General features: G+C 70.1%; 57 protein-coding genes (1 of these 57 cut by a window edge). 17 read left to right on the plus strand and 40 right to left on the minus strand.

Translation table 11 applies throughout. The annotated features are described in order from the left end of the window. Both E8A49_RS01285 and E8A49_RS01290 read right to left on the minus strand, forming a co-directional pair. Positions 1–650: the 5' end (the start) of an efflux RND transporter periplasmic adaptor subunit gene (locus E8A49_RS01285; RefSeq protein WP_293375523.1), read on the minus strand. The gene continues 691 nt to the left of window position 1, outside the view; the window shows 650 of its 1,341 coding nt (coding positions 1–650); the start codon lies at positions 648–650; its stop codon lies off the left edge, out of view. Between the two features lie 250 nt (positions 651–900). After that, entirely contained in the window at positions 901–2,166 is a 1,266-nt protein-coding gene (locus E8A49_RS01290) for a hypothetical protein (RefSeq protein ID WP_293375525.1), read from the minus strand. A gap of 246 nt (positions 2,167–2,412) precedes the next feature. Between E8A49_RS01290 and E8A49_RS01295 the strand changes: the two genes are divergently transcribed. Further along, positions 2,413–2,655: a hypothetical protein gene (locus E8A49_RS01295; RefSeq protein ID WP_293375527.1), complete on the plus strand. Its 243-nt coding sequence runs from the start codon at positions 2,413–2,415 to the stop codon at positions 2,653–2,655. 6 nt (positions 2,656–2,661) lie between these two features. On the opposite strand, the gene E8A49_RS01300 is transcribed toward E8A49_RS01295, so the two are convergent. Further along, entirely contained in the window at positions 2,662–3,600 is a 939-nt protein-coding gene (locus tag E8A49_RS01300) for a pyridoxal-phosphate dependent enzyme (protein WP_293375529.1), read from the minus strand. Positions 3,601–3,660: 60 nt separating this feature from the next. On the opposite strand from E8A49_RS01300, the gene E8A49_RS01305 reads away from it, so the two are divergent. The 3 genes from E8A49_RS01305 (at position 3,661) to E8A49_RS01315 (ending at position 5,577) form a co-directional block, all read left to right on the plus strand. Further along, on the plus strand, positions 3,661–4,689 hold the full coding sequence (locus E8A49_RS01305) for a hypothetical protein (RefSeq protein WP_293375531.1): 1,029 nt from the start codon (positions 3,661–3,663) through the stop codon (positions 4,687–4,689). A gap of 3 nt (positions 4,690–4,692) precedes the next feature. Further along, complete coding sequence (locus E8A49_RS01310) at positions 4,693–5,172, plus strand: NUDIX domain-containing protein (protein WP_293375533.1); 480 nt, start codon at positions 4,693–4,695, stop codon at positions 5,170–5,172. A gap of 153 nt (positions 5,173–5,325) precedes the next feature. Next, positions 5,326–5,577, plus strand: a complete 252-nt coding sequence (locus E8A49_RS01315; RefSeq protein WP_293375535.1) for a DUF6356 family protein — start codon at positions 5,326–5,328, stop codon at positions 5,575–5,577. Between the two features lie 29 nt (positions 5,578–5,606). On the opposite strand, the gene E8A49_RS01320 is transcribed toward E8A49_RS01315, so the two are convergent. The 4 genes from E8A49_RS01320 to E8A49_RS01335 form a co-directional block, all read right to left on the minus strand. Beyond that, a complete protein-coding gene (locus E8A49_RS01320) occupies positions 5,607–7,778 on the minus strand; it encodes a M13-type metalloendopeptidase (protein WP_293375537.1) in 2,172 nt (723 codons plus the stop codon). 100 nt (positions 7,779–7,878) lie between these two features. Continuing rightward, complete coding sequence (locus E8A49_RS01325; RefSeq protein WP_366928772.1) at positions 7,879–8,589, minus strand: Crp/Fnr family transcriptional regulator; 711 nt, start codon at positions 8,587–8,589, stop codon at positions 7,879–7,881. Positions 8,590–8,940: 351 nt separating this feature from the next. Next, positions 8,941–9,438, minus strand: coding sequence for a pyridoxamine 5'-phosphate oxidase family protein (locus E8A49_RS01330; protein WP_293375541.1), 498 nt, complete (start codon positions 9,436–9,438; stop codon positions 8,941–8,943). Between the two features lie 132 nt (positions 9,439–9,570). Beyond that, on the minus strand, positions 9,571–10,527 hold the full coding sequence (locus E8A49_RS01335; RefSeq protein WP_293375543.1) for a CsgG/HfaB family protein: 957 nt from the start codon (positions 10,525–10,527) through the stop codon (positions 9,571–9,573). 204 nt (positions 10,528–10,731) lie between these two features. On the opposite strand from E8A49_RS01335, the gene E8A49_RS01340 reads away from it, so the two are divergent. Then, positions 10,732–11,256, plus strand: a complete 525-nt coding sequence (locus E8A49_RS01340; RefSeq protein WP_293375545.1) for a thioredoxin family protein — start codon at positions 10,732–10,734, stop codon at positions 11,254–11,256. 6 nt (positions 11,257–11,262) lie between these two features. Here E8A49_RS01340 and E8A49_RS01345 read toward each other — a convergent pair whose 3' ends face one another. Next, positions 11,263–11,520: a hypothetical protein gene (locus tag E8A49_RS01345; RefSeq protein WP_293375547.1), complete on the minus strand. Its 258-nt coding sequence runs from the start codon at positions 11,518–11,520 to the stop codon at positions 11,263–11,265. Between the two features lie 138 nt (positions 11,521–11,658). Here E8A49_RS01345 and E8A49_RS01350 point away from each other — a divergent pair, with 138 nt between their 5' ends. After that, positions 11,659–11,928 (plus strand): hypothetical protein, encoded by a 270-nt coding sequence (locus E8A49_RS01350; RefSeq protein ID WP_293375549.1) that lies wholly within the window; start codon positions 11,659–11,661, stop codon positions 11,926–11,928. Positions 11,929–11,964: 36 nt separating this feature from the next. Here E8A49_RS01350 and E8A49_RS01355 read toward each other — a convergent pair whose 3' ends face one another. Genes E8A49_RS01355 through E8A49_RS01370 form a run of 4 tightly spaced genes read right to left on the minus strand, consistent with a single transcriptional unit; the run spans position 11,965 to position 16,506 of the window. Next, the gene (locus E8A49_RS01355; protein WP_293375551.1) at positions 11,965–13,641 is read right to left on the minus strand and encodes an amidohydrolase; all 1,677 of its coding nucleotides are present in this window, start codon (positions 13,639–13,641) and stop codon (positions 11,965–11,967) included. 43 nt (positions 13,642–13,684) lie between these two features. Beyond that, positions 13,685–15,103 (minus strand): alpha/beta fold hydrolase, encoded by a 1,419-nt coding sequence (locus tag E8A49_RS01360; RefSeq protein WP_293375553.1) that lies wholly within the window; start codon positions 15,101–15,103, stop codon positions 13,685–13,687. A gap of 23 nt (positions 15,104–15,126) precedes the next feature. After that, the gene (locus E8A49_RS01365) at positions 15,127–16,122 is read right to left on the minus strand and encodes an SPFH domain-containing protein (protein ID WP_293375555.1); all 996 of its coding nucleotides are present in this window, start codon (positions 16,120–16,122) and stop codon (positions 15,127–15,129) included. Positions 16,123–16,125: 3 nt separating this feature from the next. Further along, a complete protein-coding gene (locus tag E8A49_RS01370; protein ID WP_293375557.1) occupies positions 16,126–16,506 on the minus strand; it encodes a GntR family transcriptional regulator in 381 nt (126 codons plus the stop codon). A 209-nt stretch (positions 16,507–16,715) separates the two neighbouring features. Here E8A49_RS01370 and E8A49_RS01375 point away from each other — a divergent pair, with 209 nt between their 5' ends. Next, the gene (locus E8A49_RS01375; protein ID WP_293375559.1) at positions 16,716–17,423 is read left to right on the plus strand and encodes a DUF899 family protein; all 708 of its coding nucleotides are present in this window, start codon (positions 16,716–16,718) and stop codon (positions 17,421–17,423) included. On the opposite strand, the gene E8A49_RS01380 is transcribed toward E8A49_RS01375, so the two are convergent. After that, on the minus strand, positions 17,420–18,709 hold the full coding sequence (locus E8A49_RS01380; protein WP_293375561.1) for a hypothetical protein: 1,290 nt from the start codon (positions 18,707–18,709) through the stop codon (positions 17,420–17,422). The two genes, E8A49_RS01375 and E8A49_RS01380, sit on opposite strands and share 4 nt — an antisense overlap. Before the next feature lie 195 nt (positions 18,710–18,904). On the opposite strand from E8A49_RS01380, the gene copC reads away from it, so the two are divergent. Continuing rightward, on the plus strand, positions 18,905–19,267 hold the full coding sequence (copC, locus tag E8A49_RS01385) for a copper homeostasis periplasmic binding protein CopC (protein WP_293375563.1): 363 nt from the start codon (positions 18,905–18,907) through the stop codon (positions 19,265–19,267). Positions 19,268–19,330: 63 nt separating this feature from the next. Continuing rightward, entirely contained in the window at positions 19,331–20,659 is a 1,329-nt protein-coding gene (locus E8A49_RS01390) for an NRAMP family divalent metal transporter (RefSeq protein ID WP_293375565.1), read from the plus strand. 16 nt (positions 20,660–20,675) lie between these two features. Here the strand turns inward: E8A49_RS01390 and E8A49_RS01395 are convergent, their stop codons facing one another. The 5 genes from E8A49_RS01395 to E8A49_RS01415 form a co-directional block, all read right to left on the minus strand. After that, positions 20,676–21,230 (minus strand): hypothetical protein, encoded by a 555-nt coding sequence (locus E8A49_RS01395; RefSeq protein WP_293375567.1) that lies wholly within the window; start codon positions 21,228–21,230, stop codon positions 20,676–20,678. Between the two features lie 148 nt (positions 21,231–21,378). Then, positions 21,379–21,834: an RcnB family protein gene (locus E8A49_RS01400; protein ID WP_293375569.1), complete on the minus strand. Its 456-nt coding sequence runs from the start codon at positions 21,832–21,834 to the stop codon at positions 21,379–21,381. Between the two features lie 116 nt (positions 21,835–21,950). After that, complete coding sequence (locus tag E8A49_RS01405; RefSeq protein WP_293375571.1) at positions 21,951–22,292, minus strand: hypothetical protein; 342 nt, start codon at positions 22,290–22,292, stop codon at positions 21,951–21,953. A gap of 21 nt (positions 22,293–22,313) precedes the next feature. After that, on the minus strand, positions 22,314–22,883 hold the full coding sequence (locus E8A49_RS01410; protein ID WP_293375573.1) for an isoprenylcysteine carboxylmethyltransferase family protein: 570 nt from the start codon (positions 22,881–22,883) through the stop codon (positions 22,314–22,316). Between the two features lie 16 nt (positions 22,884–22,899). Continuing rightward, complete coding sequence (locus E8A49_RS01415) at positions 22,900–23,094, minus strand: hypothetical protein (RefSeq protein WP_293375575.1); 195 nt, start codon at positions 23,092–23,094, stop codon at positions 22,900–22,902. 161 nt (positions 23,095–23,255) lie between these two features. On the opposite strand from E8A49_RS01415, the gene E8A49_RS01420 reads away from it, so the two are divergent. Next, positions 23,256–23,690, plus strand: a complete 435-nt coding sequence (locus tag E8A49_RS01420; protein ID WP_293375577.1) for a hypothetical protein — start codon at positions 23,256–23,258, stop codon at positions 23,688–23,690. An 8-nt stretch (positions 23,691–23,698) separates the two neighbouring features. Here E8A49_RS01420 and E8A49_RS01425 read toward each other — a convergent pair whose 3' ends face one another. The 7 genes from E8A49_RS01425 to E8A49_RS01455 all read right to left on the minus strand — a co-directional run bounded on the left by E8A49_RS01425 (position 23,699) and on the right by E8A49_RS01455 (position 30,250). Further along, on the minus strand, positions 23,699–24,571 hold the full coding sequence (locus E8A49_RS01425) for an alpha/beta hydrolase (RefSeq protein ID WP_293375579.1): 873 nt from the start codon (positions 24,569–24,571) through the stop codon (positions 23,699–23,701). Between the two features lie 602 nt (positions 24,572–25,173). Beyond that, entirely contained in the window at positions 25,174–27,099 is a 1,926-nt protein-coding gene (locus tag E8A49_RS01430; protein WP_293375581.1) for an ATP-binding protein, read from the minus strand. Then, positions 27,096–27,695 carry a response regulator transcription factor gene (locus tag E8A49_RS01435; RefSeq protein ID WP_293375583.1) on the minus strand — a complete coding sequence of 200 codons (600 nt, stop codon included), beginning with the start codon at positions 27,693–27,695 and terminating at the stop codon, positions 27,096–27,098. The genes E8A49_RS01430 and E8A49_RS01435 overlap by 4 nt, the downstream gene beginning before the upstream one ends. Before the next feature lie 286 nt (positions 27,696–27,981). After that, entirely contained in the window at positions 27,982–29,019 is a 1,038-nt protein-coding gene (locus E8A49_RS01440) for an amidohydrolase family protein (RefSeq protein ID WP_293375585.1), read from the minus strand. A gap of 64 nt (positions 29,020–29,083) precedes the next feature. Next, complete coding sequence (locus tag E8A49_RS01445; protein ID WP_293375587.1) at positions 29,084–29,275, minus strand: hypothetical protein; 192 nt, start codon at positions 29,273–29,275, stop codon at positions 29,084–29,086. A 124-nt stretch (positions 29,276–29,399) separates the two neighbouring features. After that, positions 29,400–29,567, minus strand: a complete 168-nt coding sequence (locus E8A49_RS01450) for a hypothetical protein (RefSeq protein ID WP_293375589.1) — start codon at positions 29,565–29,567, stop codon at positions 29,400–29,402. A 170-nt stretch (positions 29,568–29,737) separates the two neighbouring features. After that, on the minus strand, positions 29,738–30,250 hold the full coding sequence (locus tag E8A49_RS01455) for an FKBP-type peptidyl-prolyl cis-trans isomerase (protein ID WP_293375591.1): 513 nt from the start codon (positions 30,248–30,250) through the stop codon (positions 29,738–29,740). Positions 30,251–30,372: 122 nt separating this feature from the next. On the opposite strand from E8A49_RS01455, the gene E8A49_RS01460 reads away from it, so the two are divergent. Then, on the plus strand, positions 30,373–30,579 hold the full coding sequence (locus tag E8A49_RS01460) for a hypothetical protein (protein ID WP_293375593.1): 207 nt from the start codon (positions 30,373–30,375) through the stop codon (positions 30,577–30,579). 76 nt (positions 30,580–30,655) lie between these two features. On the opposite strand, the gene E8A49_RS01465 is transcribed toward E8A49_RS01460, so the two are convergent. From E8A49_RS01465 to E8A49_RS01505, 9 genes are all read right to left on the minus strand, one after another. Beyond that, entirely contained in the window at positions 30,656–31,258 is a 603-nt protein-coding gene (locus E8A49_RS01465) for a DUF1003 domain-containing protein (protein WP_293375595.1), read from the minus strand. A gap of 53 nt (positions 31,259–31,311) precedes the next feature. Then, the gene (locus tag E8A49_RS01470) at positions 31,312–31,440 is read right to left on the minus strand and encodes a hypothetical protein (RefSeq protein WP_293375597.1); all 129 of its coding nucleotides are present in this window, start codon (positions 31,438–31,440) and stop codon (positions 31,312–31,314) included. Between the two features lie 4 nt (positions 31,441–31,444). Next, positions 31,445–32,083, minus strand: a complete 639-nt coding sequence (locus E8A49_RS01475) for a hypothetical protein (protein ID WP_293375599.1) — start codon at positions 32,081–32,083, stop codon at positions 31,445–31,447. A 172-nt stretch (positions 32,084–32,255) separates the two neighbouring features. Next, positions 32,256–33,347 carry an acyl-CoA dehydrogenase family protein gene (locus E8A49_RS01480; RefSeq protein ID WP_293375601.1) on the minus strand — a complete coding sequence of 364 codons (1,092 nt, stop codon included), beginning with the start codon at positions 33,345–33,347 and terminating at the stop codon, positions 32,256–32,258. A 38-nt stretch (positions 33,348–33,385) separates the two neighbouring features. Beyond that, entirely contained in the window at positions 33,386–34,588 is a 1,203-nt protein-coding gene (locus E8A49_RS01485; protein ID WP_293375603.1) for an acyl-CoA dehydrogenase family protein, read from the minus strand. 149 nt (positions 34,589–34,737) lie between these two features. Further along, positions 34,738–35,967 carry an acyl-CoA dehydrogenase family protein gene (locus E8A49_RS01490; RefSeq protein ID WP_293375605.1) on the minus strand — a complete coding sequence of 410 codons (1,230 nt, stop codon included), beginning with the start codon at positions 35,965–35,967 and terminating at the stop codon, positions 34,738–34,740. Positions 35,968–36,140: 173 nt separating this feature from the next. Further along, positions 36,141–37,334, minus strand: coding sequence for an acyl-CoA dehydrogenase family protein (locus tag E8A49_RS01495; protein WP_293375607.1), 1,194 nt, complete (start codon positions 37,332–37,334; stop codon positions 36,141–36,143). Between the two features lie 81 nt (positions 37,335–37,415). Next, a complete protein-coding gene (locus E8A49_RS01500; protein WP_293375609.1) occupies positions 37,416–38,630 on the minus strand; it encodes an acyl-CoA dehydrogenase family protein in 1,215 nt (404 codons plus the stop codon). A gap of 70 nt (positions 38,631–38,700) precedes the next feature. Then, on the minus strand, positions 38,701–39,921 hold the full coding sequence (locus E8A49_RS01505; protein ID WP_293375611.1) for an acyl-CoA dehydrogenase family protein: 1,221 nt from the start codon (positions 39,919–39,921) through the stop codon (positions 38,701–38,703). A 141-nt stretch (positions 39,922–40,062) separates the two neighbouring features. Between E8A49_RS01505 and E8A49_RS01510 the strand changes: the two genes are divergently transcribed. Then, complete coding sequence (locus E8A49_RS01510) at positions 40,063–41,763, plus strand: bifunctional lysylphosphatidylglycerol flippase/synthetase MprF (RefSeq protein WP_293375613.1); 1,701 nt, start codon at positions 40,063–40,065, stop codon at positions 41,761–41,763. Here the strand turns inward: E8A49_RS01510 and E8A49_RS01515 are convergent. Both E8A49_RS01515 and E8A49_RS01520 read right to left on the minus strand, forming a co-directional pair. Then, positions 41,760–42,401 carry a hypothetical protein gene (locus E8A49_RS01515; RefSeq protein ID WP_293375615.1) on the minus strand — a complete coding sequence of 214 codons (642 nt, stop codon included), beginning with the start codon at positions 42,399–42,401 and terminating at the stop codon, positions 41,760–41,762. The two genes, E8A49_RS01510 and E8A49_RS01515, sit on opposite strands and share 4 nt — an antisense overlap. A 217-nt stretch (positions 42,402–42,618) precedes the next feature. Further along, on the minus strand, positions 42,619–43,857 hold the full coding sequence (locus E8A49_RS01520) for an MFS transporter (RefSeq protein ID WP_293375617.1): 1,239 nt from the start codon (positions 43,855–43,857) through the stop codon (positions 42,619–42,621). A 168-nt stretch (positions 43,858–44,025) separates the two neighbouring features. On the opposite strand from E8A49_RS01520, the gene E8A49_RS01525 reads away from it, so the two are divergent. Continuing rightward, positions 44,026–44,478 carry a hypothetical protein gene (locus E8A49_RS01525; protein WP_293375619.1) on the plus strand — a complete coding sequence of 151 codons (453 nt, stop codon included), beginning with the start codon at positions 44,026–44,028 and terminating at the stop codon, positions 44,476–44,478. On the opposite strand, the gene E8A49_RS01530 is transcribed toward E8A49_RS01525, so the two are convergent. After that, positions 44,475–44,681, minus strand: coding sequence for a hypothetical protein (locus E8A49_RS01530; protein WP_293375621.1), 207 nt, complete (start codon positions 44,679–44,681; stop codon positions 44,475–44,477). The two genes, E8A49_RS01525 and E8A49_RS01530, sit on opposite strands and share 4 nt — an antisense overlap. A gap of 339 nt (positions 44,682–45,020) precedes the next feature. Between E8A49_RS01530 and E8A49_RS01535 the strand changes: the two genes are divergently transcribed. Genes E8A49_RS01535 through E8A49_RS01550 form a run of 4 tightly spaced genes read left to right on the plus strand, consistent with a single transcriptional unit; the run spans position 45,021 to position 50,001 of the window. After that, positions 45,021–47,780 (plus strand): peptidoglycan-binding protein, encoded by a 2,760-nt coding sequence (locus E8A49_RS01535; RefSeq protein WP_293375623.1) that lies wholly within the window; start codon positions 45,021–45,023, stop codon positions 47,778–47,780. A 38-nt stretch (positions 47,781–47,818) separates the two neighbouring features. Then, positions 47,819–48,739 carry a sulfite exporter TauE/SafE family protein gene (locus E8A49_RS01540; RefSeq protein WP_293375625.1) on the plus strand — a complete coding sequence of 307 codons (921 nt, stop codon included), beginning with the start codon at positions 47,819–47,821 and terminating at the stop codon, positions 48,737–48,739. Then, positions 48,739–49,515, plus strand: a complete 777-nt coding sequence (locus tag E8A49_RS01545) for a TIGR02186 family protein (protein ID WP_293375627.1) — start codon at positions 48,739–48,741, stop codon at positions 49,513–49,515. The genes E8A49_RS01540 and E8A49_RS01545 overlap by 1 nt, the downstream gene beginning before the upstream one ends. A gap of 3 nt (positions 49,516–49,518) precedes the next feature. Beyond that, on the plus strand, positions 49,519–50,001 hold the full coding sequence (locus E8A49_RS01550; protein WP_293375629.1) for a DUF3429 domain-containing protein: 483 nt from the start codon (positions 49,519–49,521) through the stop codon (positions 49,999–50,001). Between the two features lie 7 nt (positions 50,002–50,008). Here the strand turns inward: E8A49_RS01550 and E8A49_RS01555 are convergent, their stop codons facing one another. Genes E8A49_RS01555 through E8A49_RS01565 form a run of 3 tightly spaced genes read right to left on the minus strand, consistent with a single transcriptional unit; the run spans position 50,009 to position 53,570 of the window. Continuing rightward, entirely contained in the window at positions 50,009–50,347 is a 339-nt protein-coding gene (locus tag E8A49_RS01555; RefSeq protein ID WP_293375631.1) for a hypothetical protein, read from the minus strand. Positions 50,348–50,358: 11 nt separating this feature from the next. Further along, positions 50,359–51,099 (minus strand): ligase-associated DNA damage response endonuclease PdeM, encoded by a 741-nt coding sequence (pdeM, locus tag E8A49_RS01560; protein ID WP_293375633.1) that lies wholly within the window; start codon positions 51,097–51,099, stop codon positions 50,359–50,361. Next, complete coding sequence (locus tag E8A49_RS01565) at positions 51,096–53,570, minus strand: ligase-associated DNA damage response DEXH box helicase (RefSeq protein ID WP_293375635.1); 2,475 nt, start codon at positions 53,568–53,570, stop codon at positions 51,096–51,098. Before E8A49_RS01565 ends, pdeM begins: the two co-directional genes overlap by 4 nt. Between the last annotated feature and the right edge of the window lie 47 nt (positions 53,571–53,617).

A 53,617-nucleotide genomic window follows, 5' to 3' on the forward strand; every position in this document is an offset into this window, starting at 1 on the left:
GAGGAGGCGCTGCTGGGCACGCTGCTGACCGAGCCGCTGGCGCTGACCAGGTTGCCCGGGTCGACCAGGCGCACGCCCGCTCGGCCCGAAATCGGCGAGACGATGCGGCAGAATTCAAGGTTGAGCTTGGCCGCGGCCACGGCGCCCTTGTCGATCTCGACCGTGCCTTCATCCTGGCCGACGGTGGCCTCTTGGTCCTCGAGTTGCTGGCGCGAGGCGCCGCCCTCGGGCTGCAGGCGCTGGAAGCGCTCCAGGTCGCGGCGCGCGCCGGCCAGGCTGGCCTCGTCGCGCTTCAGCGTGCCTTCCGCCTGGGTCAGGGCCGCCTGGAAGGGACGCGGGTCGACCTCGGCCAGCACCTGGCCGGCCTTCACTTCGCCGCCTTCCTTGAAATTGACGGTGATCAGCTTGCCGCTGACCTGGGCCAGGATCAGGTCGCTGGTCCAGGCCTGGGCGGCGCCCAGGGCGGTGATGGCGATCTGGAAGTCCTGCGCCTGCGCCTTGACGGCGGTCACGGGTATGGCGTGCGGCGGCGGCTTTTTCGCCGCCGGCTTGTGCAGGATCGCCCATAGGCCGATCGCGATCACGACGACCGCTAGGCCTCCCAGGATCAAATAGCGTCGCCGGCGGCCCTTAGGCTCGGTGTTGGTCATACGTCAGCCCTCTCGACGCCCTGGTAAGACATCGTCAAGGCCTTGGCCACCCGGCGGACGGCTTGCCAATACGGTATCCTGTTACCAACAAGGCAGCCGTCGGGGAGATCGCTCAAACGCTACCTCTACTTTTGATCCCGACGCGGCGGACCGTATTCAGCCTGCTTTGCAAGTTTGTGTCGGTCAGACTACGTCGGCCATATGCTTCGAAACGTTTGGCGGGATTCTCGCCCGGAATGGGCGCCGATCCCTAAGGATGGCCCGATCTAGGCGCCGTCAAGGCGAGGTCCCCGCCGCGCCCGCCGGGGCCGACCGCCCAGCCGGGCTTCAGGGTCAGGGTCCAGCCCGAGCCCTTCAGGCCGGAGGGATCGATTCCAGCGGCCGAAACGCTGACGGACTTGCCGTCCTTGGCCATCAGAGCGCCGCCCTCCACCTCCAGCACGCCCCAGTCGTCCACCAGACGCAGGGTCGAATAGACCGTGCCGAGCTCACCCAGGGGCCGAAGGGTCTGCGGGTTGAACTGGTAGTTCGCGTGTTTCAGCGGCAGGACCAGCACCGGGCCGTCCGCCAGCGTGGCCTTGTCGGCCGCGGCGCGGGCCTTCATCGCCGCGTCGCGCTTCACCTCGGCGGCGCGCAGGGTCCCGTCGCCGTCGTAGGCCGCCTCCCGCGCGGTGAGGACCGCGAGGTTCGCCGGCGGCAGACGCAGCGCCGCGGCCAGCATCTGGTCGAGGCCGCGCCCAGGGGCGAGCTTGCCGCGCCAGGCGGGATCGGCCCGGTCCAGCAGGAGCCCGTAGGACGGCCCGGTGGCGTAGGCGAAGGACCGCATGAAGGTGGCGTCCGGGATATAGGGCTTCAGGTCGCTGATCGCGTAGGCGGTGCGGGCTTGCGGCGTCGTCAGGCCTAGACGCACGCCGGTGTATTCCGCCACGCCCTCGTTCAGCTCCAGCGCCCGCTCATCGGCCGCGGCGGCGGGAAAGAGGGCGTAGCGCTGGCCGCGAAACAGGAGGGAGTCAGCAATCGCCCGCCGCCGCGCGGCGGCGTCCGGTGCGGTCAGCGCCTTGGCCAGCGCCCGCCACTCGAGCTGTAAGAGGTAGCGGCCTTCCAAAGTGTCGAGGTGGGCGTTGTCGCCGCCGCTCGTCACGCCCAGCGGCAGGTCCGGCTGGATGCGGTGGTACATCTCGTGCGCCAGCATCACGTGGCGCTTGCTGGCGTCGTCCGGCAACAGCGGCCAGGCGAGCTCCGTCCAGCGGGTCCCGGACCATTCGGTGGCGGTGGCGGCGATGTTCTCCGATTTCGGCAGTACGCCCACGAAGACACCGTCGGCGGGTTTCAGCGCGCCCTTGGCGTCGGCCTGGTTGGCGATCAGCGAGCGGTCGGAGGGCTCGACAACGAGGATCGGCCCGCACAGCGAGCGCCCCCAGAGCCGGCCCGCGTCACGCGCGCAGATGACCTTGGCCTCGGCGAACACCGCCGCGCCCTTGGCGGTATCGACGGCGGCGGCGGACGGTCCGGCCAAGGCTGCGGCCGCCAGGGCGACGGCGGGAGCCCACGGACGCAACGACGGGATCGGCAAGCTGGCCCCTCCGGTAGCGGCGCGCGCGGCGCGTCGGCTGCGCCGCAGGGTGCAGAGGCCGCCGCGTCAAGGCAAGGCCGGACGCCGGCGTTCCGCGAACCCTAGTAGGACTGCTTAAGCAACCGTACCGAATTTCCGCGCGCCACGGCTGAGCCTAGCCTTTGGTTAACAACCAGGAGGGTTCCTCAAATGTCCGTCGCCTTCACCCAACCCCAACCGGCCCCGGCGCTGGTCTCGCGCACCGAAGCGCGCCCCGGCGCTATGGCCTCCTACCTGATCCTGTCGGCCGACGGCGCCGCCGACTGGACCGCCGACCCGACCCAGGCGACCGCCTTCGCCTCCATGCGCGAAGCCACCCGCCAGGCCATGCGCCTGCCGTCCTCGCTCAAGGCCTACGGCCTGCCGCGCGGCGCCGAAGGCATGGTCCACTAGTCGGTCTCAGACCCCGAACTGGGCGCGCCAGGCGGCCAGTTTCTCCAGGCTGACGACCACCCCGCCACAGGCGATCACTGCGATCGTGCGGTAAGGCTCCAGCGCCGGGTGCGCGTCGTAGGCGACGCTGAGCGCTGCGCCGCAGGCGGGCTCGACCAGGGCCAGGTGGTCGTCGGCGAAGCGGGCGCAGGCCCTGACCGCGTCGGCGTCGGACACCACCACCGGAACCACCGGGCGCCGCCCGGTCCAGGCGAAGGCCGCATCCGCCACCCGCCGCGCCCCCAGGCTGGAGGCGATGGTGTCGATGCGCCCCAGGGTGACCAACTCGCCCGCCGCCATCGACTGGGCGAGGCACGAGGCGCCCTCGGTCTCCACCGCCAGGATCGCGGTCTGGGTAAGGCCGTTGCGCTCCAGGCCCTCGGCGATGCCGCACATCAGGCCGCCACCGCCCACAGCCACCACCACCGCGTCGGGCGCGGGGCCCTGGGCCGCGATCTCGTCGATCAGGCCGGCATGGCCGTCCCAGAGCAGGGGATGGTCGAAGGGCGAGACATATTCGGCGGCGCTCTTGGCCACCAACTGGCGGGCCAGGGCGTCGGCCTCGTCCCAGACGTCGCCTTCCACGATCACCTCGGCGCCCAGGCTCGCGATCCGGTCCCGCATGAAGGCCGGTGTCGTCGACGGCACGACCACGGTCACCGGCACGCCAAGCGCCTGGCCGGCATAGGCCGCCGCATAGCCGGCGTTGCCGCCGGAGGAGCAGACGAAGCCCGCCGCGCCCTCGGCGCGCAGTTGCTGGCAGAGCCGGCCGATGCCGCGGATCTTGAACGAGCCGGTGGGCTGGCCGCTGTCCATCTTCACGAAAACCCGCCGCCCGTCGGTTGTCAGGCTTTGCGGCAGGCCGCGATGCGGCAGGTAGGGCGTCACCAGATGCAGCGGCGTCAAGCGTATCGTCCTCTCGTGGGGTTTGCGGGCGCGGCTTCGGCAGTATCAGATATCCGACGCATGTTCCGCCCGCTTGCCCTCCTGATCCTCGCCCTGGCCGCCGCGGCGCCCCTCCGCGCCCAGCCGGTCCGCAGCGAAGCGCCGATCCGCGAGACGGTGCTCAGCAACGGCGCGCGGCGCTACGCCGTGCCGGTGCGCGTGGGCCATACCGAACTGCTGGCGGCGCTGGACACCGGATCGACCGGCCTGCGCATCCTGCCGGGCGTGCTGCGGCCCACCGACGTCCGGCCCAGCGAGGACGCCGAGACCTATGGCTACGCTTCCGGCTCGCGCTACGAGGGCGTGGCCAGCGCAGCGCCCATGGCGATCGGCGGCCTGGCCGGCGTCGCCCCGGTGCACCTGATCCGCACCATCGGCTGCTACGACTACCTGCCGCACTGCCCGGCCTCGCGCACCACCCTGGACAAGTACGGCATCGCCAGCGACGGCCTGCCGGACGAAGGCTTCAAGGCGATCCTGGGCATCGACATGGCGCCCGGCAAGGTGAGCAATCCCCTGATGGCCATGGGCGCCCGGCGCTGGATCGTCGAGCTGCCGCGGCCGGGCGAGGGCGTGGGCCGGCTGATCGTCAACCCCACCGACGACGAGGTCGCGGGCTTCGCCATGACCCCGCTGGCCGCGCCCTATGCCCACGAGCGCGGCGGCGGCCTGCACGACGCCGTGCCGGGGTGCCTGGTCAACCGCGCCGCCCGGGCCAGGGCTTGCGGGGTGGTGCTGATGGACACCGGCGCGCCCGGCCTGGCGGTGGCCAACGGCCGCCTGGACGATCCGCCCTGGCCGGACGGGGCGACGGCGGAGCTGGAGCTGTTCGACACCGTCGGCGACGTCGCGGTCGAGGCGCCCTTCGTGCTCGGCGACCGCGACCTCGGCACCCGCCTCAGCTACCGCCGCGAGCGCCGGGTTTTCGGCACGGTGATCTACGCCGGCACCGCGCCCTATTTCGCCTATTCGGTGCTCTACGACCCGGCCCACCGGCGGATCGGGCTCAAGGCCCGCCTGCCCGCCGCGGTCGCCACGACGGCGCGCTGAGCCATGGCCCGCGAGACCGGCGCCCCCAAGATCAGCGCGGGCGTGCTGGCCTGGCGGCGTGGACTGGCGGGGCCGCAATTCCTGCTGGTCCACCCGGGCGGACCTTACTGGGCGGGCAAGGACGCGGCGGCCTGGTCGATCCCCAAGGGCCTGGTCGAGGAGGACGAGGACGGCTGGGCCGCGGCGCGCCGCGAGTTCGCCGAGGAGCTGGGCCAGCCGATCGGGGGCGAGGGCCAGCCGCTGTCGCCCTGCCGCACGTCCGGCGGCAAGCTGGTCCTGGCCTGGCTGGTGGAGACCGACCTCGACGTCTCGGTGGTGCGCAGCAACCGCTTCGAGATGGAATGGCCGCCGCGCTCGGGCCGCATGGCCAGCTTCCCGGAGGTCGACAAGGCCAGCTGGTTCGACGCCGAGACGGCGCTGGAGAAGGTCCACAAGGGCCAGCGACCGATTCTCTCCGAGGCGATTTCCCAGCTTAAGGCCTAGTTAATACTCGGCCAACGTAGATTCATATTCTTTCAAGATCGATATTTGGAGGGGAAACTTCTGCGTGCGAGTCGTCGCGGACTCCAAAGAGACAAAGACATTCCCCGGCCAGGCCTCATTCTTGGGCCAGGTTCAAGCCCAGGGGTCGCCGTCATGTTCCGCGCTTTCACCGAACATCCGGAATCGGTCGGCGAGACCTACCTGGAGCACATGCATTCGGCGTCGTGGTTCGCCACGACCATGTTCGTGGGCGGTTTCGCCTGCCTGGTCCACGCCGTCCTGCCGTTCGCCTGTCAGAAGAGCGGCAGCCGCCGCATCAAGCTGCTGCACGAGCGCATGGTCACCAACCGCCACCGCGCGCCCCAGCAGCAGACCGGCTTCGTCGGCTACGCCGACGGGATCTAGTTTCCCTCCCCATGAAGGGGAGGGAAAGCTCACCAGATCCGGACCCGCTGGTCCGGGGCCACGTACAGCTTGTCGCCCGGCTTGACGTCGAAGGCCGAGTACCAGCCGTCGATGTTGCGGATCGTGCCGTTCACCCGATAGAGCGCGGGCGAGTGCGGGTCGGTGTGCAGGCGCTGGCGCAGGGTCTCGTCGCGGATCTTCTCGCGCCACACCTGCGCCCAACCCAGGAACACCCGCTGGTCGCCGGTCAGGCCATCGATCACCGGGGCGGGCTTGCCATGCAGGCTGGCGTGGTAGGCGTCCAGCGCCAGCGACAGCCCGCCCATGTCGCCGATGTTCTCGCCCATGGTCAGCTGGCCGATGACGTGCTCGCCCGGCAGCGGCGAGAAGGCCGAATACTGGGCGTCCAGCCGGTCGGTCTGGGCCTTGAACTTGGTCGCGTCGTCCGGCGTCCACCAGTCGGTCAGCACGCCGTCGCCGTTAGACTTACGGCCCTGGTCGTCGAAGCCGTGGCTGGTCTCGTGGCCGATCACCCCGCCAATGGCGCCATAGTTGATCGCCGGGTCGGCGTCAGGATCGAAGAACGGCGGGGCCAGGATGGCGGCCGGGAAGACGATCTCGTTGTTGCTGGAGTTGTAGTAGGCGTTCACCGTCTGGGGCGTCATGCCCCACTCGGCCTTGTCCACCGGCCCGTTCAGCCGCGCGACTTCCCTATGCCACTCGAAGGCGCCGGAGCGCTGCACGTCGCCGTAGAGGTCGGTCGGGGTCAGGACCAGCTTTGAGTAGTCGCGCCACTTGTTGGGATAGCCGATCTTCACCGTGAACTTCGACAGCTTCTCCAGCGCCTTGGCGCGGGTGGCGTCGCCCATCCAGGGCAGCTTCTCGATGCGGGCGTGCAGCGCGGTCTGGATGTCGCCCACCAGGGCGTCCATCTTGGCCTTGGCCGCCGGCGGGAAGTAGCGGGCCACATAGACCCGGCCCACGGACTCGCCGATCACCCCGTTGGTGAAGGCCACCGCCCGCTTCCAGCGCGGCTGCTGCTCCGGCTGGCCGGCCAGCTCCTTGCTGCGGAACTCGTAGCTGGCGTCGACGAAGGCCCTGGACAGATAGGGCGCGGCGCCGTCGGCGACGTGGAAGGCCTCCCAGGCCTTCAGCGTGTCCAGCGGGGTGTCGGCGTAGATCTTGGCCACCTTGGGGAAGGCGGTGTTGGTGCTGACGATCACCCGCTGCACGCCGGGCAGGTCGGCATCGGCCAGGTATTTCGTCCAGCCGATCCCGGGCGCCAGGGTGTCCAGCTCGGCCGGGCTCATCGGGTTGTAGGTCTTGTCACGGTCGCGGCGCTCGACCCGGGTCCAGGAGGCCTCGGCCAGCTTGGTCTCGAAGTCGACGACGGCCTTGGCGTTCTCGGCTGGCTTGGGCCAGCCCGAAAGCGTCAGGAGCTGCTGCACATAGGCCTGGTACTTGGCCTTCTTCTCCGCGAACGAGGCCTGCAGGTAATAGTCACGGTCCGGCAGGCCCAGGCCGCCATTGGCCGCGTGCACGGCGTACTTGTTGGGGCTCTTGGCGTCGGCGCCGATGCCCACCGGGAACACCGTCGTGAAGCCCGTGGCGTTGGCCTTGGCCATCAGGCCGGTGAGCTGGGCCTTGGTCGTCACCGCCTTCAGCTTGCCAAGCTCCGGCTGGATCGGCTGGGCGCCCAGCTTGTTGGCCAGGGCCTCGTTCATGAAGGCGGCGTAGGCCGCGCCGATCTTGGCGCCGTCCTTGTCCTTCAGCTTGCCGGCGGCCGCCTCGATGGCGATCTCGTGGACCCGGTTCTCGGACAGCACCGACAGCTTGTCGAAGTTGCCGAAGCGGGTGCGGTCCGCCGGGATCTCGGTGCGGGCCGCCCACTTGCCGTTGGCGTAGCCGAAGAAGTCGTCGCCGGGCTTGATGGCGGTGTCCATCCCCGAGACGTCGAAGCCCCAGGTCCCGTATTTGGGGTCGGCCAGGTCGGCGGCGGGCACCGGCGCCTCGCCCGTGCCGTGCAGGGCGGCCGCGGCAGTCTTCTGGGGGACGGTCTTCTGGCCGGTGGTCCGCATATGCGTCGTGCCCACGTCCGGCGCCTGGGGCGCGCCCAGCGCCGGGCTGACGCCCCAGGCCGCGGCGCCCAAGGCCGCGACCGCGGCGGCGGCGAGCAGGATGTTTCGGCGAACGACAGTCATCGGCGTCTCTCTGATGCGCGCGGGCAGGGGATCGCAGGTGCAATCCTGCGGCGGGCGGCAGGAAACGGGGAATTTTGATGCGGCGCAAGGCCTGGCGAAGCTAGCCCTCGGGCAGCAGCCGCTCGTAGGTGCGGCGGATCACGCCGTAGCATTCGCAGGCCAGCTGCTCGAGCACCTGGCGGTCGATGATGTCGACCACGCCGCGCCGGTAGCGGATCGCCCCCTTGGCCTGCAGCGTCCGCGCCACGGCGGTCACGGTGGTGCGCTGCACCCCCAGCATATCGGCCAGGAACTCCTGGGTCAGCGCCACGGTGTTGGACGAGATGCGGTCGTGGCAGGTGAGCAGCCAGCGGCAGAACCGCGCCTCCACCGAGTGCAGGGCGTTGCAGGCCACCGACTGGATGGCGTGGCCGTAGAGCGCCTCGGTGTGCCGGTCGACCAGGTCGCGGATGCGCGGGCTCTTCTCCCAGGCCTCGTGCAGCAGCTCGGCGCGGATGCGTCCCGCCCGGGTCGGCGTCTGCACGATCGCCCGCGACAGCGACTGGCGCGGCGCCACCGCCGCCATCAGGCCCAGCGCGCCCTCGCAACCGATGGTGGCGCTCTCGATCGCCGCGCCGTTTTCCATCAGAGTCATCAGCGAGATGACCCCGTCGTGCGGGAAGTAGACGATGTCGATCCGGTCGCCAGGATCGTAGAGCAAGCGCCCTCGTTCCAGGTCGATCTGGACGAGATGGGGCGCGATCAGCGCTTGGTCTTCGGCGGACAACGAAGCGAGCAGTCTGTTGTGCACCGGGTGAATGAGCCTTTGCATCGGGGATTTGAAACGTCGCCGTTCAGCTTGGGTTTCAAGTTATCGACGCATTCGCACAAAAACTGTCGAGTACTCGACACTCCAGGCAAGAGAAATGGTAATCCGGAGAAAAGTCTGCGGAGTTGCTGAGGTTTTCCCGAGATTTCGGGGGTCCTGGGAATGTCGGATAGTCGACCCAACAATATCTCAGAGGCGTTAGAGACGCGCGAATCACCGTTGCCCGTCATTTGCTGAGGGCAGCATCGCCGAATCACCTTCGGCCGCCAAAGAATGGCCCGGAAAGAGAGCCCAGCCTCTGAGGGCAGGACGCCGCGCCGCCGCAGACGCCTCAAGGGGCCCTGACGACGCGCCTCAGTGTAGGGTGGCGTGGGCCCGGTCGGCGAGATCAAGGAGCGGTTGTGGCCGCCCGCCGGGTCCAGCGATCTCCCAGACGAACTTGCTGAGGCCAAAGCCGGCTAGCCAGACCTCGGCGTCGACGCAGTCCATGCGCAGCAGGGTGAGCCTCGGGTCCTTGGGCCCTTCCGGCGCCCAGGCGGCCACCTTGGCGCTCCAATAGCGGGCCAGGCGGTGGCGGTCCTCGGCCAGGTGCAGGGCGCCGGAGATCGAGGCCATCAGGTCGCCGTCCTGGTAGACGAAGGCGCAACAGCCGCCGTCGCCGATCTCGCGCGCCAGTTCGCTGTCCCGCCGGGCCACGAACCACAGCCGGTTGCAACGCCGCTCGGCGATGGCCAGCATCGGCTGCGCGTGGAGACCGGACTTGGTCAGGCTCAGCATACCCGCGCCGCGCTCGGCGATGGCGCCCCAAAGCAGTTTCTGGACGGCTTCGCCGTTGTTCGACGCCTTGGTCATCAACTCTCCCCGAAACCCGGCGGCGCGGTTCGCCGTCTCTGACGGACAACGCCGCCGCGCCGGCCTTATGCCTCAAAATCCGGAGCCGGGCTCCGGACGCCTCGCGACGGTCGCCGCCCGGTTCTTGGTGTCCTAGTTCAGATTGCTGATCATGGCCGAAGAGACCCAGCCGCGGTTGCCGTTCTCATCGTCCACCTCCCACCAGATGCCGTTCTTCTGGCCGGTGGGGAAGACCGAGTCGCCGACGTTGAAGCTGCGCACCTGCGCCGCGGTCGGCGAGGGCGTCTTGCGCATCACGATGGCCTGCTTGACCTTGTAGGTCTGGATGCCCGCCGCCTGGCTGGCCTGTTCGCCGGTGGGCGCGCTGGTCTGCAGGTAGTGCACGAGGTCGACGAAGGCGTTGAAGTAGGCCGCGGTCACCACCTTGCCGATGTCGGTGTTGGCGTAGCCGCCGCCGGCAGCCGCGGCGAAACCGCTCCAGCCGTAGCTGCCGCCGCCGGCGCCGAAGGAGATGTCGGTCTTCTGCGCCGTGCCCTCGGCCACATAGAGCTGCTCGGTGGTGCGCGCGTCGATCAGGGTGATCAGCGCCTGGGCCTCGGACTTCTTGGTGCTGATCGAGCCGGCGATGGCGCCCAGACCGCCCAGGCTGCGCCCGAAGGCCCCGGCCACCGCGCCGATGTGGTTGCCGCCGGAGTTGGAGTTGGAGTTGGCGAGATCCGGCACGATGAAGAAGTCGGCGCCGGCCACCTGGCCCTTGCCGATGTTGGACCCGCGCTTCAGGTCGCCGCCGCTGCCGAGCGCGGCCTCCTCGTTGCGCATGGCCAGGCCCGCGCCACGGTCCACCACGCGCAGGCAGTTGGAGCGCGAGGCGAACAGCTTGATCAGGGATTCCGGGTTGGACAGGCCGTACTGCGTCCACCACTCCCGATCTGGGTCCTTGATCGCCACCCGGCCCAGCGGCTGGGCGCACTGCGGCAAGTCCGGTGTGCCGGCGGGCTTCTTCTTGTCCATGCCGTATTGGGCGCTGGCCGGTTGAGCGGCGATGACGGCCGCCGCTCCCGCGGCGGCGGCGAAGAGGATCTTGCGCATGCTGGCCCCAAGCAAACAGAGTTAATCCCAAAATGAGCCTAGTCCTCTCAAGGCGGAGCTTCAATTGAAGTCGCGCCCCACGCGAGCCGCCCTCGCGGCCGTCCGCCGATCCGGCGATTGGGTCGCCGGCCTTGAGCGGCGCGACGAGCCTGCCTAAGTCAGGGTTGAAGGGCCCAGCCGAGCTTCCTGAAAGACCGTTTCACCATGCGCACCCCGCCTGCCGCCCTCCCGCTTTGCCTCGCCCTGAGCGCCGCCCTGGCCTCGTCCGCCGCCGCGGCGCCCGCGCCTCGTCTCGCGACGGAGAGCTACGCGGAGCTCCAGCCGCCGATACCCTTTCCCTACGACGAGGCGGCCAACGCCAACGCCGCGGTGGCCAAGGCCAAGGCGCGGGCCCTTACGCATCACAAACTGTTGCTGGTTGACCTGGGCGGCAACTGGTGCGGCGACTGCCGGATCCTGACGGCGACCCTGGAGCAGAGCCCGGAGCTGAAGGCCTTTGTGGACAAGCACTACGAGACCGTCCTGGTCGACGTCGGCCGCTTCGACAAGAACCTGCAGATCCCGGCCCACTGGGGCATCACCACCCGCTTGGAGGGCGTGCCGGCCTTGCTGGTCGTCGACCCCAGGACCGACAAGCTGCTCGACGCCGGCCGCGTCTCGGCCCTGCAGGACGCCCGCCACATGACCCCGCAGGCGCTGGCCGACTGGCTGGCCCAGTGGCCGAAGTAGTCCGCCTCAGCCGGTCAGCCAGCGGCGCGGATGGCGCCAGCCCAGTTCGCGCACCTCGCCGGGCGCCAGGCCCAGGGTCTTCATCTTCGTGAGGCTGAGCGGGCGGATGGCCTCCACCGGCTCCTGGCCGTCCAGCGGGCTTTCGGCGACCCGGCCCGCGCGGCCCGCCCAGTCGACGGCGGTCCACTCGCTCTTGCCCTGGTCCTCGTGCCCGACGGCGAAGTAGTGCAGCAGCGGCTTCGGCTCGCCCGGCGGCTGCAGCATAACCCCGATCAACCAGCCGCCCGCCAAATCCGCCTCCGCCGTGTGCAACTCGTCGCTTAGCTCGCCTTCCGGCGTCGCGCGAGTTGAATGCGGCGCGGACAGTCCTTAGGCTGCTCGGCTGAAGTTTAGGAGCATTCCATGGCTGACGAGACCAACGATGGCCCGCGCGCCCGGCCGAACCAGAAGGACAAGGGCACGGTCGTGAACACCGCCTTTGGCGAGAAAATGACCGGCCATCTCTCGGACATCGCCGACGGGGACGATGCCAAGGGCGGGGTGCGCGCCGCGCCGGCCGACGATGGCAAGGCCCATCCCGGTCAGAAGGACAAGGGCAAGGTCGTGAACACCGCCTTCGGTGAGAAGATGAGCGGCGGCATCGCCGACATCGCCGACGGCGACGACGAGTAGCGCCGACGACCAAGGCTGGGCGCGCGAGCTGCGCGCTCAGCGCTTGTCGTAGACCACCTGGCCGTCGACGACGGTCAGCACCGCGTGGCCCTTGGGGATCTCCGCCTCGGGCGCGGTCATCAGGTCCACCGAGAAGCCGGAGAAGTCGGCGCGCTTGCCGACGCTGATCGTGCCCAGGTCGTTTTCCGCGAAACGGGCGTAGGCCGCCGAGGCCGTGAACAGCTTCAACGCCTCGGCGCGGCTGAGCGTCTCCTCCGGATGCCAGTCGGCGTCGGAATAGCCCTTCAGGTCCTTGCGCGCGACGGCGGCATAGAACTCGATCAGCGGCGCGCCGCGCTCCACGGGCGCGTCCGAGCCGCCCACCACCACAGCCCCCGAATTCAGCAGGCTCTTCCAGGCGTAGGCGCCCTTCAGCCGCGCCGCGCCCAGGCGCGCCTTGGCGAAGTGGAAGTCGCCGATGGCGTGGCTGGGCTGCATGGAGGCGATCACGTGATCGGCGTGGAACCGCGGGATGTCGACCGGGCGCAGGATCTGGGCGTGCTCGATCCGCCAGCGCGCCGCCGCGCCCTTGGCCGGATCGGCCTTGAAGGCTTCTTCGTAGAGGTCCAGCGCCGTGGCGTTGCCGCGGTCGCCGATGGCGTGGGTGGAAACCTGGATACCGCCGGCCAGCGCCTTCCTCAGCGCCTCGCGCATCACCTCCGGCTGGGTGATGAACGTGCCGGTGATCGAAGGCGCGTCCGAATAGGGGGCGAACAAGGCGGCCCCGCGTGAGCCCAGCGCGCCGTCCATGTAGAGCTTGATGCCGCGCGTGGTGATCCGCCCGTCCGGCGTCTGCCGCGGGCCGGAGGCGAACAGCGGTCCGGCTCCGGCGTAGTCGACCATGTTGTAGACCCGCAAGGTCGCTTCGCCCTGCCTGTCCATCTCCTCCAGCAGCGGCACGTCGGCCATGTTGACGCTCATGGAATGGACGCCGGTCCAGCCGTATTGCGTCTCCACCTTGAAGGCGGCGCGGAAGCGGGCCAGCCGCGACTCCCGTGTGGGCCTGGGCTCCAGCGCGCCCACCAGGGCCTTGGCGTTGTCCACCAGCATGCCGGTGGGCTGGCCGTCGGGGCCTTTCAGGATCTGGCCGCCGAAGGGCGCGGCCGTGGCGGCGTCGATGTGCGCGGCCTTCAGGGCCGCGGAGTTGGCGGTCAGCGCATGGCCGTCGGCGCGGGTCAGGATCACCGGCTGGTCGGGGGCGGCGGCGTCCAGGTCGCCCTTCTCCAGGAAGCGGTGCTCGGGCCAGCCGGTCTCGATCCAGCCGCGCCCGACGATGGTCCCGGTGGGGTGATGCTCGGCGATATAGGCCTTGAGCCGCTCCGTGACCTCGGCCGCCGACTTGGAGCCTTCGAGGTTGAGTGTCAGCTCGCGGTCGCCGATGCCGTCCAGGTGGGCGTGGCTGTCGGTGAAGCCGGGGAACAGGGCCGCGCCTTTCAGGTCTATGACCTTGGTGCTCGGCCCCACCAGCGCCTGGGCGCCGGCCTTGCCGCCGGCGAAGGCGATGCGGCCCTGGCGCACGGCGACGGCCTCCACCTCCGGCTTGGCGTCCAGCGCGGTGTAGATCGGTCCGCCCCAGATCACGAGGTCGGCGGGCGCCTTCTCAGCGGCCTGGGACGCGGCGAGCGGCGCGAGGAGGGCGAGGCTGGCCGCGAGGCCCAGGACGGTGCGGGTCATGTGGCTTAGCTAGCCGCCCACGGCCCGTCCCGCCAAGGGTTCTTCAGCGCTCGGCGTGCTTGACCACCCAGTCGGCCATCAAGGTCAGCATGGCCGGCGACAGGGTCTCGTCGATGTCGGCGTACTCGTCGGGCGAGCCGGTGGGGGCGTCCTGGAACAGGTGGTTCAGTCCGGGCAGTTCGATCACCGTCGCGTCGGCGTTGCTGCGTAGCGCCGCGCGGATCGGCGGCAGGTTGACCGAGGGCACGACCTGCTGGTCCTTCGACCCGTTCAGCGCCAAGACCGGGCAGCGCATCTCCTGCAAGGCCGGCTGCGGATCGTAGGCCAGGAAGAAGCGCGTCCAGGGCGACATGGTCTGGGCGGCCGCCAGCCTCACCTGGGGCATCGGCAGCTCGGGCGCGGCCGTATGGATTCTCTCGATGGCCTCGGCGACGGTCTTGGCGTCGGCGGCCACGGCCCGGATGCGGACGCTGACCGCCTCGGCGTCGGCGGCCTGCGCCTCGCTGGCCCCGGCGGACAACATGAGGGCGCGGCGCTGCGAGCGGATGGTCTCCGCGCCGGTGACGCCTGGCCCGGCCAGCATGACCACGAAGGCGATCTTGCGGTCGTTCGCCGCCACCAGGGGGCCGATGGCGCCGCCCTCGGAGTGGCCGATCAGGCCGATCTTGCCGGGGTCGATGTCCGGCCGGGTGCGGAGGAAGGCCACCGCCCGGGTGATATCCACGGCGAAGTCGGCGGTGGTGGAGGCCGCGAAGTCGCCGGTCGAGCCGCCGGCTCCGCGGTCGTCGAGCCGCAGCACCGCGATCCCGCGCCGGGTCAGGGTGTCGGCGATCAGCAGGAAAGGCTTGTGGCCGACGATGGTCTCGTCGCGGTCCTGCTGGCCCGAGCCGGTGATCAGCACCGCTGCGGGGAACGGGCCCTTGCCGGGCGGCAGGGTGAGCGTCCCGGCCAGCCGCACGCCCGGCGCGCTGTCGAAGGCCACCTCCTCGCTGCGGTAGGGGAACGGCGGCTTGGGCGTCTGCGGCCGCAGCCGGGGCGGCGCGTGACCCGGCTTTAGCAGGATCGGGAACGTCCCGCCCGGCTGGGTCCAGGTCCCGCGCCAGCCGCCGGCGGTTGTGTCCCAGCGGCCCTCGAAACGGCCCTGGATCCTCGGCACGGCGAAGCCGAACCCGCCGTCGGCGGCCTTGACGTCGACCAGCGGGAAGGCCGCCGCGCCCTGGTCGACACTGGCGAGCGCGCCCGCCAGCACGCCGTCGGCGCCGGCGGAGAGCTCGACCTGCAGGCGCAGCAGCCCGGCCTGGATCGGCAGGGCGCCGTACCAGCTCCCCGTCGCGGGCGGCGGCTGGGCCGGCGGCGGCGTGACCTGTGCATGCGCCGCGCTTTGCAGGACCACCGCCATCATCAGGAGCGCGACCGTCATCGCCGCGATCCACACGGTCAGCTTACGGACCATCGTCGTCATGTCCCCGTCTGGAAAGCCGTTGCCTAGCGGGTCGGTCGCCGGCGCGTCGGCGCCGCGCGGCTGGGCGCGGCCGGCGCGGCGGCCGGGGGCGGCGGCGTCTGGGCGCCCTCGGCCAGGGCGGCCAGGCCCATGATCCCGCCGGGGTTCATGGCGTCGACCATGGCGCTGGGCATCAGGATGGTCGCGCCGCGTTCCTTGGTCGTCTCGTAGATTATGTTCATGGCGCGCAGCTGCAGGGCCGCCGGGCTCTTGGCGTAGATGTCGGCGGCCTCGACGAACTTCTGCGCCACGGCCTGTTCGGCCTGGCCCAGGTGGATCCGCGCGGCGGCCTCACGCTGGGCTTGGGCCTCGCGGCTCATGGCGTCCTGCAGGGCGGCCGGCACGCCGATGTCGCGGATCTCCACCGAGATGGCGGTCACGCCCCATTCGGCGGTTTTGCGCCCGATCTCCTCGCGCAGCAGCTCGTCGCCGTGCTTGCGGTCGGAGAGCAGGGTGGACAGCAGGGACGAGCCGACCATCTCCCGCAGCGAGGTCTGCGCCACCCGGCTGATCGCCGAGCGGTAGTCGGTGATCTCCAGGGCCGCGCGCTCGGGGTCGTGGATCTGCCAGAACACCACCGCGTCCACGTCCACCGGCACGGTGTCCTTGGAGAGCGCCTGCTCGGCGTTGAACTCGGTGGTCTGGATGCGCTGGTCGAGCCAGGATGAGATGTCGTCGATCACCGGCACGATGAAGAAGACGCCCGGGCCCTTGATACCCTGCAGCTTGCCGAGCCGAAGGACGACGGCGCGTTCCCATTGGTTGGCGACCTTCAGCGACATGGGGATCAGCAGGCCCAGGATCACCAGGATCCCGCCCAGCCAGAACGGCCAGTAGACGTGTTGCCGCGCGCCCTCCTCGAAGGTCAGCAGGGCGAGGCCGAAGAACACCATAGCCAGCAGCATGGACGGGCCGTTCGCCGCGCGGGCGCGGTATCCGGCCATGTTCACGCTCACGCCTGGAACATAGGCGTTGCTCATTTTTCAGTCTCCTTTGTCCGCGGCCAGCGCCGCGATCCGGTTGGCCAGCGCCAGGGGGTCGAGCCCCAGGGCGGCGGCGGCGGCCAGGGTCTGGCGCGCCAGGGTTTCGATGTCGCGGTCGTGCTCGTGGCCAGCCCGGGCCGGCGGCGGCAGGGCCACGAAGCTGCCGCGCCCGCGCACCAGCTCCAGCGCCCCCAGGCGCTCCAGCTCGTCATAGGCGCGGCGCACGGTGTTGAGGTCGACCTTCAGGGCCACGGCCACCTGGCGCATGGTCGGCATCTGGTCTCCGGGCGTAAGCTGGCCCGCGCCGATCGCGTGCAGCAACTGCTCGCGCAGCTGGACGTAGATCGGCACCCCGGTCTCGCCGAGCCGCAGTCCGGCCAATATCTGCGCCTGTGTATGCATACACTCATACAATATGCCTGCGGTGGCGCTTGTCAAATGACAGCGATATCTCGGCGCTCAAATCGCGGTGATCGATCGCGCCCCCGCGATGTCGGATCGCGCGTTCGCCGCACGTCATCTTGCCAAGAGCCGCTGAAACTCGTCACGCTCCCGACGCCCGACGGGCGGCAACCTCCGGAGGACCCGCTATGGACGCCAAGACCGACACCCTGATCCCCGCCGGCCAACTCGCCCGCAAGGACCCCGTCAACTTCCCCAACGAGAGCGCCGACTACCGCGCCGCGCGCACGGCTCTCCTGGCCGAGGAGATCGAGCTTCGCCGCCACATCGCGCGGGTGGCCGCTCAGCGCCGGGCCCTGCCGCCCGGCGGCGCGGTGACGGGCGACTACCGCTTCCTGACCGAGGCGGGCGAGACCGACTTCGCCGGCCTGTTCGGCGGCAAGGAGACGCTGGCGGTCTACAGCTACATGTTCGGCCCGCGACGCGAGCGGCCATGCCCCATGTGCACCAACACCCTGGGTCCCTGGAACGCCAACGCCCGCGACATCGCCCAACGCCTTTCGCTGGTGGTCGTCGCCCGCTCACCGCTCGAGAAGCTGCTGGCCTGGAAGGCCGAGCGTGGCTGGAAGGACCTGGTCCTGGTGCAGGACCTCAATGAAAACTACAGCCGCGACTATTTCGGCCTGCTGCCGAACGGCGAGGAGGTCCCGGCCTTCAACGTCTTCACCCGCAGGGACGGGACCATCCGCCACTTCTGGTCGGGCGAGATGACCGGCGAGACCGCCGATCCCGGGCAGGACCCGCGCGGCGCGCCGGACCCCGGGCCGATGTGGGCGATCTTCGACAACACGCCGGAGGGCCGTGACCCGGACTGGTATCCGAAGCTGGACTACTAGCCCGCGGGGAAACTCAGGTTCGGCTGTGCGGTCCAGGGATTGACCTTGGTGCGCGGCGAGGCGGTGACCAGATGGCCGCCGAGGCTGGAGCGGCCGAGGCCCTCGACCTCGTAAAGCGCCTCGAAGCTGTCGCCGGCGCCGCCGGCCCCCGCCTTGAGCGCCTTCAGGGTGTCGGGGTTCGCCATGGCCTCGGCGGCCTGCTGCAGGCCGGTGTCGCGGTCGCCGGCGATGACCACGATGCGGTTGCCGGCGGGGCCCGGGAAGGCCGCCACATAGCCGTAGTCGCGCCGCGCCGCGTCGCCCTGCGTCGGGCCGCCCTCCTGGCTGCGGTAGATGTGATGGGTCACCGCGTCGACCAACTCGTCGTAGGTGTCGCCCACCGAGAAGCGCGAACCCGCGAACACCGGCGCGCGCAGCACGCCCAGGCCCGAGATGTAGCCCAGGTAGACGATGTTGTTGCGCTTCAGCATCTCCGGCGTCAGGTCCGACGCCATGACCACGCGCATCGTCTCGCCGCGCGCCGCGCCGTGACTGAGCAGGGGCACGATGGAGCGCAGGGCGAAGGCCGCGCCCACCGGCAGGTAGTAGAGGTCCAGGTCGCGGTAGCGGCCCATGGCCTTGGGGTTGTCCATCAGCCAGTCGTCGAGATCCGCGGGCGAGTTGATCGAATACTGGCGGATCAGCCGGTCAACGCCGGCCTGCTCGTCGATCTCGCCGAAGATGTAGTAGTCGCCCAGCACCAGCAGGGTCGGCATGTCGGTCTTGAAGAGGCCGCTCCAGGGCGCGCTGGACTGCGCCCGCGCCAGGGTCCGTTCCGAACCGTGCGTGCTCCAGAAGGCCGCCCAGGCCGCGAGGTTCAGTAGCACCAGCCCGGCGATGGCGGCGATGGCGTAGGCCTTCCAGGGCCGTGCGACGCCGGCCCGCTGGGCGGGCGGCGCGTCGGCCGCCTGCCGCTCGGCGACCATCCGGTACTCGCCCTTGGGGATGGTAAGCCGCACCGGCTCGTCGTGGCCGGGGCCGGCGTAGAACTCGTCGAGCTTGCGGCGCAGGCGGTGGACCGCCACCCGGACCGAGGCGTCCTGCGCCCCGTCGAAGGTGGAGGTGCGGCCGAACACGGCGGCGGCCACCTCGAACTCCTTGGGCCGGGTCCCGGCCGCGGCGCAGGCCGCCAGATAGTCGAACAGCCGGTTCAGGCCGTCGGAACGGCCCAGCGCCTGGCGTGCGCGCAAGTCTGCGGCCAGCTCGGCGATGTCATCGCCCGCTCCGTCCCTGGCCGCGTCGGACAAGTGCGTTGTAACCCTGTGTAACCCCCGAGAACCGTATTTAACCGTACAGGCGACGGATTGGCAAAGTATGGCTAGGCTGACTCAAATCGCCGCCTGGATTGAAATTCTTTGCCCCAGAACCCTTCATCGCCTCGGTCGCGAATCCAGGACCAATCCGCCCCTGACAAGTCACGCCTCAAGTCTACGGAGTCCTCCATGCGCAAGACCCTCCTCGTCCTGACCGCCGCCGCGGCCGCCCTGGCCCTGGCCGGCCAGGCCGCCGCCCACGCCCGGCTGATCACCGGCTCGCCCAAGGCCGGCGCGACCGTCGCCGCGCCCAGGGAGCTCGCCTTGCACTACAGCGAGAGCATCGAACCGGGCGCATCCCACGTGACGGTGACGGGCCCGAGCGGCGCGGCGGTGGCCACCGGCCCCTTGAGCCTCGACGCCAAGGACAAGCGCCTGGTCCACGTTCCGTTCACGGCCCCGCCGGCGCACGGGGCCTACAAGGTCAATTGGCACATGAAGACCGAGGACGGCCACGAGACGGACGGCGACTTCGGCTTCACGGTGAAGTAGACCAAACGGAGCCTTTCGCCTTGGTCGGGCGTTGCCGTTGGCTAGGTAACGGATCGGACTCCCATGGGTGACCCTATCGATAGCGCCGCCCCGAATCCGGCCAGCGTTCCCAATCCGCATGACGATGTGAAACAGCCCGAACGGCCGAAACTGCTGAGCGTCCTGGGCCCTGGCCTGATCACCGGCGCCTCGGACGACGATCCCAGCGGCATCGCCACCTATTCCCAGGCCGGCGCCCAGTTCGGCCTGGGCCTCAGCTGGGTCATGCTGTTCTCATGGCCCTTGATGTGCGCCATCCAGGAGATCAGCGCCCGCATCGGCCGCGTCACCGGCCGCGGCATCGCCGGAAATCTGAAGAAACACTACCCGAACCCCGTGGTCTATTCGATCGTGCTGTTGCTGGTGGTGGCCAACGTCATCAACCTGGGCGCGGACCTGGGCGCCATGGGCGCGGGGCTGAAGCTGCTGATCGGCGGCCCGCAGCTCGTCTATGTGGCCGGCTTCGGCCTCGTCACCGTCCTGCTGGAGGTCTTCTCCCGCTACTCTCGCTACGTCTCGATCCTGAAGTGGCTGACGCTGTCGCTGTTCGCCTATGTGGGCGTGGCCTTCATCGTCCACATGCCCTGGCTGGCGGTGGCCAAGAGCCTGGTGGTCCCGCAGATCAGCTTCACCCCGGCCTACATGACCGTGGTGGTCGCCATCCTGGGCACCACCATCAGCCCCTACCTGTTCTTCTGGCAGGCGGAGGAGGAGGTCGAGGAGGTCAAGGAGCGCGATGGCGCCAAGCCCCTGGAGCGCGCGCCGGAACAGGCCGTGGCCGAGTTCTCCCGCATCCGGGTCGACACCATGATCGGCATGGGTCTTTCCAACGCGGTCGCCCTGTTCATTATCCTGACCACGGCGGCCACCCTGCACGCCCACGGGGTCACCGATATCCAGACCTCGTCGCAGGCGGCCGAGGCCCTGCGCCCCATCGCCGGGCCCTTCGCCTTCACGGTCTTCGCCATCGGCATCATCGGCACCGGTCTCCTGGCCCTGCCGGTGCTGGCGGGGTCATCGGCCTATGCGATGGGCGAGACCTTCGGCTGGCATGTGGGCCTCGCCCGCAAGCCCTACCGTGCCAAGGCCTTCTACTGGGCCATCGCCATCGCCACGGTGCTGGGCGTGCTGCTCAACTACAGCCCCATCGATCCGATCAAGGCGCTGTTCTGGAGCGCTGTGATCAACGGCGTGGTGGCCGTGCCGGTCATGGCGCTGATGATGCACCTGTCGTCCAACCCCAAGGTGATGGGCGAGTTCAAGCTGCACACCGGCCTGAAGGTGGTGGGCTGGCTGGCCACGGCCGCCATGGCCGCCGCCGCCGTGGGCCTCTTCGCCACCTGGGGGAAATAAGGGCGGGGGAGCAGGCCTACTTCGGCGGCGCGGCCTTGCCGGCGTCCCTCAGGTCCTTGTCGATGTCGTGCTTGTAGAGGCTGTCCTTCGGCCGCTGGATGTACTTGCCGTGGCATTGGAAGCAGGCGTCGTACATAGCGCTGCCGGCGTCGTTGGTCTTGTCGTGGTCGTGGGCGCTGGCCGCCGCCATGCCGGCGACGCCCGCGGCGTTCAGCGCCATGGCGTACTTCATCCAGGGCCCGTTCGGGTCGCGCGCGCGGCCGTCCATCATCAGGAGGTTGCCGGCCTCGGCGATCTGGGCGGCGGTGTCGATGTTGACGGCCCAGTCGGAGTCCTTGGTCGGGATGCGGTCGTTGGCGCCCTTCGCGTCGTCCACCTCGCCGGAGTGCGCCCAGTAGGTCTCGGCCGCCGGGTTGACGATGTGGCGCATGACGTCCTTCACCGACAGCATCACGCCCTTCTGCGCTCCGGCCGGCGGCGTAGCGGGCTTCGCTGCCGAAGGCGCGGCGGTCGCGGGCTTGGCCGACGTCTGGGCCAGCGCGGGCAGGGCGCAGGCCCCCCCTATCAGCAAGAGTGGGACCAATCTTGTCAGCAGCAACGATGTCCGGCGCATCTCGTCCCCTCCGAGCTTTTCGCCACCTTAGCGGCCCGGCGGACATAGGAAAGGCCTCCCCTCGCGGAGGGGAGGCCTTCTCGACGGATGCTTGTCGGCGCGGCGGCTAGTAGCCGTTCATCACCAGGTCGGCGATCAGGCCGGTGCCCAGCGCCATCAGCACGAAGTTGCCGTCGGCATAGATCCAGCGGTAGCCGGGGGGCGGCGGACGCAGGCCGTAGTAGCCCCAGTCCTGCACATAGAAGCCGCGGTAAGCCGCCGGCACGAAGGCGCCGCGCCGCCAGCCGAAGTGGCTGATCGGGCGATAGCCCCAGCCGGGCGCGTACCAGTAGCCGGGACGGGGACCGCGGAAATCGCGCCACTCGGCCCGGTCGTGCCAGCTCTCGGCGCGGGCGCGGTCATAGTGGATCACCGCCTGGTCGCGGGCGATCACGCGCTGGTCGTGGCGCAGGTCGCGGCGGTCGTCGTGATAGTCCCGGCGGTCGTCTTGCGGCTGGGCCGAGGCGGCGATGGGCGCCGCGACGGCGACCAGGGCCACGGCGGCGTAGAGCAGGTGTTTCATGGCTATCTCTCCTTGCGGTCGACGTCGTATCGACCGCGGCAATCTGTCAGGGCCGCGCTGACCCAAACCGGAACCTGCCGTTCAGCTTCGCGTCAGGTTTGTTGCAGGCCGTCGCCTCAGCGAGAGGCGTGCCGCCCGATCAGCCAGAACAGCGTCAGGAGGCCGCTGGCCCCCACCAGGGCCGCGGCGATCAAGGGCGCCAGCCGCCGCATCCGTTTCGGGCGGGAGGCCGGACTCGGCGTCGGCTCCCGCGCGGTCGGCGCAGAGATAGGCATGGGCATGGGCGTGGGCGTGGGCTCCGGCGCCGCCATGGCCGCCTGCTCGCGCCGCCAGGCCTGCGCCATCTTCCGCCGGACGTCCGGTGGGAAAATGCCCAGCGCCAACGGCGTGTGCGGCAGGCCCGGCCAGAGGCTGGGCCGCAGGAACGGATTGGTCGGATCGTTGAAGAAGGGGGTCATCGGCCGCTCACCGGACGCCCGTCACCATACAAAAGGGATCAGCCGCTTGGTGCGTTCCATGTAGTAGCGATAGTGCGCGCCGATCCCCTCGGCCAGCGCCCGTTCCTCGACGCGGATGCGGATCAGGTAGCCGACCAGGCTCGGCCCGGCGATCAGCAGCGGCGCCCAGGCGTAGCGGAGCGAGAGTCCGATGCCCAAGGCCATCAGCAGCGCCCCGGTGTAGGACGGGTGGCGCAGCAGGTGATAGGGCCCGTTGTCCACCACCTTCTGATCCGGGCTCACCTTGACCGTGTAGGTGAAGTAGCGGCCGAGGGTCGCCACCGCCCAAAGGCGCAGCGCCATGCCGCTGAGCGCCACCGCCGCGCCGGCCCACAGCGCCGAGACGCCTAGCCTGGGCGGCGGCGGCGCGCCGTACCAGAAGGCGAAAGCGGCCCAGTAGCCACCGCCCACCAACAGCACGACGGCCAGCAGGCTGCCCCGGTCGCGCGAGGCCACGCCGGCGCGGCGCTGGCGGTTGGCATAGGCCTCGAGCAGCATCAGGAGGCCGATGAGGGCGACGGGAACGGCTTTGTCCGCGCTCCAATGGGTCATGGCGCGCGCCTGGTCCTCAGCTGTCCATCGGCTGGTCGTGGTCGGACATGATGTGCTGATAGACCGCGCCGGCCATGCCGCGCACCGTGCGCGCGGCGGTGGTCAGGGCCGCGTTGCCGACCAGCGTCGCCCCCTTGACGGCCATGTCGTCAAGGTCGTCGGCGATCTCGATGAGCTTCTGGTAGACGGCGATGTCGGAAACCTCGGCCATGGGGGCGCCTTTTATCGATCCCCGTGCGGTTGGGGAACCCGAGCCTTGCCCCAGGGTGCGGTCGACGGGCTTCGGTTCAGTTTGCGCTAACCACGAAATTTCATCGTGAATTGACGGCCAGCGGATAGGGAAACGTTGTTATCGATCACGGGAAAACCCTGTTGGTTCCGACCGTTTCCTTCCGGATGATGCGCTGGGCCTCAGCGCTTGTGGTGCTGGTCTGCGCCGTGGTGGCGCTCGCGCCCCTGTCGCTGCGCAACACGGTCCTGCCGGACACCGTGCTGGTCGACGCCCTCAGCTTCTACGGGGTGACGGCGGCGGCCTACGTCCTGCTGCCCTTCGTGCGCCGCGGCGACGTGGCCATCGTCGCCATGTGGATCGTGCTGGGCGTCGGCGTAGCCCCCTGCTTCTCCGGCCAGGAAATCTCCGCCTCGCACATGTTCGCCGATATGGCCGGCGTGCTGATGGCGGCCGGCCCCGTCTACATCGCCCGCTTCCGCCAGGTCGCCCAGGGCGACGTGCGCGCCCGCCGCCGCCGCGAGATCGAGCTCAGCGACGTCCTGCCGATCCTGCCCGCCATCAAGGGCCGGGTTTAGCCAGACCCCTACTTCAGCGCCTGCAGCCAGGCGATCACCTGGGCTTCCAGGGCGATCCGTTTGCCGCTCCAGCTGTGGTCGGTCGCCTCGTGATGCAGGGCGACCTTGCCGCCGTCCGTCCGGATCGCCGCCGCCAGCTTCTCGGCGTTGGGAGCCAGGCCGTCGTCTGAGGTGAGGATAAGCACCGGCTTGGCCGAAAGCCCCTTGGCGACGGCGGGCGTCCAGGCGGTTCTGGGACCGATGGCCTGCACCTCGTCGGCCATGGACTGCGCCGTGACGCCGGCGAGGCTCTCCATGTCGTCGGCCATCTCCTTCACGATCACTGGCCTGGGCGCCATGCCCAGGGAGCCCATGTCGGCGGCGCTGATCAGGATCGCGCCCGCCAATCCGTCGTCCTGCGCGGCGGTCAGCGAGGTCACCCAGCCGCCCATCGAGTGGCCGGCCATCACCAGCTTGCGGGTGTCGACGCCCAGGAAGGCGGCGTGCCCCGGGGCGCGGACATAGGCCAGCACCGCCTTGGCGTCGTCCAGGTTGCCCGCGAAGCTGAACTTGCCTGGGCTGCCCCATGAGCCGCGGTAGTTGAAGGTGATGCAGTTCCACCCCGCCCGGCGGATCGCCTGGGCCAGGTCGAGGTTCTTCTCATTGCCGGGCAGGCCGTGCAGCAGGACCACCGTCGGATGCGCGCCCGCGCCGCCGGCCAGGTAGGCCACGCCGTTGATCTCCACACCGCCGCTCGGGATGTGCAGCACCTCCATGCGCGGCGGATGGGCGGTGTCGGTCGGCGGGTCGGTGAAGATCGCCGCGGGAAGGCTCGCCGGTTGGGCCGCCGCGGCCCCGGCCAGGATGAAACTCGCGGCCAGTCCGGCCAGGATCATGCGCATGGGAAAGCCCTCCGTTGGCATTCCTAGCGCGTCCCCCACCGCTGTGAAGCTGCAGATTTTTGAAGGCGGCTGCGCCCGATCCGGTCCGGAACGACACCACGGCCTTGGCATGCTAGAGCGTCGCAGAGGCTAGGCGGATGCGAGCCCAACTGGCCGCTGGCTCGATTTGTCCATGCCACTGCTTGTCACGAGCGCGTCGGGCGGGAACGGGTATGGGTACGGCGCGCTGCTCGCATTCGACCACGACGGCGAGCCGCTCGGCGCTTTCAGCGATGACGACCGGATTGTCGATCCGCGCGGCTTGGCGCCTGGACCGGAGCGAGGCCTGCTCTTCCTCAACAGCGCCGAGCGCGTGCTGCGCTCAACTCGGTCGGCAAGGTGGTGCGCGACACCGGGGTGACCGCTGGATTGGACCCGGGCGGCGGCGCCTTTGGTCCGGACGGCCGGTGCTACGTCGGCCTAATACGAGCCTGAGAGCGCGCGGCTTGCGCGCGTTTTCTCGGCCTCCGGCCTTGCGGAGTTTCGAAGGCCGTGTGGGCTGCGTTTTGGCGCTGACTGCCATCTCTACCGCGCCGCCCGGGACGAGGTTGCCGCGTTCGACTTCACGTGTGGTCGCTGTCTCGGCGCCATCGTGCGATTGCCCCGGCTGCATGGGCAGGCCCTCGCCTTTTTTCCACCGTAGGGCCGTCGTTGACGTGCGAAGAATGGGCTTCCACAAAAGGTCGTGTAGCGGAGGCCGCCGCCCGCCCCGCCGCCAGGTGATTGAGCAAGGCCCGCAGGCGCGCCGGGTGCAGGGGCTTATGGATGATCGGCGTGCGCGCCGCATCGGCGGCGGCCAGCACCTCGGCGCCCATGTCTCCTGTGACCAGGCAGAAGGCGCCCGGAGCCTTGGGTGAGGCCTGCAGCCGGGCGATCACCTGCAGGCCGTCGATGTCCCCCGGCAGGCGGTAGTCGGCCAGGCAGATGTCGAAGCGCGGGTTCTCCGCGATCAGCGCCTCGGCCGCCGCCAGGTCCGCCGCCAGGGCCGCCTTCACGCCCCATTGGCCGAGCAGAAGGCCCGCACCCTCACGCACCATGGCGTCGTCGTCGATGAGCAGCAGGCGCATGCCCAGCATCAGGTCCGGCGCCGGCGCGGCCCTGGCCAGGGCGGCGGGCTGGGCGCGGGGCAGGGCGAAGGCGAAGCGCGAGCCCTTGCCTGGCTGTGAGCTGATCTCGATGCGGCTGCCCATGATCGCCGCCAGCCGTTGCGCGATGGCCAGGCCCAGGCCCAGCCCTTTGCCGCGGTCGCGCTCCGGATTCCCCAGTTGGACGAACTCGTCGAAGATGCGGCCCTGGTCGGCGCGGGCGATGCCGATGCCGATGCCGGTGTCGGCGACCTCGATGGAGACGCTCGACCGCCGCCGCCGGGCCGCCACCAGGATGCCGCCGGTCCGCGTGTAGCGCAGGGCGTTGGTCACCAGGTTGACGCAGATCTGCTCGGTGAGGGCAGGGTCGGCGTCGACCCACAGGTCGGTCTCGCGGAAGCGCAGGTCCAGGCCCTGCTGCTCGGCCACCGGGTCGAAATAGCCGGCCAGCCGGTCGAACAGGTCCTGGCAGGCCACGGGCTCGCGGCTGGACTGCACCACGCCGGCCTCCAGGCGCGAGATGTCCAGGAGGCCGTTGAATAGCTTCTCCATGGCGGCCACGTTCGCCTGGATGCGGGCGGCCACGTCCTTGGCCTCGTCGTCCAGGGCCAGCGACTGCAGCGAGCCGGAGAACAGGCTGAGCGCATGCAACGGCTGGCGCAGGTCGTGGCTGGCGGCGGCCAGCAACTGCGACTTGGCGAGGTTGGCCTTCTCCGCCCGGCCGCGCGCCGCTTCCGCCTCGGCCTTCTCCACCTCCAGCGCGGCCAGGAGGCGGCGGTTCTCGAAGCGGATGGCGAAGCCCTCGCGCAATTCACGGTTCTGTACTCTGCAAAACCCGAACAGGATCGCCGAATAGCCCACCGAGGCCAGGCCCAGGACGTCGTAGACGTACTGGCCGATCAGCAGGAACCGCAGCATGACCAGGCCGAAGATCGCGCCGACAAACGCGTAGAGGCCTGAGGGATTATAGGCGTTGCCCGGCACGCTGCCGCCGGAGATGCCGTAGAGGCCGCACAGCGTCAGCGCCACGGTGATCGGCTGGGCGGTGTCCATGAACAGGAAGGCCGTCGAGCCCCAGACGCAGCCGGCGATCAGCATGTAGAGGGTGTTGAGCCGCGCCGCCCGCTCCAGCCGCGTCCCGTCGTCGTCGGCCGGGATCCGACGGTAGCGCGCCACCAGCCAGACGCGGAACGCCTGGGTCGAGAGCTGCACCGCGAGCCAGGCCGCGATCTCCGTCCAGGGATGGAACGGCGCCTGGGTGGCGCACATGTAGACCGTCACCACGCCGGCGGCGGCGAAGCTGTTGCGGATCTGCTGGAAGAGGGTGCGGATGCACTCGGCGCGCACCGGGTCGATGCGTAGGGCCCCGGCCGGCGGGGCCTCGCCGAGGTCCGCCGCGCTCACCCGATCAGGCCCAGCTGGCGCGCCTTGAGGATCGCCTGCACCCGGCCGTCCGCCTCCAGCAGGTGGAAGATCTCGGTCAGATGCGCGCGCACCGTGCGCGGCGCGATGTTCATCCGCCGCTCGATGGCCTTGTTGGAGTGGCCGTCGGCCAGCAGGCTCAGCACCTCCAATTGGCGGGCGGTGATGGTCTCGGCCGCGGCGCCGCAGTCGGGCGCCTCGAAGGCCACGCCGCCGCCCAGCACCGTCTCCAGCATCTCGATGATCCGCTCCGCCGGCCAGGACTTGGAGATGAAGCCCGACGCACCGCAGTCGCGGCTGCGCAGGCGGGCTCCGCCGTCCTCGCGGCCGGAGATCATCACGCGGCTGACCAGGGGCGCGCGGGCGGCGATGGCGCGGGCGGCGTCGAAGCCGTCGGTGTCGGGCAGCAGGATGTCGATGATCGCCAGGTCCGGCGCCGGCCCCTGGCCCAGCACGCTCAGCGCCTCGGCCGCCGAACAGGCGTTGCGCAGGGTCCAGTCGGGGCGGTGATGCCTGACCATGGCCCCGAAACCGTCCCGGAACAGGGGATGGTCGTCGACCAGCAACGCCGTCACCATTGGGCAACCCCCGTCGCCGAACCTTGATCTGCGAAGGAGGCCGCGCCGCGCCTAAATAGGCAATAGCCTAAATAGGCGCCTTTCGCCTGGTGGGCGAATTTCCCGAGTAAAATCAGCTGAATTTAAGCCTGCGTCCGCCTATATAGGCAATATCCAGCCCCGCTCGGCCGGCCTAGGAATCGGCGCTACGCCGGAGGCGGGCGGCCGCCACAGCCCCCGATCCCCGAAACCCCGGCGCTGCGGGCGCCGCCGGCTCCGAAGACGGCCGGCGGCGTCTTCGCGCGCCTCAGGCGTCCAGGCGGTAGACCTTGGTCGCCGTGGCGGAGAACAGCGCCGCCTTCTCCTCCGCGCTGGCCCCCGCCGCGATCCGTTTGAAGGCGTTCCACAGGGTCGCGTAGCTGCAGGCCCCCATATCGACCGGAAAGTTGCTTTCGAACATGCAGCGCTCGGGCCCGAAGGCCTCGATGCAGGTCTCGATGTAGGGGCCCCACTCGGCGGCCAGCTGCTCCGAAGGCGCGCGCGGCTCGGCCAGGAACGAGGGGAAATTGCAGAAGGCCATGGCCAGGCCGCCCAGCTTCACCGCCACCTTGGGCGATTTCGCCAGCTCGCGGATGTTGTCGCGCCAGACGCCGAACCGCTCGGGCAGGCGGCCCTCATAGCGGCCGCGGCCCAGTGGCGTGCCCACGTGGTCGAGGATGATCGTCTGGTCGGGGAAGGCGCGCGCCAGGTCGATCACGTCCGGCAGTTGCGGCTCCAGGAGCCAGGCGTCGAAGCTCAAGCCCAGCGGCGCCAGATGCCTGAACCCCGCCCGGAATGCGTCCGACAGATAGAGCCCGGCCTCGACCCGATTGAGCGGCCCCAGCACCGCCTTGTCCGCCTCGAAGGAGGCGGAGTTGCGGATGCCGCGGAAGCGCCCGCCGCCGGCGCGGATGTGTGCCTCGAGCACCGGGACGACGGCGTCGCCCAGCAGGAGGTCCGCGCGGCTCACGATGCCGGCGCAGGCGCGGGTCTCGCCATACACGCCGCTGGCGCTCATCGCCGCGACGCCGTTGACGAATTCGGTCTCGCCGACGCCGCGCAGCTCGACCGGGCCGTCGGCCTTGTAGAAGGCGCCGCACTCCACGAAGACCGTGGCCGTCACCTTGTGGCCGCTGCCGGTGTCGGCGAGCAGTTCGTCCAGCAGATAGCGCCGCGCGTCGGCGATGGCTGTGATGAAGGGATGGTCGGCCACCTCGCTGGGCGGCGGCGGGGCGTAGCGCCGGTCCCACAGGTGATGGTGCGGATCCACGATCGGCAGATCGGGGTCCAGGATCGCTTCGGCCATGATCGTCTCCGCAAGGCTAGGGCGGTGACCCTAGACCGGCGGATACGGCCGCGTCAGCCCGTCTTCAATTCTCGGCGGGAAGCGCGAAAGCCCGAAGCGCCGACGGCAGGCGAAGCGCGGCGCGGGTGGCGTCGCGCAACGTCTGATAGCGGGCGGCCGCCTGGGCGCTGACGGCCCACTCGGCGCGTCCGGTGTCGCGGACGAGGTACTCCATGCCCTGCGCGCTGGTGCGCGCAACAACTGCAGCGAAAGCCATCGAGGTTCTCCGGCGTTTCTGGTCAGTCCATGGTGAGCCGACTGTTCTGTTACGGCTCAACCGGGGCCATGGCTTCAAAAGCCGTGCCGGACGGCGGGACGTCCCGCCGCGGGGCTTGCCGCCGTCAGTCGTGGTGGTGCGCGCCGACCACCTTCAGGATCAGGCCCAGCACCGCCATGGCGATGAAGGCCCACATGGCGATGGAGAACCCGACCGCCGCCGCCAGGCCGACAATGCGGCTCGACCGCTTCGCCGGAGGGCGCGGACTGCTCTCGCCAGGTGGTGGTTCCATCAATGCCCCGTCCACGCGTCCCCATCCCGCTCTGGACTGCTTCCGGGCCCAAGGTCCGTAGGGACTCGGGGCGCGAGGTCGGCGGTTCAACTTAAGGGGCCACGTTGCGGGCCGTTGCGCAAGCGTCACGGTGACGCTCCGCCAGCAACCAAAACCTGACCGGCCGTCCGTCAGGGAGCCTTTGGCGGGACGATCGCAACCAAGTCGACATCGAAGATCAAGGTGGCGTCGGGCGGGATGCCGCGCTTCTGGATCGCCTGACCCGCCGCGCCGGCCGGCGCGGGCGTGTTGAACGGCCGCCCGGGGCCATAGGCCAGGTAGGGCGGCATGGTGATCCGCCAGTGGTCGCCGACCCGCATCAGCTGCAAGGCCGCGCTCATGCCCGGGATCACCTGGTTCACCCCGAAGGTCGAGACGCCTTTGCCGTCGTCGGGCGAGGTCGAGAACACCTCGCCGCCTTCCAAGCGTCCGACGTAGCGCATCTGCACGCTGTCGCCCCGCTTGGGATGTTCCCCGGTGGCCGGGCCCGAGGCCAGCACCTGGTAGCGCAGGCCGGGCAGCGAAACGGTCACGCCGGACTGGTCGCCCGCCGCTTCGCCCGGGACGGCCATCGCTGAGGCGGGGAGGGCGGCCGCGGCGGCGGCCAACAGCGTCAGGGCGGCGAGCGCGACGGGTCCGGTCATGGGGGCGACTATAGCCGGGCTTTTCCCTATCTCCACAGCCGCCCTCGGCTGGATTACCGTCCGTGGTCGTGACTCAGGGCCAGGCGGCCCTCCCAGAGCCACGCACAGAGGGAGGCTAAGACATGAAGTTGAAGACGCTCGGCCTGGCGCTCGTCGCCACGGCCTTTATGGCGGGCCAGGCGCTCGCCCAGGCGGGCACCATGCAGCCCATCCCGAACCCGCCCGAAAAGGCCAAGACCGTCCACAAGAAGAAGGCCAAGGCCAAGCCGGCGGCTGACGCCGCAGCCGCGCCCGCCGACGCCAAGGCGGCGACGCCCGCCAAGAAGTAACCACGGCCAGCCGGGCGGGCGCTTTCGCGGCGTCCGCCCGCTGAACGCGTCGCCAGCCGACCGAGCAGGACCGGCCCTAGCCGGCTTCCGCATCGAGGACCGCCGCCGCCGCCGTCGGCTCGACATCCGCCGGATCGAGCTGGTTCTCCTTCAGCGCCTCCAGCACCGCCTCCGGATCGGCTGGCCGCGCCAGGGCCTCGGCTTCGCCGTCCACCCGGTTGGCGACGTTGGGCAGGTCGCGGCGCAGCTCTTCCAGCAGCTCGATCAGCTTGGCGGCCTTCTGCTCGGACAGCATGGCCAGCTCCAGCGTCAGCTGCTCGCGCAGCTCGCTCAGCTGGTCGTTGCGCCGCTGGGTGATCAGGATGAAGACGGTGACGAACAGGGCCACCATCGTCCCCAGTCCCTGCAGCCCGTCGAACGGCGGCGGATCGAACGTCCGCCCCCGCGCCGCCAGCAGCACAAGGTTCAGGCTCAACCAGCCTGCGATGAACACAGCCAGCATCAGGGCGAACCGCGGCCGGCCGAAGAACCGCGTCAGCCGGTCCACCGTCCGCTGCCACGGCGTCGCCCCCTGGTGATGCTCCAGGTGCAGCCGCGCGATCGCCTGCAGCGTCTGGTCGATATGGGCCGGCAGGATCAGGTCCGGCTGGTCGTCAGGCGCAGGGCTGAAGCTGGTCATTCCCCATGAACGCGCCAGCTTGGCTTTCGACCGGCTCAGGGCCTACGCCGTCCTCAGACCCAGCGCGCCGCGGCGTCGGCGGTGTCTTCCGGGTAGGTGTTGAAAGCGATGGGCGTGCCGGGCGCGGTTTGGCGCACAGCGTCCAGCACGGCCTCGAACAGCGGCGTGCTCTTGGAAACCAACCCCCTACAGGGTAGCCACGATCCCGGTGCCTCCCGGATGCGGCGTGAACGTCATTTCGACGGGAATTGTCGCCGCGCAGCTTTGGACAGTCCACCTCTCATGCCAAGACCGCGCTTCCCGGCCAGGCTCTATGCCGGGGTTTGAGGTGTCGGCGTAGCTCTCGAAGGCCGTGTCGACGACATGGGTTTCCGTGCAATTCGGCGACACCTTCCGGCTTGCCGCCATGAGCGCCTGGGTCACGGCATCTCGCTCAAGTTGGGGGTCAGCTATCGACGTCCCTGGAAGGAGCCCGAAGACATGGATGCCGCCGCTGGCGTCGACAGCCGTTGCGACATTGTAGACCCCTGACCTGGAGCATCCCTCGACATGGATGATCTCCTTCCACGTCCCGGACTTTGGCGTCCCGTCGGGTCCGAAGATCACCGGCGTGAGTAGCGATGCGCCGACCGTTCGCGCGGTCTCAAGTTTGCAACTCGGATCCTTGGCGATGAACGCCCTGGCATGCTCCCCCACGGCGGCGACGTGTTCAGGTCGAGCCACATACTGCCGGAACGCGGGCGGGACGTCCGCCGCATGAAGTCTCGGTGGGCCGCAGAGGACGGCCGCCGCCGCAACTGCGGGTATCGTGATGGGTGTCCTCATCGGCGGCCTCCTGTTCGATCCAGCCTGGCGGCGTGTCCCGCGCCGGATTTGTCCTTCGCCTCCAGGTTGCAACCGAGGTGTTGCAGGCAGATGGCCGCCGCCTTCCCAGCAAAAAACCCCGCCGACGTCACCGCCAGCGGGGCTTAAAGTCACCTCAGACGAGGCCTAAACCCTAGTACCCCTGGATCCGCGCGTAGCGGTCGCGGTGGAACGCCTGGTTGCCAAACGCCGCCTCGGCGGCGCGGGCGCGCTTGAGGTAGAAGCCGGCGTCATGGGCGTCGGTCATGCCGATGCCGCCGTGCATCTGGACCATCTCGTTGGAGACCAGGTGGAAGGTGTCGCCCATCTTGGCCTTGGCGAGGCTGACCAGCTCCGGCGTGTCCGGGCTGTCGGCGTCGATGGCGGCGAGGGCCGCCTCGACGGTGGAGCGGGCCAGCTCCAGGTCGGTGAACATCTTGGCCGCGCGGTGCTGCAGGGCCTGGAAGGAGCCGATCACCTGGCCGAACTGCACGCGGACCTTCAGGTAGTCCAGCGTGGTCTCGAAGGCCTGGATGGCCGAGCCCAGCATCTCGGCGGCGAGGCCGGCGCGGGCGCGGTCGAGGACCTTCTCCAGCAGGTCCTTGCCGCCGGTCAGGGGCTCGGCCGCGGCGTCCTTGAACTCGACGTTGGCGGCGCCGCGGCTGTCGGCCAGGTGCAGGCGGGTGCGGGTGACGCCGGCGTCGTCGCCGCGCACCAGATAGAGGCCGAGCGCGCCGTCGTCGCCCTTGGCGGAGACCACGAAGACGTTGGCGGCCATGCCCTCGAGCACGAAGGTCTTCTTGCCGCTGAGCTTGCCGCCCTTCACCTCAGCCGCGACCCTGTCCGGCGCGTGGTGGGCGCCTTCGTCGACGGCGAGCGCGCCCACGGCGGTCCCCTCGGCGATCTTCGGCAGCCATTCCGACTTCTGCGCGTCCGTGCCGCCCAGGACCAGGGCCGAGGCCGCGGCCAGCGCCGAGGCCAGCAGCGGCGAGGCGGTCAGCGTGCGGCCGAGCTCCTCCAGGATCAGGCCCATGGAGAGGTAGCCGAAGTTCGAGCCGCCGTACTCCTCCGGGATGATCACCCCGGCCCAGCCCATCTCGGCCATCTCGTTCCAGGCGGCGGCGTCGTAGCCCAGCTCGGCGCCTGAATCGCGCATCTTGCGGAAGGCGGTGACCGGGGACTTCTCCTGCACCCAGCTCTTGGCTGCGTCGCGCAGCATGGATTGTTCTTCGCTCAGGACGGCCATGATGTGGTTCCTCTCAAATTCCGTGTTCTTGCAATGGATCAGTGGCTCTGGGTCAGGTCCGGCAGGCCCAGGATGCGCTTGGAGATGATGTTGGACTGGATCTCCTGGCTGCCGCCGTAGATCGTGGTGGCCTTGCCGCCCAGCCAGCTGCGCACCGCCTCCTTTTCCTCCTTGTTGAACTCGTCGCCCGACCAGCCGAGGCCCTGGTGGCCCATGATCTCGATGGTCAGCTCGGCGCGGGTCTGCAGGGTCGAGGTGGCGGCGTTCTTCATAATTGAGGTGGCGGCCGAGGGGCCGGAATTGCCCTTGGATTCGGCCATCGCCCGCATGGCGGTCTGCTGGAAAGCGCGCCAGTCCATGTCGTTCTGGATGACCCGGGCGCGCAGGTCGGCGTCGGCCACGCGGCCCTGCTCGTCCACGCCGATGTATTCCTTGGCCAGCTGCTCCAGCGACTTGCCCATGCCGAACATGCCGCCGCCGCCCGACAGGCCCGAGCGTTCGTGCTGCAGCAGGCGCTTGCCGATGGTCCAGCCGCCGTTCAGCGGGCCGACCAGGTTCTTCTTCTCCGCGCGGGCGTCGGTGAAGAAGGTCTCGCAGAAGGGCGAGGTGCCGTTGATCAGTTGGATCGGCCGGACCTCGACGCCCGGCTGGTCCATGTCGATCAGCACGAAGGAGATGCCCTCATGCTTCTTCGAGGTGTCCGTGCGGACTAGGCAGAAGCACCATTGGGCGAACTGCGCGCCCGAGGTCCAGATCTTCTGGCCGTTGATCAGGAAGTGGTCGCCCTTGTCCTCGGCGCGGGTCTGCAGGCTGGCGAGGTCGGAGCCGGCGCCGGGCTCGGAGTAGCCCTGGCACCATTGCAGGTCGCCCTTGACGATCGGCGGGATATGCTCGCGCTTCTGATCCTCGGTGCCGTATTCCAGGAGCGTCGGGCCGAACATCATCACGCCCATGCCGCCGATCGGGTTGTAGGCGCCCGCGCGGCCCAGCTCCTGCTGGATGATCCGGCCTTCCGCCGGAGACAACCCGCCGCCGCCATAGGCCGCGGGCCAGGTGGGAACGCCCCAGCCCTTGTCGCCCATGGCCTTGCGCCAGGCTTCCTGGTCCGCCGAGGGATTGGCCCGCTCTTCCCGCATCATCGGGTTGGGCTTGCCCTTCAGCGAGGCGGGGAAATTGGCCTCGATCCAGGCCCGCGCCTCCGCGCGGAAAGCCTCGAGGTCCGTGCCGCCGAAATCAGCCATTCAAATCCGCTCCGTTCCTATCCGATCATCCCGGCGAAAGCCGGAACCCAAGCTGAGGCCGGGCGAAATTCCCGGCGCAGCAACCTGGATGAAAGTCCGCTTGGTTCCCGGCCTTCGCCGGGAAAGCGGCATTGGTTATCGCCGATACTCTACCTTCCCTGTGTCGCCTCCGGCAAACCCAGGATGCGCTTGGAGATGATGTTGTTCTGCACCTCCTGGCTGCCGCCGGCGATGGTGCCGCTCTTGCTGCGCAGCATGGCCTTGATCGTGGCGAGCTCGTCGTCGCTGTAGGCGCCGCCCGACCAGCCGAGCCCTTGCGCGCCCAGGATCTCCACCGCCAGCTCCGCCCGCTCCTGGCGCACCCAGGAGCCGACATTCTTCAGCACGGAGGATACGGCGCTGGGGCCCGAGTTGGACCGGCTCTCCACCGCCGCGCGCCGGCCGGTGAGCTGGAAGGCGCGCTCCTCCATCATGCGCCGCGTCAGCCGCGTGCGCAGGTCCGGATCGGCCAGGCGGCCGTCCTCGTCCACGCCCCCATAGTCGCGCGCCAGGACGTCCAGCGGCGGCCCCGGGACCTGGCCCGGCCCCGCCGCGCCCGGCTGGGCGTTGGCGCCGGAGATGCCCTGGCGCTCGTGCTGCAGCAGGCGCTTGGCGAGGGTCCAGCCGCCGTTCAGCGGCCCGACCAGGTTCGCCTTGGGGACCATCACGTCGGTGAAGAAGGTCTCGCAGAAGGGCGTCGAGTCATTGATCAGCCGGATCGGCCGCGTCTCCACCCCCGGGCTCCTCATGTCGATGAGGAGGAAGCTGATCCCCTCGTGCTTCTTCGCGGGGTCCGTCCGCACCAGGCAGAAGCACCAGTCGGCCAGGTGCGCGCCCGAAGTCCAGATTTTCGAGCCCGAGACCAGCCAATGGTCGCCGACGTCCGTGGCCTTGGTCTGCAGCGAGGCCAGGTCCGATCCGGCGCCGGGTTCGGAGAAGCCCTGGCACCAGCGCAGCTCGCCTTTGACGATGGGCGGGATGTGCCGCTGCTTCTGCTCCTCGTCGCCGTATTCCAGCAGCGTCGGGCCGAACATGATCACGCCCATGCCGCCGATGGGGTTGGGCGCGCCGATCGCCGCCATCTCCTCGGCCAGCACCCGGGCCTCGGCCCGGCTGAGCCCGCCGCCGCCGTACTGGGTGGGCCAGGTGGGGACGCCCCAGCCCTTGGCGCCCATGCGCTCTTTCCATAGCGCCACGTCGCCGGTGGGCTTGGCCGCCGAGGCCTCGGTCTCGGTGACCGCGCTCGGGTCGCGCCGCAGCGAGGCGGGGAAGTTCTCTTCGAGCCAAGCCCGCGCCTTCGTCCGGAAGGCGTCGAGGTCAGAACCGCCGAAATCGGGCATCGGTTTTCTCCCTCTAGGTCTCATCCAGGGTTTCATCCCGGTTTTCGCCTTGGCGAAAGACCGGGACCCATAAGCGTCGGCGGTTCGGGATGGGCCGGAGAGCCTGGCGTCTATGGGTCCCGGACAAGCCGCCTGCGCGGCTTTCCGGGATGACACCCCATGATGGGGTTCGCCTATGTGTTCTGCGTCGTGTCCGGCAAGCCCAGGATGCGCTTGGAGACGATGTTGGACTGGATCTCCTGGCTGCCGCCGAAGATGGTCGTGGCCTTGCCGGAGAGCCAGGTGCGGGCCGCCTCGCGCTCTTCCTTCGAGAACTGATCGCCCTCCCAGCCCAGGCCCTGGTGGCCCATGATCTCGACGGTGAGCTCGGCCTTCTCCTGGCCGATCCAGGTGCCGGAGTTCTTCATCACCGAGGTGGTGGCGCTGGGGTTGACGTTGCCCTTCGCCTCGGCGGCGGCGCGGTTCAGCGTCAGGCCGTGGGCGCGGGCGTCCATCATGTGCTTGGCGATGCGGGTGCGCAGGTCGGGGTCGGCGATGCGGCCCCGGTCATCCAGCCCCACGTACTTCTTCGCGAGATCCACGACGTTGGCGCCGGCCATCATCCGCCCGCCGCCCTGCCCGGAGCGCTCGTGCTGCAGGAGGCGCTTGCCGATGGTCCAGCCGCCGTTCAGCGGCCCCACCATGTCGTCCTTCTCGGCGCGGGCGTCGGTGAAGAAGGTCTCGCAGAACGGCGAGGTGCCGGCGATCAGCTTGATCGGCCGGGTCTCCACGCCGGGTTGGCGCATATTGATCAGGACGAAGCTGATGCCCTCGTGCTTCTTTGTGTTGTCCGTCCTGACGAGGCAGAAGCACCAGTCGGCGTATTGCGCGCCGCTGGTCCAGATCTTCTGGCCGTTGATCTTCCAGTGGTCGCCGGCGTCTTCGCACTTCGTCTGAAGACTGGCGAGGTCGGAGCCCGCGCCGGGCTCGGAATAGCCCTGGCACCAGCGCAGCTCGCCGCGGACGATGGGCGGGATGTGGCGGCGCTTCTGCGCCTCGGTGCCGTATTCCAGGAGGGTCGGGCCGAACATCGAGGTGCCCATGCCGGCCACCGGGTTCTCCGCGCCCACGCGGGCCATCTCCTGCTGCAGCACGCGGGCCTCGGCGCCGGAGAGGCCGCCGCCGCCGTATTCGGTGGACCAGGTGGGCGCGCCCCAGCCCTTGTCGGCCATGCGCTGCTTCCAGGCCTTGCCGTCCGCCGTCAGGCCCTCGGCGCCGGGGATCATGGCGACCGGCTGGAAAGCCAGCGACTTGGGGAAGTTCTCTTCGAGCCAGGCGCGCGCCTCGGCCCGGAAGGTGTCCAGTTCGGAGCCGCCGAAATCGGCCATCGGATGTCTCCCTATATCTTTTTTTTCAATACTTTAGGTCAATGCTAGCACGGAAATCGATCGGTTTGGAGTCAGGTCCGCCTACTTGGGGTCGGGCAGGCCCAGGACGCGCTTGGAGACCACGTTCAGATTGATCTCCGACGTGCCCCCTTCGATGGAGTTGGCCTTGGACCGCAGCATGGTGCGGAAGGCGGTGATCTCCGGCGTCGAATAGCCGTCGCCCTCCCAGCCGAAGCCTTGATGACCCATGGCCTCGACCAGCAGTTCGTTGCGGTCCTGGGCGACCTTGGCGCCGGCGTATTTCATGATCGAGGTGACGGCGCTCGGGCCCTGGTTCGACTTCGCCTCGTCCGCCGCCCGCCGCACGGTGAGCTGGAAGGCGCGGGCCTCCATCAGATGGTCGGTGATGCGCCGGCGCAGGTCCGCGTCGGCCAGCCGGCCGGTCTCATTCACGCCCACGTAGTCGCGCGCCGCCTCGATGACGGTGGGCAGCGGCGTCGCCTGGCCGATGTTACCGCCGCCGAGGCCGGCCGAGATGTTGTCCCGCTCGTGCTGCAGCAGGCGCTTGGCGATGGTCCAGCCGCCGTTCAGCGGCCCCCACAGCTGGTCCTTCGGGACCTTCACGTCGGTGAAGAAGGTCTCGCAGAAGGGCGAGGTGCCGTTGATCAGCTGGATCGGCCGCGTCTCCACGCCCGGCGCGGTCATGTCGATCAGCAGGAAGCTGATGCCCTCGTGTTTCTTCGAGGTGTCGGTGCGGACCAGGCAGAAGCAACGGTCGGCGAAATTGGCGCCGCTCGTCCAGATCTTGGACCCGTTGACCAGCCAATGGTCGCCCTTGTCCTCCGCGCGCGTCTGCAGGCCCGCGAGGTCGGATCCGGCCCCCGGCTCGGAATAGCCCTGGCACCAGCGCACCTCGCCCTTGATGATCCCGGGCAGGTGCTGACGCTTCAACTCTTCGGAGCCATATTCGATCAGCGTCGGGCCGAACATCATCACGCCCATGCCGCCGATCGGGTTGCGGGCGCCGACCCTGGCCATCTCCTCGTGCAGGATGCGGGCCTCGGCGCGCGATAGACCGCCGCCGCCGTATTCCTTCGGCCAGGTGGGCGTGCCCCAACCTTTGTCGCCCACGGCCTTTTTCCAGGCTTTGAAGTCGGGGCCCTCGTCGTCGGCGAGGCCGGCGGCCATCGGCGCCTGCAGCGCCGGGTCGCGCCGGAACGCCTCGGGGAAGTTCTCGTCCAGCCACGTCCGGACCTCGGCCCGGAAGGCCTCCGTGTCACCGCCAAAATCCGCCATCTAAATCTCGCCTTCGAAAACTTGGAAACCGCTCGGGCGAGGGCCGAAATAGGCCGCCGCCGCCGTTAGTCTATTTCGGATCGGGCAGGCCCAGCACCCGCTTGGAGATCACGTTCAGGTTCACCTCCGAGGTGCCGCCCTCGATCGAATTGGCCTTGGTGCGCAGCCAGCCGTGGACCGCCGCCAGCTCGGTGGGCGAGAAGCCTTCGCCCGCCCAGCCCAGGCCCTGGCCGCCCATGGCCTCGACCATCAGCTCGGAGCGTTCCTTGGCGAACTCGGCCGCCGCGTATTTGATGATCGAGGTCGCAGCCGAGGGGCCGTTGGAGGCGCGCGACTCCGCGGCGATCCGGCCGATGGTCTGGCGCAGCGCCTGGAAGTTCATCTTGTTCTCGGTGATCCGCCGGCGCAGCTCCAGGTCGCTGAGGCGGCCCTCCTCCAGCCCGACATAGGTCCTGGCCACCTCGCCCAGGTCACCGGAGGCGCCGCCCGCCGTGCCGCCCTCGCCGAAGCCGGCGGAGATGTTCTGCCGCTCATATTGCAGGAGGCGCTTGGCGATTTCCCAGCCGCCGTTGATCTGGCCGACCAGATTGCCCTTGGGGATCTCGACCCCGGTGAAGAAGGTCTCGCAGAACGGGCTCTCGCCGCTGATCAGCCGGATCGGCCGGGTCTCGACGCCCTTCGAGGCCATGTCGATCAGGACGAAGGAGATGCCCTCGTGCTTCTTCGACGGATCGGTGCGAACCAGGCAGAAGCACCAGTCGGCCTTATCGGCGTAGCTGGTCCACACCTTCTGGCCGTCGATCTGCCAATGGTCGCCCTTGTCCTCGCACTTGGTGGCGAGGCTGGCGAGGTCGGAGCCCGCGCCCGGCTCGGAATAGCCCTGGCACCAGCGGATCTCGCCGCGAACGATCCTGGGCAGGTGCTCGCGCTTCTGGTCCTCGTTGGCGTACTCCAGCAGCACCGGGCCCAGCATCCACAGGCCGAAGGAGAGCAAGGGCGGGCGGTAGCGGCCGGCGGCCATTTCTTGGTCGAGCACCCGAGCCTGCTGCGGCGAGAGCCCGCCGCCGCCGTAGGCCGTGGGCCAGGTGGGCGCGGTCCAGCCCTTGGCGGCCACGCGGTCGCGCCAGACGATCTGCGGATCGGCGGAGCCGTCGAAGGCGCGGCCGCCCCAGACGGCCTCCGGATCGGTCTTGGCGTCGGCGTCGCGCAGCTCCGGCGGATAGTTGGCCGCGAGCCACTCGCGCACCTCCGCGCGAAAGGCGTCGAGGTCGGTGGCGCCGAAATCGGCCATGGCGGACGGACCCTTGGGATACTGCGGAAATGGGCGGCCACCTTAGCGCCGCCCCTGGCGCAACGAAACAGCCGTTTGAAGCGCTAAGACGCCGGCAAATCGGCTATAGAGCGTGACCCATCAACGGACGCACGGGGCTGGATGCGCTTCCTGAGAGACCTTCGGCCGGCGGCCTTCGCCTTTGCGCCCTGGACGGCGGCGATCCTGACCTTGGCGGCCGGCGTGATGCTGCTGGCCTCGGGCGCGACCCCGTCCGAGCCCGTCCGCTTCATGCGGCTGATCCAGATCACCCCGGTCTATCTGATCGAGACCGCGCACTTCCTCTCCAGCCTGCTGGGCCTGGTGCTGGTTCTGCTGTCCTTCGGCCTGCGCGCGCGGCTGGACGCCGCCTGGTACGCCACCATCGGCGTGTTGCTGCTCTCGGCGACCCTGGCCCTGCTGAAGGGGTTCAACTGGGAGGAGACCGCGGCGCTGGTTTCGCTGGCGGTGCTGATCGCGCCCTTCCACGGCGCCTTCCCGCGCAACGCCCGCCTCAGCCGCATGGAGATCACGCCGGGGTGGCTGTTCTCCGCGGCCTGCGCGGTGGTGGGCGCGGGCCTCCTGGGCCTCTGGTCGTTCCAGCATTCTGACTACGCCGACCGGCCCTGGTGGCGGGTGATGGCCGACGCCGACGCCGAGCGGGCGGTGCGCGCCTGGGCGGGCGCGGCCATCGTGCTGCTGGCCTTCGGGCTGTGGCGCCTGTTCGTCTCGGCGGCGACCCCGCCGGTGGTCGGCGAGACCGACCCCGATTTCGAGCAGGTGCGTTCCATCCTGGCCAAGGCCGAGATCGCCGAGCCCGGCTCCAACCTGGCGCTGCTGGGGGACAAGCGCTTCCTGTTCTCGGCCTCGGGCGAGAGCTTCCTGATGTTCGGGGTGCGCGGCCGCGCCTGGGTCGCGCTGGGCGCGCCGGTGGGCCGGCGGGACGAGCGGCAGGAGCTGCTCTGGCGCTTCCGCGAGCTGGCCGACAGCCATGCCGCGCGGCCGGGCGTGCATGGCCTCAACGCCGAGGACCTGCCGGAGATCGTCGAGCTGGGCTTCGCTATCCAGAAGGTGGGCGAGACCGCCGCCGTGCCGCTGGAGACCTTCTCCATGGAGGGCCGCAAGCGCGGCACCGCGCGGCGCGCGGCGCGCAAGCTGAAGGAGGCCGGCGCGACCTTCGAGGTGATTGAGGGCGAGGCGGTCGCCGCCCTGATGCCGGCCCTGCAGGCGATCTCCGACGAATGGCTGTCGCACCATGCGGGCGGCGAGAAGGGCTTTTCCATGGGCGGCTTCTGGCCGCGCTATGTGCAGGAGTTCCCGATCGCCGTGGTGCGCATGGGCGGCGAGGTGATGGCCTTCGCGACGCTCTGGACCACGGCCAGCCGCAGCGCCTTTTCCATGGACCTGATGCGCTACGCCGACGTCGCGCCGAACAACATCATGGACTTCCTGTTCGTGGAGCTGATCGAGTGGGGTCGGCTCGAGGGCTACGAGGCCTTCGAGTTCGGCATCGCGCCGCTGGCCGGCCTCGACGACCGGCCGCTGGCGCCGATCATGTCGCGGGTGGGCCGCCTGCTCTTCGAGCGGGGCGAGGAGATCTACAACTTCCAGGGCGTGCGCCGGTACAAGGACAAGTACGACCCGCTCTGGCAGCCGCGCTATTGCGCCGCCCCGCACAAGTGGTCGATCCCCTGGCTGATGGCCGACGTCGGCCTGCTCTCGAGCGGCGGCGTCTCGGGCCTCTCCAAGCGCCCGAAGAAGGCCGACGAGGCGTCGAGGGAAGCGCCTGAACCGACGGCGCCGCAGCCGGCGGAGACCGCCTAGCTCTTCAGGTTGCGGTCGATCAGGTGGTCGAGGTCGCCGTTGTCGCCATGGCGGTGGCGATCGCCTTCGCTGCGGTCGAGCGCGCGGAATTCGCCGACCACCAACGGCCCCGCGGTCGGCCCCTTGGCCACATAGCCCACCGCGCGCCAGCCGCCCGGCCCGCGCCGGTCGCTGGCCAGCACATAGACCAGCTCGGCGTTGGTGCGGCCCACGTCCTCGGCGACGACCTCGGCGCCGGCCGGGGTCGCGTGGACGATCGTGTGCTTGCCGCCCTTCTTGACGCTGACCTCGGTGTTCTTGCCGTCGTCGTGGACCGAGACGCCGAAGATCTTCACGTCCGAGCGGTCGTTGAGCGTGTGCACGTGGAAGAACGGCAGATCGACGTCGGTCCGCTCGCCTTCGTCCAGCTTGGAGATCGCCGGGACCGGCTTGAAGGGGAGCGGCAGCAGGGTGCGCAGCTCTGCCTGGTCGGGCGCGAGCGCCTCGGTGGCGGAGCGCCCGTCGAGGTCCAGGAGCTTGAGGCGCACCGTCTCGCCATCGGAGCCCTGATAGTCGCAGCTCCGTCCATCGCCGGCCTGAGCGGTGCGGGTCAGCGCGCCCTCGCGGTCCGGGCAGATCAGCGCCACCGGCGTCTTCATCGGGCCCGCGCCGATCGACGAGGGCTCGAATCCTTCATAGTTCCCCGCGTGGCGCAGGCCGACATCGCCAGCGCCGACGCGCCCACGGCGGCCAAGATGACTACGCGTTTCATGATCTCGAGAACCCCTGGCCCATCGTCGCCTCGGGCTGGAAAGTCGAGGCCGGCCGGGGTGAAGTCCAATGAATTCGCGGTAAGGCGGCGGCTCAGGCCGGGCCTCAAGGCTGCGGCGCGTCGCTGACGAAGGCCGCGCCCTTGGCCTCCGGACCGAACCAGGTCACCGCCGCCAGCACCACGGCCACCACGCCGCAGACGATGGCCAGCGCCAGGCCGTAGTTGTTGCCGTTGGCCTCGGCGATCCGGGCCTGGATCACCGCATTGCCGGCGGCCAGCAGGTTGCCGAGCTGATAGGCGGTGCCGGGGAAGACGCCGCGGGCGTCGGGCGGCGACAGCTCGTTTAGGTGCGCCGGCACCACGCCCCAGGCCCCTTGCACCGCGACCTGGATGAGGAAGGCGCCGGCGCCCAGCATCAGGGGCGTGGTCCCGAAGGCCCAGAGCGGCAGGACGGGCAGGGCGAGCAGCGCGCCCAGCACCATGGCTCGGCGTCGTCCGATCTTCTCCGACAGCGCCCCGAAGATCAGGCCGCCGCAAACCGCGCCCAGGTTCAGCACCACGGTGAGCGTGGTCACCAGCCAGGGCGCGAAGCCGTGCTGCACCCGCAGGAACGTCGGGTAGAGGTCCTGCGTCCCGTGGCTGAAGAAGTTGAAGCAGGTCATCAGGACGACGACGTAGGCCAGCCGCCGCCAATGGCCCTTCAGCGCCTGCAAGAGGGTCGGGCCCCTGGTGGCGTGGGCCTCGGCGCGCTGCGCCTCCCAAGCCGGCGACTCCTGGACATTGCGGCGCACGTAGAGGATCACCAGGGCCGGCAGGACGCCCAGGCCCAGCATCACCCGCCAGCCGACCTGCGGCAGGAACAGGTTGGCGATGGCGGCCAGGAAATAGCCGACCGGATAGCCCTCCTGCAGGATGCCGGAGACCACGCCGCGGCTTTTTACAGGAATGCTCTCGAGCGCTAGGGACGCGCCGATGCCCCACTCGCCACCCATGGCCACGCCGAACAGGGTCCGCAGGATCAGCAGGACGATCAGGTTCGGCGCGAAGGCGGAGGCGAGCGCCAGCACCGAATAGATCGCCACGTCGGCCATCAGCACCGGCCGGCGTCCGTACCGGTCCGCCAGATGGCCGAACAGCAGCGCCCCCACCGGCCGCGCGCAGAGCGTGAGCGTCAGCGCCACGCTCACCGTTGAGACCGGCGCATGGAAGTCTGCGGCGATGTCCTTGATGACGAAGGTCAGCAGGAAGAAGTCGAAGGCGTCCAGCGCCCAACCCAGGAAGCTCGCCAGGAAGGCCGCCCGCTGGCCGCGGTCCAGCGCCCTCAGCTCGTCGATGATCACCATGCCGCACGCGTTCCTGACGGCCGCCGCGCACCGTCGCGGCCGCCGGATGTGAACCGTGTCAGCAGTCGGCGGCCTTCGGCAAGGTTGCGGGCGTCCGAAGCGGCCTCAGGTAACCCATGGTTATCAGGTCATCTCCTAGGCTCCCGCGCCTAAGGGGGACGGCGCGCCATGTCGGTATCTTCGGTCGGATCTTCATCGGCGGCTTCGGCCGGATTTTCCGCCTATTCGCCCTCCGCTGTGGCGCGGACGCCGGACGCCTCGGCCCTCGTTGCGGTTAGCGCGGCGATGGAGGTCGAAACGGTCACCCAGGCCGATGTGAGCGTGACGGTCGGTGGCGCTTCGCCGGGGCAGGCCGCCCAGGATGCCGAGACCGCCAAGGCGCTGACCACCCTGCAGCAGGTGGCGGACAGCCAGCGCGAATGGATCGCCGCGCTCAAGGCCGCCTACGAGGGCAAGCCCACGCCGAAGAGCGGGAACGCGAGCAGCGACGCCAAGGCGGCCGGCTCGAGCGCCACCGGCGGCTCCGAGCCTGACCCGTCCAGCGTGCAGGTCACCGTCACCCAGCAGACCACGGTGCAGACCAGCCTGGCGCTCAGCGCCCAGGTCGACATCTCCGCCTAGCGGGGTCCGGCGATCACTCCGGTCTGCTGGCCGATATAGGCCAGGATGAAGAACAGGCAGGCTGCCGACGCCAGCATGATGAACCGCCAGGGCACGAGCCTCGGCTCCTTATGCGGATTCGGCGGCCGAGATCCGCGCCAGCCGGCGAACAGCGCCAGCAAGAAAAGGCCGGCCGCGAGGCCGAGGGGAAGCGTCAGATCCATCTGCGACGCGATAGCGCAGGCGCACCCCCAAATGTAATGCGTCCGTATCCGCCGGGGTCATTCCGTCCACAGCCAAGATGCGCGAACCACTACATCTAGCGTTAGGCTTTCGTTTACACCCCAAATCACGGTGGTAGCGTTCCTCTGTCCAGGAGGGGCGATTCGATGACGGCGGCGGCGCCCTGGAGCGTCAAGGGGATCGATCCCAAGGCCCGTGAGGTCGCCAAGGAGCTTGCCCGGCGTTCCGGCATGACTCTTGGGGAATGGCTTAACCGAGTTATCCTAGAAGATGATCTGCCGGAGGAAATCACCTCCGAAGAGCATTTCAGCGCGCGCCCCATGCGGGCCGCGATCGAGGCGCCGACGTCCTATATGCCGAGCCCGCCGTTCTCCAGCCGGCCCTTCGGGGCTTTAGAGCCCCGGCCGGAGGGGGCACGGACGGATGAGCTTGGACGGATCGCCGCGGCGCTGGACCGGCTGACCGACCGCATCGAGGCCTCGGAGACACGCACGGGCCTGGCGATCTCCGGTGTCGAGCACTCCGTGCGCCACGCCATGGCCCGCATCGAGACCGCCGAGCGCGAGCATCTGGCGGTGGCCACCCGCTTCGATGCCGCCGCCGAACAGCTGGCCGCCGAACAGGCCCGCGCCAGTGAGCGGATGCGCCGCGTCGAGCACGAGCTTAGCGGCCCGCGCTCGGCCGAGGCGATCAAGGCGTTGGAAGAGTCCATGGCCCGTGTCTCCAGCCAGACGCTGGAGAGCGAGGAGCGGGCGCGGTCGGGCCTGGCTGGCCTGGAGGCGCGGCTCGCCCATATCGAGGCCGGCGAGGATCCGGCCGCGGTGATCGATGAGGCCGTCGCGCGGCTGGGCGCTCGTTTGGCGGAGGCCGAGGCCCGCACTGGCGACGCGCTCGAAGGCCTGCGCGACTCCCTGGGGCAGCTCGACCAGCGGATGTACGCCGCCGACCGCAGCGTGCGCGGCGACACCGACCAGCGGCTGACCGCGCTGGCCGACGAACTCAGCAAGCGGGTGGAGGACGCCCGCGGCGAGATCGCCGAGCGTCTGGCCGCCTCGGGCGCCGCCCCTGGCCTGGCGGAGGCGCGCCTGGGTGAGGTGGAGCGCCAGTTGGCCGCCGTCGACCAGCGCTCGGCCCGGGCCATCGAGACCATCGGCCGCGAAGTCCTGACCATGGCCGAGACCTTGAACCGGCGTGTCCAGAGCGCCGAGCAGCGCAGCGCCGAGGCCATCGAGCAGGTGGGCGGCGAGATCGCCCGAATCGCCGGCGCCGTGGAAAGCCGGCTCGGCCGCACCGATCAGCTGCACGCCGAGGCGCTGGAGCGGCTGGGCTCGGAGATCGGCCGCATCACCGAACGTCTCACCGACCGCATCATCCAGTCCGAACGGCGCGCCGCCCAGGCCATCGACGACGTCGGCGAGCAGGTGGCCAAGGTCACCGAGCGCATCGAGCAGCGCCACGAACGCGCCGCCGGCGACCTGGCCGAACGCATCCGCCAGAGCGAGGAGCGCACCCAGAGGCTGGTGGAGAGCCTGAGCGTGCGCCCTGCGGACGCCGAGCCGGAGGCCCAGCCCTTCGCGGCGGCCCCGGTTCAGGCGGACGTCCGCCCTGAACCGCAGGCCGAGGCGGCGGAGGACGACCTGCCGGCCGCCCCGGGCGTGTTCGGCGCCGAGCTCTTCTCCCGCGCCGAGCCGGTCACCCTGCCGGCGCTCGATCCCAGCAATCCGGCCTTCAGCGAGGAGGACTTCGCCCACGTCGACGCCTTCGCCCCGGCCGGCGGCTACGCCCCGATCGCCGAGGGAGAGGATGAGGAGCACCACCACCTCGCTCCGGCATCCGAGGCGCTGGAAGCGCCCACGGCGGCCGATGAGCCGGTGTCTGAGGAAGACGCCGAGCGTGAGACGAGGGTCGAGGTGGGCCCTTCCACCCGCGAGGTCATCGAGCAGGCGCGTGCGGCGGCCCGCGCCGCCGCGGCCGCCGCGCCCCGACCGAAGCTGCTTTATGGCCGTGACCGCCGTCCCCGCGCCATGGGCGGCGGCGGCCTGTTCGCCAGCCTGAAGGCGCGCCCGCCCTCGACCTGGCAGACCGCGCTGATGGTGGCCGGCGGCGCGGCCTTCCTGAGCGTCGGCGCGGCCGGCGTGGTGTTGATGGAAGGCCCCGGCCCGCAACGCGCCCAACACGACGCCCTGGCGTTCGGGGCCAGCCCGCGCGCCGCCGTGGCCCTGACGCCCGGCCCGGTCGGCCCGTCGCTGGAGGCGATGCCCGCGCCGGCGGAGGCCGCCGCCGATCTCCCGCCGCCCGTCGCCGTCACCGCGCCGTCGCCGGCCGCGCCCGCCGCTTCGGACGCCTCCAATCTCGACTATCTGAAGATCGCCAAGGCGGTGACCCAGAAGGAGCCCGGCGCGCTCGCCCGGCTGAAGGCGGTCGCCGACGGCGGCTATGCGCCCGCGCAGATGTTCCTGGCGCGGCTCTATGAGACCGGCCAGGCCGACGTGAGCAAAAACCTGGGCGAGGCCCGCCGTTGGACGATGCGCGCCGCCGAGGCCGGCGATCCCACCGCCATGCACAACCTGGCGCTCTTCTACTTCCGCGGGGAAGGCGGACCGGCCGACGCCGCCGCCGCCGCCCAGTGGTTCAAGACCGCCGCCGAGCACGGGGTGGTGGATTCGCAGTACAATCTGGGCCTGCTCTACCAGTCGGGCTCCGGCGTGCCGCGCGACCTCGCCCAGGCCTACAAGTGGTTCTCCATCGCCGCCGAGTCCGGCGACGGCGAGGCCCGCGCCAGCGCCGTCGACCTGGAGGGCAAGCTGCCTCAGGCCCAGTTGGCCCAGGCGGAAAGCCAGGCCGCCGCCTTCCGTCCGCAGGGCGCCGCGCCGGCGCCGGACGCCTCGGCCCCGGGGGCCTCGCTGAGCACGGCCCAGAAGATCCTCGGGCGGCTGGGCTACTATAAGGGCAAGCCCGACGGGACCAACTCGCACGACTTGAAGCTCGCCGTCATCGCCTACCAGCGCGACCAGGGCCTGGCGGCGACCGGCGCCCTCGATCCCGCGACGGTGGCCCGGCTTTCCGTCTTCGACCGTTGAGGCGCCCGCCGGCCGGCCTCACCTAGAGGACGCGACGCTTGGACATCTACCTGCCCATCGCCGAGGTGTCCGTGAACGCACCCCTGCTGGTGGCGCTGGGCGCCCTGGTCGGCTTCATCTCCGGCCTGTTCGGCATCGGCGGCGGCTTCCTGATGACACCGATCCTGGTGTTCCTGGGTATCCCGCCGGCTGTGGCCGTGGCCTCGATGTCGAACCACGTCGCCGCCTCGTCCATGTCGAGCGTCATCTCCTACAGCCGCAAGCGCTCGGTGGACTTCCGCATGGGCGGCGTTCTGGCGGCGGGCGGGGCGGTGGGCTCGGTGGCGGGCGTCGAGGCCTTCCGCTGGCTCAGGCTGCTGGGCCAGGCCGACCTGGTGGTGGCGCTGTCCTACCTGGTTTTCCTGGGGATCATCGGCGGGCTGATGTTCTGGGAGTCGGCGGGGGCGATCCTGCGCCGCCGCCGCAACGCGCCTGAGCCGCCGCGCCGGGAGCGCCGGCCGCCCTGGCTCTACGGCCTGCCGCTGAAGCTGCGCTTCCCGCGCTCGCGGCTCTACATCAGTGTGATCCCGCCGCTGCTTCTGGGCGCCTTCGTGGGCGTCCTGTCGGCGATCATGGGCGTGGGCGGCGGCTTCGTGCTGGTGCCGGCCATGGTCTATCTGCTGCGCATGCCGGCCAGCGTGGTGGTCGGCACCAGCCTCTTCCAGATCATCATCACCACGGCGCTGACCGGGGTGCTGCAGGCCGGGCGCAACCAGACGGTGGACATCGTCCTGGCCGCGCTCCTGCTGCTGGGCGGCGTGCTGGGCGCCCAGTTCGGCGCGCGCGCCTCGGCCCGCTTCCGCGCCGAGGAGCTGCGGGCGCTGCTGGCGCTGCTGGTCCTGCTGGTCGGCCTGCGCATGGGGCTTGGCCTCTTCTTCACGCCGCACGAGCCCTTCGTGCTGATGTCGGGTAACGGCTGATGCCGGCGAGCCTGCCGCCGGCCATGACGCCCGCGCCGCACGCGCCGGCGGTGTCCGCCGCGCTCACCGAGACCAATGTGCGGGTGAACTCCGACTTCCGCGGTGACCGGATCGTGCTCTACGGCGCGGTGTTCGATCCCCTGTCGCGGCCGAGCGATGTGGTGGTGATCGTGCGCGGCCCCGACCAGCCGGTGCGCATCGCCCGCAAGAGCCGCGTCGCCGGAGTCTGGATCAACAGCCGCCCGGTGGTCTTCCAGGGCGCGCCGGGCTTCTACATCGCCGCCTCCACCAGGCCGCTGGACGACATCGCCCGCTTCGGCGAGCTGCGGCGGCTGGAGGCGGGCGTCGACCACCTGGCGATGAACGCCCCGGCCGAGCAGACCACCGAGACCCGCTATGGCGTGCGCGACGTGGTGGTGAGCCGCCTGGGCGCCGACTACCTCGACTGGCGGCGCGCGGTGGTGCGGCTGAAGACGGCCGAGCATCTCTATGACGTGGACGAGCACGGCGTCCGTTTCGTCGACAAGGGCCTGTTCCGCGCCGAGATCCCGCTGCCGGCCGAGGCGCCGATCGGCCAGTACACCGTGCGCATCCTGCTGTTCCAGGCTGGCCAGCCGGTGGCGGAAAAGGACCGGACGCTGACAGTCGAGAAGGTCGGCGTCGAGCGCGGGCTTTACCTTTGGGCGCATCGCAGGCCATGGTCCTATGGCCTGGCGGCGATGGCCTTCGCCCTGGGCGCCGGCTGGGCGGCGTCTTCGGCGTTTCGGAGGGACTGACGGGTGACCGACGAGCCGGACGCCGCTGCCGCCCGTTTCGACTCCATCCCGCCCGCGCTCTGGGCCATCGCGCTCGCCTGTCTCGCCCCGTTCCCGCTCACAGCCATCGCCTACGGATGGGGTCCGCCGGACGTGGCGCGGCCGGCGCTGACGATCATCATGAACTGGTCGGGCTGCGTCCTGGCGTTCATCGGCGGCGTGCGCTGGGGGCTGGAGAGCGGGCGGCCGAAGCCCCGGGCCGGGCGGCTGCTGATCTCGGTGCTGTCGCCGGCGGTGGCGCTCGCGATCCTCTTCTCACGCCATCGCGTTGCGGACGCCTGGGTCGTCGGCGGCTGCATCGGCGCCTTCCTGCTGCAGTGGCTGTTCGACCACCAGGTGCCAGGGTCGCAGTCGCGCTATCCCCGGCTCTCCACCACGCTGACCGCCGGGGCCTGCATCTCCCTCGCCGTCTGCCTGGATCAGGCGTTGAAGACCGGCCACGTTTGAACGCGGCTCAGGCGCGCGCGTGCCTCGGCTGGTAGATGGCCAGGCGCCCGCCGCCCGGCAGGGTGATGCGGGTCCGCTGGCCCCAGCTCAGCGCCTCGAACGGATCGCAAGCCACGCCCCTGGCCCCCAGCGCCTTGGCCGTCGCGGCTAGGTCGTCGCAGGCCAGATAGAGCTCGTGCGCGCCGTTCGCCTCCGCCGGATGCACCGCCAGTTCGGACGGCGGCAGGGCGAAGATCAGCCAGCCGTGGCCGACGTCCACATGCGGGAACTGAAGCACGTCGCGGAAGAAGGCGCGGTCCGCCTCCGCGTCCGTGGAATAGAGGATCATGTGCGCGCCGCTGATCATCCCGGTCCTCCCTAGTCCTCGGCCAGCGAGCGCCAGCCCACCGGATGCACCCGCCCGAAGCCCAAAGCCCCCGCCAGCGGCGGCCGCGCGAACAGCCCGGCGAACGCCGGATCGCAGACGTTCAGTCCGCCCGCATAGGCGCCGAAGGCCGGCAGGATCAGCCGCTCGGCGTCGGTGACGAAGCAGCGGCGGCGCACGCTGCCGCCCCGGGCGCTGCGCACCTTGGCGGCGGGATGCAGGTGGCCGCTGACCTCGCCGGGCTGCGCGCCGGCCCGCGGCTCGTGGCGCAGGATCAGGCCCGCCAGCGACAGCTCGTCCGCCGTCTCCCCGGGCAAGGCGCGCGGCCCGTCGGCGTCGTGGTTGCCGACCACCCAGACCAGGGTCCGGCCTCGCGCCAGGTCGCGCAGCCGCGTCGCGTCGTCCGCCGCCAGCCGCTCTTCGGAGCGGCGGTCGTGGAAGGTGTCGCCCAGCAGGATCACCATGGCCGGCGACAGGGCCACGACCTCCGCCGCCAGCCGGGAGAGGGTCTGACGGGTATCGTAGGGCGGCAGCATCTGGCCGCGCGCGGCGTAGGAACTGCCCTTCTCCAGGTGCAGGTCGGCGACCACCAGGGCCCGCGCCTCCGCCAGCCACAAGGCTCCGGACGCCCGCAGCATCGCCGCCGCCCCGCCAATCGCCAGGCGCAGCGAGCCGCAGCCGGCGACCGCATAGTCGTAGGCGAAGGCGCGCGGGCTGGGCGCGACGTCGTTCACTGCAGAGCCTCGGCGATCAGGTCTTCCTCCGCTTCATGTAGGATCATGGTCTCGCCCGTATGGCCCGGGCTGCGCTCCTTGCCGATCTCCAGCAGGATCGGCACCGAGAACGGCGACAGATGTTCCAGCGGGGAATGGCGGATGCGGCCCTTGATGCGCGCCAGCATCTGCCCCAGGCGCGCCACGTCCACGAGGCCTGTCGCCGCATCGTCGCGGGCGCAGCGCAGCAGGAGGTGGTCCGGCTGGTGGCGGCGCAGGGTGTCGTAGATCAGGTCGGTGGAGAAGGTGATCTGCCGCCCCGACTTCTGCTGCTGGCCCGGGAAACGGCGCTCGATCAGGCCGGCGATGATCGCACAGCCCTTGAACGCGCGCTTCATCATGAAGCTTTCGGCCAGCCAGGCCTCCAGGTCGTCGCCCAGCATGTCTTCCGCGAACAGCTCTCCGAAATCCACCTGCTCCAGCGGCTTGATGGCCCAGACCGCCAGCGCATAGTCGTTGCAGACGAACCCCAGCGGCCCGCGGCCCATCCGCTCCAGCCGCCGCGTCAGCAGCATGGCCAGGGTGGTGTGCGCCAGGCGCCCCTCGAAGGGGTAGCAGACCATGAATTGCCGGTGGCCGCGGGCGAAGGTCTCCAGCAGCATCTCGTCTTCGTCGGGGATCAGCGAGCGGTCCCGCTGCGCCTCCAGCCACTCGCGCACGTCGGTGGGCAGGACGCTCCAGTGCGCCTGGTCGTACATCAATTGGCGCACCCGCTTGGCCAGGTAGGTGGAGAGCGCGAACTTCGAGCCGCCCCAGGAGGGCATCTTCGGATCGGCGCCGGGCGCGGGCGAGACCAGGACATCGAGGTTGGTCACGGCCACCAGCCGCCAGACTTGCCCCGCGAAGACGAAGGTCTCGCCGGGCTCCAGCATCTCGACCATGCCCTCTTCGATCTCGCCAATCTTACGCCCGCCCTGGCCGCGGCGCGTGGCGATGCGCACGGCCAGCATGGCGGGGCTGACGATGGCCCCGACGTTGAGGCGATGGCGCTGGGCCGTTTCGAGGTTGCGCACCCGCCAGAGCCCATCCTGGCCCTTCACGATCCGGCGGAAGCGGTCGTAGCTCTTCAGCGCATAGCCGCCGGTCGAGACGAAATCGACGACCTGCTCGAAGTCCTCCCAGGGCAGGGCGCGATAAGGGCCGGCGGAAATCACCTCGTCGTAGAGCTTGAGCATGTCGAAGGGCTCCGAACAGGCGCAGCCCATGACGTGCTGGGCCAGCACGTCCAGCGCGCCGACCCTGGGCGGGTCGCCGTCCAGCTTGTTCTCGGCAATGGCCTCGCGCGCCGCCTGGCACTCCAGCATCTCGAAGCGGTTGGCCGGCACGAACAGCGCGCGGGAGGGTTCGTCCAGCCGGTGGTTGGCGCGGCCGATCCGCTGCACCATCCGCGAAGCGCCCTTCGGCGAGGCGAGCTGGATCACCAGGTCCACGTCGCCCCAGTCGATGCCGAGGTCCAGCGTCGAGGTGCAGACCACCGCGCGCAGCTCGCCCCGCGCCATGGCCGCCTCCACCTTGCGCCGCTGCTCGGCGGCCAGGCTGCCGTGGTGCAGCGCGATGGGCAGCGCCTCCTCGTTCAGCCGCCAGAGCTCCTGGAAGGCGAACTCGGCCTGGAAGCGGGTGTTGACGAAGACCAGCGCGGTCCTGGACTTGGTGATGACGTCATAGACCTCCTGCATGGCGTGCTGCGCGGTGTGGCCGGCCCAGGGCACGCGGCCTTCCGACAGCAGCACCTCGACCACCGGCTCCGCGCCGGCCGGCCCACGCACCAGGTCGATGCTGTCGTTCCCGCCTTTCGCGTGGTCGGCCATCCAGGCCTTGATGACCTCGGGGTCGTCGACCGTCGCCGACAGGCCCACGCGGCGCATGCGCGGCGCGAACTGGGCCAGGCGCGCCAGGTCCAGCGCCAGCAGGTCGCCGCGCTTCGAGGAATGCAGGGTGTGGATCTCGTCGAGGATCACGCACTCCAAGTCCTCGAAATAGAGCCGCGCGCCTTCCCAGGCGCAGAGCAGGGCGAGCTGCTCCGGCGTGGTCAGCAGGATCTCCGGCGGCTTCACCCGCTGGCGTTGGCGCCGCGAGAGGCCGGTGTCGCCGGTGCGGCTCTCGGCCACGATGGGCAGGCCCATCTGCAGGATGGGGGCGCCCAGGTTGCGCTCCACGTCGACCGCCAGCGCCTTCAGGGGCGAGATGTAGAGGGTGTGCAGGCTGGCCGGTCCATTGGGCGGCGGCCGCTCCGACAAGTCGATGAGGCTGGGCAGGAAGCCGGCCAGGGTCTTGCCGCCGCCGGTCGGCGCGATCAGCAGCGCGTCGCGGCCGGCCTGGGCGCGTTCGATCATCGCCAACTGATGGGCGCGCGGGCTCCAGCCGCGCTTGGCGAACCAGTCGGCGAAGCGCGGGGGCAGGAGAGCGGCGGGGAGCGACCCGGCGTCGGCCATCCAAGCCCTATAGCATGTTCCCGTTCTGTTTCGAGGGGCGATGCGTG

This window comes from Phenylobacterium sp. (assembly GCF_004799515.1).
Taxonomy (GTDB): Bacteria; Pseudomonadota; Alphaproteobacteria; order Caulobacterales; family Caulobacteraceae; genus Phenylobacterium.

What these genes read in the sequence shown, in the direction of transcription:
- E8A49_RS01350 (WP_293375549.1), top strand. Translation starts at nt 11,659, where the DNA reads ATGGCTGACGAGACCAACGATGGCCCGCGCGCCCGGCCGAACCAGAAG.
- E8A49_RS01530 (WP_293375621.1), bottom strand. Translation starts at nt 44,681, where the DNA reads ATGGATCTGACGCTTCCCCTCGGCCTCGCGGCCGGCCTTTTCTTGCTG.
- E8A49_RS01485 (WP_293375603.1), bottom strand. Translation starts at nt 34,588, where the DNA reads ATGGCTGATTTCGGCGGCACGGACCTCGAGGCTTTCCGCGCGGAGGCG.
- E8A49_RS01545 (WP_293375627.1), top strand. Translation starts at nt 48,739, where the DNA reads ATGCCGGCGAGCCTGCCGCCGGCCATGACGCCCGCGCCGCACGCGCCG.
- E8A49_RS01440 (WP_293375585.1), bottom strand. Translation starts at nt 29,019, where the DNA reads ATGGCCGAAGCGATCCTGGACCCCGATCTGCCGATCGTGGATCCGCAC.
- E8A49_RS01465 (WP_293375595.1), bottom strand. Translation starts at nt 31,258, where the DNA reads ATGACCAGCTTCAGCCCTGCGCCTGACGACCAGCCGGACCTGATCCTG.
- E8A49_RS01375 (WP_293375559.1), top strand. Translation starts at nt 16,716, where the DNA reads ATGGACGCCAAGACCGACACCCTGATCCCCGCCGGCCAACTCGCCCGC.
- E8A49_RS01405 (WP_293375571.1), bottom strand. Translation starts at nt 22,292, where the DNA reads ATGACCCCCTTCTTCAACGATCCGACCAATCCGTTCCTGCGGCCCAGC.
- E8A49_RS01455 (WP_293375591.1), bottom strand. Translation starts at nt 30,250, where the DNA reads ATGACCGGACCCGTCGCGCTCGCCGCCCTGACGCTGTTGGCCGCCGCC.
- E8A49_RS01295 (WP_293375527.1), top strand. Translation starts at nt 2,413, where the DNA reads ATGTCCGTCGCCTTCACCCAACCCCAACCGGCCCCGGCGCTGGTCTCG.
- E8A49_RS01345 (WP_293375547.1), bottom strand. Translation starts at nt 11,520, where the DNA reads ATGCTGCAGCCGCCGGGCGAGCCGAAGCCGCTGCTGCACTACTTCGCC.
- E8A49_RS01460 (WP_293375593.1), top strand. Translation starts at nt 30,373, where the DNA reads ATGAAGTTGAAGACGCTCGGCCTGGCGCTCGTCGCCACGGCCTTTATG.
- E8A49_RS01515 (WP_293375615.1), bottom strand. Translation starts at nt 42,401, where the DNA reads ATGAAGACGCCGGTGGCGCTGATCTGCCCGGACCGCGAGGGCGCGCTG.
- E8A49_RS01410 (WP_293375573.1), bottom strand. Translation starts at nt 22,883, where the DNA reads ATGACCCATTGGAGCGCGGACAAAGCCGTTCCCGTCGCCCTCATCGGC.
- E8A49_RS01475 (WP_293375599.1), bottom strand. Translation starts at nt 32,083, where the DNA reads ATGAGGACACCCATCACGATACCCGCAGTTGCGGCGGCGGCCGTCCTC.
- E8A49_RS01520 (WP_293375617.1), bottom strand. Translation starts at nt 43,857, where the DNA reads ATGGTGATCATCGACGAGCTGAGGGCGCTGGACCGCGGCCAGCGGGCG.
- E8A49_RS01445 (WP_293375587.1), bottom strand. Translation starts at nt 29,275, where the DNA reads ATGGCTTTCGCTGCAGTTGTTGCGCGCACCAGCGCGCAGGGCATGGAG.
- E8A49_RS01555 (WP_293375631.1), bottom strand. Translation starts at nt 50,347, where the DNA reads ATGATCAGCGGCGCGCACATGATCCTCTATTCCACGGACGCGGAGGCG.
- E8A49_RS01565 (WP_293375635.1), bottom strand. Translation starts at nt 53,570, where the DNA reads ATGGCCGACGCCGGGTCGCTCCCCGCCGCTCTCCTGCCCCCGCGCTTC.
- copC (WP_293375563.1), top strand. Translation starts at nt 18,905, where the DNA reads ATGCGCAAGACCCTCCTCGTCCTGACCGCCGCCGCGGCCGCCCTGGCC.
- E8A49_RS01505 (WP_293375611.1), bottom strand. Translation starts at nt 39,921, where the DNA reads ATGGCCGATTTCGGCGCCACCGACCTCGACGCCTTTCGCGCGGAGGTG.
- E8A49_RS01355 (WP_293375551.1), bottom strand. Translation starts at nt 13,641, where the DNA reads ATGACCCGCACCGTCCTGGGCCTCGCGGCCAGCCTCGCCCTCCTCGCG.
- E8A49_RS01365 (WP_293375555.1), bottom strand. Translation starts at nt 16,122, where the DNA reads ATGAGCAACGCCTATGTTCCAGGCGTGAGCGTGAACATGGCCGGATAC.
- E8A49_RS01340 (WP_293375545.1), top strand. Translation starts at nt 10,732, where the DNA reads ATGCGCACCCCGCCTGCCGCCCTCCCGCTTTGCCTCGCCCTGAGCGCC.
- E8A49_RS01435 (WP_293375583.1), bottom strand. Translation starts at nt 27,695, where the DNA reads ATGGTGACGGCGTTGCTGGTCGACGACCATCCCCTGTTCCGGGACGGT.
- E8A49_RS01335 (WP_293375543.1), bottom strand. Translation starts at nt 10,527, where the DNA reads ATGCGCAAGATCCTCTTCGCCGCCGCCGCGGGAGCGGCGGCCGTCATC.
- E8A49_RS01510 (WP_293375613.1), top strand. Translation starts at nt 40,063, where the DNA reads ATGCGCTTCCTGAGAGACCTTCGGCCGGCGGCCTTCGCCTTTGCGCCC.
- E8A49_RS01325 (WP_366928772.1), bottom strand. Translation starts at nt 8,589, where the DNA reads ATGCAAAGGCTCATTCACCCGGTGCACAACAGACTGCTCGCTTCGTTG.
- E8A49_RS01305 (WP_293375531.1), top strand. Translation starts at nt 3,661, where the DNA reads ATGTTCCGCCCGCTTGCCCTCCTGATCCTCGCCCTGGCCGCCGCGGCG.
- E8A49_RS01320 (WP_293375537.1), bottom strand. Translation starts at nt 7,778, where the DNA reads ATGACTGTCGTTCGCCGAAACATCCTGCTCGCCGCCGCCGCGGTCGCG.
- E8A49_RS01450 (WP_293375589.1), bottom strand. Translation starts at nt 29,567, where the DNA reads ATGGAACCACCACCTGGCGAGAGCAGTCCGCGCCCTCCGGCGAAGCGG.
- E8A49_RS01495 (WP_293375607.1), bottom strand. Translation starts at nt 37,334, where the DNA reads ATGGCCGATTTCGGCGGCTCCGAACTGGACACCTTCCGGGCCGAGGCG.
- E8A49_RS01400 (WP_293375569.1), bottom strand. Translation starts at nt 21,834, where the DNA reads ATGAAACACCTGCTCTACGCCGCCGTGGCCCTGGTCGCCGTCGCGGCG.
- E8A49_RS01480 (WP_293375601.1), bottom strand. Translation starts at nt 33,347, where the DNA reads ATGGCCGTCCTGAGCGAAGAACAATCCATGCTGCGCGACGCAGCCAAG.
- E8A49_RS01360 (WP_293375553.1), bottom strand. Translation starts at nt 15,103, where the DNA reads ATGACGACGATGGTCCGTAAGCTGACCGTGTGGATCGCGGCGATGACG.
- E8A49_RS01425 (WP_293375579.1), bottom strand. Translation starts at nt 24,571, where the DNA reads ATGCGCATGATCCTGGCCGGACTGGCCGCGAGTTTCATCCTGGCCGGG.
- E8A49_RS01330 (WP_293375541.1), bottom strand. Translation starts at nt 9,438, where the DNA reads ATGACCAAGGCGTCGAACAACGGCGAAGCCGTCCAGAAACTGCTTTGG.
- E8A49_RS01415 (WP_293375575.1), bottom strand. Translation starts at nt 23,094, where the DNA reads ATGGCCGAGGTTTCCGACATCGCCGTCTACCAGAAGCTCATCGAGATC.
- E8A49_RS01535 (WP_293375623.1), top strand. Translation starts at nt 45,021, where the DNA reads ATGCGGGCCGCGATCGAGGCGCCGACGTCCTATATGCCGAGCCCGCCG.
- E8A49_RS01310 (WP_293375533.1), top strand. Translation starts at nt 4,693, where the DNA reads ATGGCCCGCGAGACCGGCGCCCCCAAGATCAGCGCGGGCGTGCTGGCC.
- E8A49_RS01500 (WP_293375609.1), bottom strand. Translation starts at nt 38,630, where the DNA reads ATGGCGGATTTTGGCGGTGACACGGAGGCCTTCCGGGCCGAGGTCCGG.
- E8A49_RS01390 (WP_293375565.1), top strand. Translation starts at nt 19,331, where the DNA reads ATGGGTGACCCTATCGATAGCGCCGCCCCGAATCCGGCCAGCGTTCCC.
- E8A49_RS01525 (WP_293375619.1), top strand. Translation starts at nt 44,026, where the DNA reads ATGTCGGTATCTTCGGTCGGATCTTCATCGGCGGCTTCGGCCGGATTT.
- E8A49_RS01490 (WP_293375605.1), bottom strand. Translation starts at nt 35,967, where the DNA reads ATGCCCGATTTCGGCGGTTCTGACCTCGACGCCTTCCGGACGAAGGCG.
- E8A49_RS01315 (WP_293375535.1), top strand. Translation starts at nt 5,326, where the DNA reads ATGTTCCGCGCTTTCACCGAACATCCGGAATCGGTCGGCGAGACCTAC.